The organism is Paenibacillus sp. MAHUQ-63 (genome assembly GCF_028765165.1).
GTDB lineage: Bacteria > Bacillota > Bacilli > Paenibacillales > NBRC-103111 > Paenibacillus_E.
The window spans coordinates 344,653-402,323 of sequence record NZ_JARADB010000004.1 but is presented as its reverse complement, the minus strand read 5'-3'; the positions used below and the strand labels follow the sequence as shown (position 1 = coordinate 402,323).

Here is a 57,671-nt window from a genome sequence, read left to right as displayed (position 1 = left end):
CCCCTCGTGCTCCATCACTTGCGGTTCTTCCACGAGCACCAAACGTACCGTTTTGTGGGTCATGAAACGCTGTTTCATCAAATGAACCTGATCATCGAATACGATCCTGCCGTGATTAATCACGATGGCACGGTCGCATAGCCGTTCAATGTCGCCGGCATCATGCGAGGTAAGGAAAATGGTCGTACCTTCTTCTCTTTTTAATTCCAGAATGAGTTCACGAATGCGCTGCTTCACCACAACATCGAGTCCGATGGTCGGTTCGTCCAGGAATAACACCTGAGGCCGGTGTAGTAGAGAAGCTGCAATTTCACACCGCATCCGCTCGCCGAGAGACAGCTTCCGAACCGTCGTTTGGAGGTAAGGGCCGAGCTCGAAGCGCTCTATCAGGTCGTCACGCCGCTGAATATAATCACTCCGCCGCAGTTCATAGATCCGGCTCATCAGCTCAAAGGTATCCATTGGGGGCAAATGGTACCAAAGCTGCGATTTCTGTCCGAATACGGAGCCGATCCGGTAGCTCAGCTGATTGCGCTCCTTCCACGGACAACAGCCAAGAACTTCAGCTTCGCCGCTCGTCGGATGCAGGATCCCGGTGAGCATCTTGATCGTCGTGGATTTGCCGGCCCCATTCGGTCCGAGGAAAGCGAGCGTCTCCCCTTGCGCAGCCGAGAATGTGATGTTCTCGACGGCAGCTCTTTCCACGTATTGCGGCTTCAGCAGCGCTCTGACACTGCCCAGGAAGCCTTCTTCTTTCCGCTTAATCTGGAATGATTTTCCTAATTGCTCTACGCGAATCGACGTCACCCCGATCCACCGTCCTTTCATTCGGTACAGCAAAAAAGACCTCTCGGTCCATTTCGCCTATTCAGGCGGAACTTTCCGAAGGTCTTTTATCCCTTACGGTGTAACACGTCGATTTCCGTGTCGGCTTCGCTCGGTTCGCCATCCGCGTGGATTCGGATCCCTAGAAGCCCTTCCGTTTATTTTTCACATCTTAACACACCATGTCATGTACAAACAATAGTTTTTTTCAATTAATTTCCTGACTGCTGCAGAGAGTCCAGCTCCTGCCGAAGTTCGGCCGATTTCGATTGCGCATCCTTAATTTGACTTTGCAGCTGCTGAATTTCCTCTTCTGCCTCAGTCAATGCAGCCGCAGTAGCTTGGGAATGCAGCTCCTGAGCTACCTGCAAGGTCTGTTCGGCAGCTTGTTCTGCCTTTTGCGCAAACTGCTTAATCTGCTCGATGGATTGCGAATTGCTATCTTCCTGGCTTTGCTCGTTTTGTTGTGGCATTTAGGAACCCCCAGTTCAAATTTTCCATACGAGATTAATTTAAGTAAAACAAGCCAATCTTATTCCTGCAATCTGCAGCGAATTGCTCGATGATGATTTCAACGATGCCCCTATATAACAGGCAGCCACTCCTCTATATCGTGTTCCGGCTATCCTTCTTCTACCAATTTCCTTCGCTCACTGCTATACTAACAGCATGCAGACGTTAGAGAGGTGACAGCGGATGAACATTATTAAAGTCAAAGATCGCCACGAATTAGAGAAAAGAATTCCTAATATGCCTTGGTATATCGAGAAATTCATCAATTATAAGCTGCCGGATCTTTCCCCTTCTTCCTTGTTGGAATATGTCCGGGACTATGAAATTTTCCTCTCCTGGCTGTTAGCCGAAGGCTTGAGTTCGGCTAGCACCATCAATCAAGTGCCATTGGAAGACTTGGAGAAATTGCATATGGACAGCATCGATAATTTCCGCATGTTTCTGGCCACCCGCAAGGAGCAAGCCAATGTGAAAACGACAATTAACCGTAAGCTTTCCGCGCTGCGCTCGCTATTTCATTATTTGAGCCAGATCGCCGAGGATGACAATTTCTACCCGCTTCTGAAGCGGAACGTGATGGCCAAGGTGGAAATCAAGCGGTCTCACAGGCCTAAGGATAGCGCCGCCAAGCTGGAAGGCAAGCTGCTCCAGGAAGAGGAAATCGCTCAATTCATCGAATATGTCCAGCATGGCTACGAACATGATGTAGCCTCCAACAAGCAGGCGATCTACGCTTATGAGCTGAACAAGATTCGTGATATTTGCATCATTACGCTTATTCTGAATTCCGGGCTTCGCGTCTCGGAGGTATTTAATTTGAACGTCGACGATATCGACTTGAAGAAGAAGCTGACCCATGTATACCGCAAAGGTAAAAATGATGATACGTTCAAGACGCCCGTATACTTCCGGCAGGATGCCATTCAAGCTTTAACGGACTATCTGGCCATCCGGCAAACCCGCTATAAACCGGTCAAAAAAGAAAAAGCCCTCTTCCTTGCCATCGCAAACGGCAAAAAAGAAGGCGATCGGATGACCAAGAGAGCCATCCAGGAGCTGGTTATCAAATATGCCAAACGGTTCGGCAAGCCCTACCTGTCCGTTCATAAACTGCGGCACTCTTTCGCCACAGACTATTACCTGCAGAACGATTTGTACAAAACCCAAGAGCAGCTTGGACATGCGTCTCCGGAAACAACGCAAATTTATGCGCACCTGACGGATCGTACCATGTCTGAAGCGATTGACAGGCGCCAGGAATCCTGAAGATTTATTTCTTCAGGATTTTTTCGATTTGCTCCAGTTCTTCTGGAGAGAATTCGAGATTGTTCAATGCTGCGACATTCTCTTCAATTTGCGAAACGCGGCTTGCTCCGATCAATGCGGAGGTTACGCGTCCGCCGCGCAGCACCCAAGCCAGCGCCATTTGCGCCAAACTTTGGCCGCGGCTTGCGGCAAGCTCGTTCAGCTGAATGATTTGCTTCAGCTTCTCTTCGGTAATATCCTTCGTATTCAAGAACTGGCTTTTCCCGCCTGCTCGCGAATCGCTCGGAACACCGTTCACGTACTTGTTCGTTAGCAGCCCTTGTGCAAGCGGACAGAACGCAATGCTGCCTACGCCGAACTCGTCCAGAACATCTTGAAGCCCATCCTCGATCCAGCGGTTCATCATGCTGTACGAAGGTTGATGAATCAGCAGAGGAGTGCCGAGACCTTTCAGAATCGTAACCGCCTCACGCGTCTGCTCAGCCGTATAGTTGGATAAACCAATGTACAAAGCTTTCCCTTGACGGACGATTTGGTCAAGCGCAGCCATCGTTTCCTCGAATGGCGTATTCGGATCCGGTCTGTGCGAATAGAAAATGTCGACATACTCCAGACCCATACGTTTCAAGCTTTGATCCAGCGAAGAAATTAAATATTTCTTGGATCCCCACTCGCCGTAAGGTCCTTCCCACATATAATAGCCGGCTTTGGTCGAAATAATCATCTCATCGCGGTAAGCGCCAAGATCGCTCTTCAGCACCTTGCCGAACATTTCTTCGGCAGAGCCTGGAGGCGGCCCATAGTTATTCGCCAAATCAAAATGCGTAATCCCCAAATCAAATGAACGAAGCAGCATCGCTCTGCCGTTCTCATGAATATCAAGCCCGCCGAAATTATGCCACAGTCCTAAGGAAATGGCCGGGAGCTTAAGTCCCGATTTGCCGGAACGATTATATTTCATTTCTGCATAACGCGTTAAACTTGCCTGGTAGACCATATGTATCCTCCTTCAAATGTGCATAGAAAACTTATGTCATTAAGCATCTATACAAGTTTCACCAAATGCTGGTTTCTTAGTATAGTATAGGCGAACGAGCCGAACAAAAAAAGAACTGAAAAAAACGTGTCTTACTTACCTGAAGGTTAGTTATCCCCTTATATATAGCAAAGCTGCCAGGTTTCGCCTGGCAGCCTCCGAACTTATTTACATTTGCCGCAGCCGCAATTACATTTGCGCTTAGGTTTAGGCTTGTAAACCAATTTGCTTGTAAAAGCTGCTTTCGTATGTGCCGTACCACGAAGACCTGCACAGCGTAAACAGTCTGCAATACATTGATTGCGGCCCACCACAAATAAACGCGTACACACATTACGGCAATAACGGCCGCAGTTCGGTATTGCACGTACATTTCCTACATAAGCACCTTTAGCCAACCTCCAGCACCACCTTCTCGTTTGGTACTATAGCGTATTCCCGCCGGTCGGTTTACGGTTGTACGGTACACTAGACAAATTCCTTATTTTACAGCGCCGCAACTAGTTCATGGCAATGATTTTGCAGCCATTTGGTTTTCTCGTAGGCGTTCTGAATAATATCAATCAACACGCCTTGAGGATCAACCCCATCCGCATAGCGCCCCAGGAAATGGATAAACACATCCAGCCTGCGCAGCTCGATGAGCAGCGGCAGCACGGCAAGCTCCGCTTCCTTCAATTGTACGAACTTCCGGTATCCCTGATAGAAGGCTCTGCAGTTCAGCTGCAACTGCTCAATGGGAAGCGTCGGATCGATGAAATCCGATAAACAGACCGCAAGCTCCATCACGCGCAAATCCCGGGTAACAAACTCGAAGTCGAGCACCGATGCGATCTGCCCCTTTTCATCCACAAGCATATTGGAACCGTTGATATCGCCATGCACGAGCTGATGAGGCAGCTTACGCAAAGCGGGAATCGATTGATATAAAGCGGAGAATCGATCAAAAATATATAGGAGCTCCTCACGCTGCGGAGAAAATATTTCCGTCGGATGGATACAAAATTCCCGTATCGCGTCCGGCGTGCAGCGGGGATGAATGTTCTCAATCTCATAGTATGGCGGATACACAGGCTTTAGATCGACAGCGATATCGGCCAATACGGAAGACAGCTGGCCCACGGCCGCTCCGAACTGTTCCACTTGGTCGGTATCCAGCCAAGCAGGGTTCGTGCCGTCGGTGAACGTAAACAAAGCGGCTAGCTTGCCCTCGCGGTCCGCGGCTAGCTGGACCACCGTGCCGCCATCCGGCAGCTCAATCGGGGCCGGGATCCGGTACGGCAGTTGATGTTTCCGTTTATTCAGTGCCAGTAGAATTCGATGTTCGAAAATAATTTTATCGATATCCCGGTGAGTCTCATAAAGTCGCAGAACATAGGTCGTACCGTCAACGTCTACAAAACGCGTTGTATTGTTCATCCCACCGGCACCCAATCGCATAGTCCACTTGCGGCCAGGAAACCAGTGGGATGGCAGTAAAGCTAATTGCTCTTCCAGCTCCAGATCTTTGACACGCATAATCGCATTCATCAGCTCCCTTTCCTACACGAGATTGTCTCCTTCGACAGCGAATTCGAAATCTTCCACATCAAAGGCCTGAACAGGAATTTCAGCTCCTATCAGCCGCTCAATGAAATCCAACTGGTCGGTAAGCAAGGCAGCTTGCTCTTTAATTGCCGTTAGAATTAACTCCGTTTCAATCGGATCGAACTGTTCACCATACGCCTCGTTATCGATCGCATAGACGACTGTAAGCGTTACATGCTCATTAATGGGCAATGGTGCGCTTTTCCGCCACGGAACGGTGAGCGCTTTCTCAATTTTCTTCTTATTAAACGACTCTTCGAAGAAAGCGATCAGCTCGCCAATCATTTGCTTGACGAAGCCGTCATCCTCTTCTTCCAGCATGATGGGGTCGTTAGCTGTTTGAAGCTCGTAGAGCTCCTGGATGCTCGTATAGGGTATGACATACGTGACCGGTTCTCCCGGCACCATCAATTGCCCGTGCACCGCCAGCATGACCGCCTCGATAATGAACGTTTTGCTCATATTCGTCCCCTCCTTTCTCGCTTGCTAGTTTAGCATGTATTTCGCTAAAAAGCATGTGAACTCCTTTTTTCATCTCCAAACAAAAACCGTTAGTTCGTTGATCTCACCGATCATCTTGAACTAACGGTTTATTCTTAGCTTATCTAGTGCCATCGATTACCTCACGTTTCTCATACATGGGGAGATAAGGCTTCTTGGAGAATCGGTTCGCATAAGCCGACGCTACATAACAATCCGGTTTAATGACCGGTACCATGCCTACCGATTCCACACGCCGTACCATCTCTTGGACAAATTTGGCTGTCCGGTTTTTGTTTATATCCGCACCTGCATCAATATGTATAAACATATCGAAAGAGGCGCCTTGGTACAGCTGAGGAAGCACGATATTCTCCATTTCCTGCCGTTTCGCCTCATGAAAGTACATTGCGATTTCTTCGCTGAACGCGGTTTCCATGGAGAGCTTCTCTTTGATGGAATGTAAAGCTCTGGGGACGATCACTTGGCGATAGCACGCCCATGCGCCTTTCCCCAGTCTCTGGATAACGACACCTGTAATGAACTTGGTGTGTCCCGGGTGCACCTGACAATCCGTTCCGATAATGAATTTGTACGTACCTGCCGGATCAAGCCGCATGAAGTGCAAGATGCGCTCATGCACCGTATCCAGGTCAAGCCCGCTTTCGGTCGTGTTCCGAAATTCCAGTGGATGACTCGCTGCTGAAGGTTTCAATGATAAGGCTCTTCCTTTCTCCTTAGAATCAGGAAGAAGCGGATGCTGGCTTATGCATCCGCCCCTATCTATAGTATATGGCAAACATTCGCTGCTCGAACCATCAACTATTTTAAAACACTGCCGCCATATAAAAAGCGGTTCTCCCACTGCTTGCCGTCGATGGTATCGACACGAACCCCGCCGGACTCAACTGAGTAGGTATGCAGCAGGCTGTCATTCCCTAGATAGACCGCCACGTGTGTGATAGGCTCTTTAAAGATGTCGATGTTGTCATAATCGGATGACTTGCTTCCCTTATATGCGGAGAAGAACATCAAGTCTCCACGCTTTAATTGGGTCCAATCCGTCGACACGGGACCGAGCGAACGTACGTAATCCCCTTGAGCCGCAGAATCGCTCGGAACTGCGAGACGAAGCGCGTCCCAGAACATCGTTTGGATAAGATCCGAGCAATCGAACGTCGTTGGATCATTGCGGTCGGAGCCGAATTCGTACGGGGTACCCAAGTACGCATTCCCTGCTGCAATAACGGCTTCAATCGCATCCGCTAACGGCATTGCCGGCACGATAACACTGAAATCCGTTGTTATGTATTTACTGCTGGAGCTGACGTATCCGCTTGTCCCGCCCGCATCTACAATTTTATACCAATTATCGTTCACTCGTTCGGTTACCAGGACTTCCTCGCCTTTACTCAGCATACGGATCACTTTGGAACCGCTATCCGATGACGGTAATGTGCGAAAGTTAACGCCATAAATGATTGCTGCATTGGAAATGACTTTTATGTATTTGCTATTGGTTGATACATAGCCGCTGACACCCTGCGCATCTTTCACTCGAAACCAATTCGCCGTCACATAGTCCGTTACGGTGACGATTTCATTCGTTTTGAGCATCCGGATGACATTGCTGGACGTGCTCGGCTGATCTCTAAAACTGACTCCTGAAACAATCTGTGCTTTGGTCGAAACATCTGCAATCGCTGCCATGGCCGCCGGACATACCCAGGTAAACGCAAGTACAAGCAAAAGACTAACCATTGTCCATTTTCTCATTTTGTCTCAACCTACTCCCATGTTGTAAATTTTTTCTTTCGCACCCTTATTATAGTTTGCGGGGGTGCTTGGCGAAAATAGGCGTAAGGTTGCGATTCTTGTCGTTTAATCATCCATTCGGCATGGCTGCGTACCTATTGACGGCAAGGTTTAATTTTCCAGTTTACGAACCTCCGGCTTACGGTCACTTGACCAAAAAAGTTGCAGTGCAGGATCGTTCTTCAGCTTCACGTTGCAGATCTTCATCTCCGATTCTTCGAGCTCAATCACTTGCCACTCCTCAGCGGCGATCCCCTCTGCGGGTTGCAGCAACGCTTGATATTGCTGTGCGGCTTCTTCTTCATCAAGCCAAAATTTCACCCCGTAATAAGCAAGTCCATAGTGATTAACCTGCATACACGTATAAATTTGATGCGTGTTGCGATGGAGCAGAACATAAGGCATATAGCTTCCTCCTGATAAAAAGGCACATTCGCCTCTGAGGCGAACGTGCCTTCTTTATTCATATACGTGCACAATGAATTAACGATTTATAAATACGCGTTCTCATGCTTGGCTTTCAATTGGTTCCACCGGCGTTCCACTTCCGTTTCGAACGACTTCAGGGAGCCTTCATATTCCGGCTTCGTCATATGCTTCGTTTTGCCCATCGTTTTCAGCCAATCCGACAACGGAATCTTCTTGTTTTTGTCCTCCGGGTTATAGGTGATATTCGTGATGCCGTGCTCCACTTCGTACAGCGGGAAGAAGCAGGAATCTACAGCTGCGCCGACGATATTCGAACCTTCTTGATCTTCAGACAGCCAGTTCAGCGGACAAGCAATCAAAATCTTGCCGTACACCAAGCCTTCGTTCTGGGCGTACCACTGGGCTTTCGCCGCCTTCTTCAGAAGATCCTGCGGATAGGCTTCAGATCCGGTGAACACATATGGAATATGCGTAGCCGCCATAATTTGCGCCGTGTCCTTATGATGGAACACTTTACCGCCTTGGTGCTTCCCGACGTTCGAGGTCGACGTGCGGTGGCCCATCGGTGTGGAATAGGACAGCTGCGCCCCCGTGTTCATGTATCCTTCATTATCATACTCAAGGATGATCATTTTATGGTTCCGCAGGGCAGCGCCGATCGCCGGTCCCATTCCGATATCCATCCCGCCGTCACCGGTAATCATGACGAAGGTGAAATCGTCTTTGAGTCCGAGATGGTCCAGCTCGCCCCGGCGTTTGCGTTCCCAGAACATCTCGACGACCCCGGAGAGAGTTGCCGCTCCGTTCTGGAACAAGTTATGGATATACGTCGCTTTATGCGCCGAGTACGGGTAGCCTGTCGTAACGACCATTGCGCACCCTGTATGGAAGATGGAGACAATGTCTCCTTCGATTCCCTTGAAAAACATTTCCAGACCGGAGAAAATCCCGCAGCCCGGACATGCGCCATGTCCCGGAGCAATCCGCTTCGGTTTCTTCGTCAAGGCGCGCAGCGGCGGAATGCGCACGTTCAGCTTGCCGCTCGCCTCATCCGGAGTGACCGTAATGAGTCCGGTTTTCAGATCTTCATACTTCATCGGCGTCAGCACGCGCTTGGGCGCCTTCGCCGGATCACCCGGCGTGTGGCCATAGTAATCGAATGGCACATCAACCTTGCCGCTTTGTGCGGCGTCAATGGCAAATTGGAACATGTTATGCCCGTCTTCGGCATAAAAGTCCTTGCCGCCAAGGCCGTAGATGCGGCTTATCACAAGCGTATCCCTGTTCCCGTGCGTGAACAGCGCCGCCTTAATTTCATTGACCATATTGCCGCCATGGCCGCCATAAGAATCCGCGCGATCGCCGACGGTGATCGCCTTCACGTTCTGCAAAGCTTCGGCAATCTGCTTAGCGGGGAACGGACGGATCATATTCGGAGCGATCGATCCGGCTTTAATGCCCTTCTCGCGGAGCTGGTCGACGACGTCCTTGATGATCTCGGAGGCCGAATTCATCAGGAACACCGCGACTTCCGCGTCCTCCATCCGATACAGCTCGAGAATCGGATAGTCGCGGCCCGTCAGCTCGGCGTACTCCTGCCGGATGCGGTCATACACGCCTTCGGCGTTGTACATGGCAACACTCTGCTGATAGCAGTTGTTAATGTAGTCCGGTTCATTCATATAAGGACCGACCGTAATCGGATTGTTGCGATCCAACGTATCCGGGAAGCCTGTCGGCTGCTCGCCGATAAAGGCGTGTACATCTTCGCGATTCGCGAAGGTTTGGACTCTGCGCTTCTGATGGGACGTGAAATAACCGTCCGAGGCGACCAGTACCGGCAAGCGCACAGCCGGATCTTCCGCCAGTTTAAGTGCGATAATATTCATATCATAGACGGATTGCGGGTCGCGGCACATCACGATGGGCCACCCCGTATTCAGAGCATAATAAAGATCCGAATGGTCTCCATGAATATTGAGGGGTCCGGAGACCGAGCGGCAAACGAGGTTCATGACCATCGGGAACCGGGAACCGGATTGTACCGGCATTTGCTCCAGCATGTACAAGTAACCGTTCGCGCTGGTAGCGTTAAACACACGGCCGCCAGCTGTTGATGCGCCATAACAGATCCCTGCGGAGCCATGCTCCCCATCGGCAGGGATGAGCACGATATCATGCTGTCCGTTAGACTTCATTAAATCCAGGAACTGGGCGACTTCCGTAGACGGTGATATCGGGAAATACCCCATAATATGATAATTAATTTGATGTGCGGCATAAGCTGCCATTTCGTTGCCTGACTCATAGACGATGCGCTGCTCGACCTTGGCCTGCCCTAATTCCTTCTTGATATCAATAGACATAACGCGTAGTTCCACCCTTCTCCCATAAATACTCTCTAAGAGTTTACAGCCAGATTGAAGCGATGTGGCATACGGTGTGCATCGGCATATCCGTCTGCTTCCCGCTCGCTAGAGAGCGCTTCAGTCGGACAAGCCTGTACACATTTCAGACATCCTTTACAGTATTGATAATCAATGCCCTGCAGGAACATTTGCGGACGCCCTTTCTTGTCGGGAAGCTCATCCCAGACGAAGCAGAAATCCGGACAAACGTTATCGCAGGAAGCGCAGTGAATACATTTATCTTCATGGAAATGGGGCATCATCCCCGCACGTGAAATACTCAGGTCTTTGAGAATACTGTTGCCGGGATTGGCAATGACGCCGCCGATCGTCTGGGTTTCATAGCCAAGTACAGGCGTATCGAATCGGACGAAGTCCGGCATCTTCTCCCCTTCGGGCAGCGAATAGGACTGGAACTTGACTTCATTGAACCCGCGATCGAACGTCCGAATGGCGGGTGCTACAGCTTGCGGATACTTCTTCTCCAACGATTTGCGAATAACGCCTCTCATCACTTCCGGGTCGAGGAAATCGCACAGCCGGAACAGTGCTCCGAGCATCGCCATATTGACGCGGTTCTTCTCCTCCAGAGCGATGCCAATCGCGTCGATTACCGCGATCGTGCCGCCCTTGAGCTTCATCTTTTCCTTGAGTTCATCAGGTGTTTTCGTCGAGTTTACTAATACAGTACTATCTTCATAGATGCCACTGATAACGTTTACAGTTTTGGAGAGCGATTCATGAAAAACACCAACAACGTGCGGTCTTTCTACGGGCGTCGTATCCCGTATCTTCGTATCCATATCGCAAAACCGGATGTGCGCTTTCACTGCCGACCCTTTCTTTTCTGAACCGTACGAAGAAAAACTGACTCCGTTCAGGCCCACCCCAACGACTCCCGCTTCCGCCAGCATTTTGCCGGCCAGATTCGCACCGAGCCCGCCGATGGACTCCAGTCGTATCTCGAAAAAACCGAGATCGTTCAATTTAGGCAAAGTTACCATGCAAGGTCTCCTTTCAAAAATGAACCGCATAAAGAATGAATAGTATGAATAGTAAATCTACTTTCATTGTAACAAGAAATCTCTGGTAAGCAACCTTTTTTTAGCTCAAGCGCACTCACAGTAAATAATCGATGATAAGGCCGCATTGTCCAAGATAATAGCTGGACGTCGTTTCAGACTCTTCTGCGCCTTCCTGTTCCTCCTTGCCGGCAAATTCACATTCCTCGCAAACGTTCAAATAATCATCATCAATCGGATTAAAGACAACACCGCAAACTTGTGAGCACGCCCGCATCCTCATCTCTCCTCGTTTTCAAATCCAATGAATTTGTAAACGCTTGCACGACTCGTATTTTCTATTATACAGCGCTGTATAGCGATAACACCATAAGTCTTTATCAAATCTTTAGCAAATCTTTAGCATACAAAACGTGTCATCTCTCTTGATAAGGTCAAATCCTGTGAGATAATGTAGAAATAAACAAGATACTGTCGGACAAGCGGAAAGGACGGCACTGATTTGCTCCATTCGATCATTTCCCACGAACTGCATGGACTTTTCTACTTCATGAGCGCTACCCTCATCCATATGGTTTTAACCCCTATATTCGTTTATAAAGAGAAGCAGCGGCATATTCTTTTCGGATGTTTACTTCTCATTTTTATTTCATTGTATTGGCAATATGCGGAGATCGATCCACTTATTTATTCGCTTCACTTGCTGCCCCTCTGTCTAGTTACCGTCATTTTGTATGCAGGGCTTGTGCCCGCCGTACTAACCGGGGCGATTCTAAATCTGGGATGCGGTCTGGTCCTTGATTATTATTGGCAGCCGGCCCTGCTTAGCAGTGCATTTCTAGTAATCGGCAGTTATTTCATAAGAAACCAATTGAAACGTATGAATTTGGTCCGCAAACTCGCATTCAGCATAAGCATGATGGTTGTATACCATCTCTTGTATGCACTGCTTTCGCCGGCCGGCTTTGCGTCCTTCTTCACTTTGTATGCTCTGTATACCATCATGTTTACTTTTATTTCACTCTGGGGCATCATATATTTACTTTACCGAGTGAAGCAGTATGAATTTCACCGGCAGCAGCTCGTCGCTCTGGAGAAAGACCGCATGATCGGCCAGCTAGCCGCCACCATCTCGCACGAAATTCGCAATCCGCTAACTTCGATCCGCGGTTTCCTGCAGCTGCTGGAACGCAAAGAGCTTTCGATGTACGATCATAAGCGTTATGTCGAATTGGCCATGTCCGGCGTAGATCAAGCGAACACCATCATCAACGATTATTTGAACTATGCCAAGCCTTCCTCCGGCTTACAGGAACAATTAGATGTCAGAGAGGAGCTTGAAGCGATGCTTCGCTTCATTACTCCTTTTGCAACGGACCATGGAGTCGTCATCGAGACGACGCACGAGTCCGAAGGTCCGCTCTATATTTTGGGCGAATCCAAGAAGCTGCGGCAGTGCTTAATGAATTTGGTGAAGAATGGCATCGAATCCATGCCGGACGGCGGTACGATCACGCTGCGCACCTGCCGGATGCCTGATGCTGTCCAAATAAGCATCACCGATACGGGGGTCGGCATGACGCCAGCGCAGCTGAACTCCCTCGGGGTTCCGTTCTACACAACCAAAGAGCAAGGCACAGGCTTGGGCCTGTTAGTCGTCATGAGTATCATCAAAATGATGAACGGCACGATCACTTTCAACAGTGCCATTAATCAAGGCACGCAATGCTCCATCCATTTCCATCAGAAATAGAACCCAAGTCCCTCCATTAACAGGAGTGATGATCTGTGTTATTCTGTTAAGACAAGCGCGAACATCATGACTCGTGAAGGAGGGCTTTTGCTATGAATTCGGATTTCATTCAGATCAAATCGCTGGAAGGCGACTTGAAAATGTCTCATAAGAAGAAGGACTATGGACTTACGGTTACGACCAAAGAGCTTATTCTTCATAAACCGCACGTTAACTACTATTTCAAGCTTGACGATATCATCAGTATTATCCCCTACGATAATTCGAGGTTCAAAGCCATCACATTTGTCAACTCCAGATCGAAGGGCCAAGAATCCACCCATTTATCACCGGGCTCCGAGCACTTTCGCATCTATGTGCAAAAGGCAACCGTGCACAACCGAAGCGGCTTGTTCGAGCTTGGACCGACCGATGTAATTATCCCCATTTATCCGAGTATGCTCAAAGCGATCTCCGATTGCCTGGCGCGATCCGGATTAACGATCCTATAGAAATAAAAAAGCAAAGATCGAGAAGTTATTTTCCTCGCCTTTGCTTTTTCTATTTTACCTTAAGTTATGTAAGCTGATGATGTTCCTTCACATAAGCAAGCAGCCGCGCACAGCTTTCTTCCACCATTTCATAAACTTCCTGAAAGTTTCCCGTATAGTACGGATCCGGCACGTTCTTGAGCTTGCGGTCTGGGGCGAAATCAAGCAGCTTGTGTATGGACGCCCGCGACTCGCCGGTCCGCTCAGCAGGAGCGAATCCGGCCAAATTGTTCACGTTGCTCTCATCCATTGCAATGATATATGTAAATTCAATGAAATCGTCAGCTCTTACCTGTCTGGCCTGCATTCCTTTGTAATCAATCCGGTATTGATCCAAAATTTTCCTCGTTCCTTCATGCGGAGGATGACCGATATGCCAATCGCCGGTCCCTGCGGAATCAATCATGATCTGCTCCGCTAATCCCGCTTGCTTGACCTGATGGCGAAATACCGCTTCTGCCATAGGGGATCGACAAATGTTACCTAAACAGACGAATAATACCTTAATCATACTTCACCAAATATGAGCTTTTTCTCACGCATTGTCAGCGATCTGGCCGGAATGTCAAGTACGATCTTGCCCTCCGATAAGCCCCAGATTCGCGTCGCGAACCGTTCTGCCAATTCAACCTTGTGCAGAGAGGCAATAACGCTCATGTTCCTGTCTTTGCATAATGATTTCAAATCTTGAAGAATATATTCCGTCGATTTCGGATCCAAGCCCGACACAGGCTCGTCGGCCACTAGCACTTTGGGACCGAGAATCAACGCTTTGGCGATCGCCACGCGCTGCTGCTCCCCGCCGCTGAGCTGGCCTACTTTCTTGTCGCCTTTATCGAGCAAGCCTACTTTCTCTAGATAATCCATGGAGTCTACGTGCTCATCTCTGGAGGTCATGCCTGTAAGTACCCGTATCGGCGTTTGGAATACACGGCCCATCATCACATTCTTGACAGCGCTTTTATTTCGATTCAGCGAAGGCTTCTCTTCCAGGTAAGCGAAATCTTTGCCTAACTTGAAACGCTCCCATGGCCCTGGCTTCGTAATATCGTTGGAGTTATAGATCAGCTGCCCGCTTGTCCACTTCTCCTGGTGAGAAATACAGCGCAGCAGCGTCGTTTTCCCGCTTCCGCTGCCTCCGATAACGGCGATGAACTCGCCTTCATCCACTTGAAAGCTGATTTGGGACAGCACCTGATTGTCTGGCGGATATACTTTGCTCAAATTACGTACAGTAAGCATGACAACCTCTCCTTCGTGTTTTTTGGAAAAATCGCCGCTCAAATCAAGCGGAGCCTGAGTCGAGGGCGATTCTCAAATTCCTGCAGGAAGTCATCTTAATCACATTTGGAAGGTGCTTCTGCCGTTCCCGCTTCCACGTTGATCTTATCGGAAATCGTGTCACGAATAACCGACATCACCAGCTGCAGCAAGTAGTTGATGTCATCTTGCGTTTGTTTGAACTCGTTCACGATCGGAATGCCATCAAGTTCGTCTTGCAGAACTTCGATTTCATTCTCAATCTTCTGCACCATTTTCTCGTTCTGGAACGTCTGGAAGGCGACGATTTCCTTCTGTTTTTTCTTAATGGCGTTAATTAATGTTTGAATTTCCGGGTTGTTCGAAATTTGCTTCTCTGCTTTTTGGTAAAATTGCACTTCATTCGAAGTTGTGAGCAGATTGGCTAATTCTTTGGCTTTCGCCAAAATATCCTCGCGAACGATCATTTCCGTGTTCGTATACTCCGGAACTTTGAAAGCATGAGGTTGGTTATCGTTATGTTGATGATCACAGTGAGACACTCGTACACACTCCTATCTATTATGGCAACGAATTAAATGGACATTTGCATAGGCTTCGATACGATTTCGCCTTTCAAGATCCAGGTTTGCGCATGCGTGACTTGCACGTCAACCATTTGGCCGATAAGCTCTTTGGGACCGGTGAAGTGAATTAATTTATTCGTCCGCGTGCGGCCGGCCAAAACATCGGCATTGTTCTTGCTCTCGCCTTCGACCAGCACTTCCACCGTCTGGCCAAACAGCTTGTCGTTGCTCGCTTTGCTGTGAGCGTTCACCAGCTCATTCAAGCGGTACAGACGCTGCTTCTTGACTTCCATCGGAACGTTGTCTTCCATTGCGGCTGCCGGTGTGCCCTCACGCGGTGAATAAATAAACGTGAACGCGAAATCGAACCCGACTTCCTCAAAGAGCGACATTGTTTCCTCGAACTGCTCATCCGTCTCGCCGGGGAAGCCAACGATAATATCCGTCGTCAGCACGACGTCCGGCATCGTCGCTTTAATTTTGCGCACCAGCTGCAGATAATGATCCCGGGAATATTTGCGGCTCATCCGTTTGAGCACTTCCGTGTTGCCCGACTGAACCGGCAGATGGATATGCTCAACCAAGTTACCGCCTTTGCCCAACACTTCGATCAAATCGTCATCGAAATCACGCGGGTGCGAAGTCGTAAAGCGAACGCGCGGCACATCGATCTTGCGGATATCATCCATCAGATTGGCGAAGGAGTAGGTGATATCTTCGAAGTCTTTGCCATAGGCATTGACATTCTGTCCGAGCAGCGTGATTTCCTGAAACCCTTGACGAGCCAGGTCACGTACTTCTGCCAGCACGTCCTGCGGTCTGCGGCTTCTCTCTTTACCGCGTGTATAAGGAACGATGCAATAGGTGCAGAACTTGTCACAACCGAACATTATATTCACCCAAGCGCGGATACCCTCCCGCTTCTTAGGCAAATTCTCTACGATATCGCCTTCTTTGGACCAAACCTCGACGACCATTTCCTTGTTATAGAAGGCATCCTTCAACAGAGCAGGCAGACGATGAATGTTGTGCGTACCGAAAATCAAATCTACGAAAGCATGCTTCTGCATGATTCGGTTCACAACAGCTTCCTCCTGCGACATACAACCGCAGACACCCAGCACCAGACCCGGCTTCTGCGCCTTCAGCGCCTTCAGATGGCCAAGCTCGCCGAACACTTTGTCCTCAGCATTCTCGCGGATCGCGCAGGTATTCAGCAGAATAACGTCTGCCAGATACTTGTCCTCCGTAGACTGATAGCCCATTTGTTCCAGTAAGCCTCTCATCACTTCTGTATCATGCTCGTTCATCTGGCATCCGTAAGTGCGAATCAAATAATATTTATCCTTGCCGAACCCCTGCATCTCCTCAGGGATAGTAAAGTCGTAATGGACGGCTATTTCTTCTTTTCCGCGCTTCTTAGCATCTGTCAGTGAAGGAGGCTGAAAATATTGGGAATAATCCTTGTCGGATTTCACTTGGTTAGCCACTTTCGTTCCTCCTAAGCGTTATGCGTTGGTAAAACTTACGTCATTCATCAATAATTACGCAACTTTTATTATAACATCACAAGCCTATTTAGTACAAAAGGAAATTGGCATAAGTGTGAAAAAGCCCTGTCGGATCAATCGATAATCTCAGCGAGATCTCCTGTTTTCACTCCTGCGGCATTCCCCTCATCGGTGTCAATGTGCATATCCAGCGCGAACTGATCGGACACTCGGGCAATGACGTTTTCGAATATCAATGGGCGCTCCCCGTTCACTTTGACACGAAGCAGCTGCTTGTCTTGAATGCCCCACTTCTCCGCATCGCTCGTATGGAAATGAATATGTCTCGCTGCGACAATGACACCTTGGTTCAGCACCACTTCACCGGCTGGGCCTACAACGCGAAGTCCGGGTGTTCCTTCGATCTTGCCTGATTCGCGAACTGGAGGATGCACACCGAGCGAGAATGCATCGGTTCGAGATATTTCAATCTGAGATGCCGGGCGCACTGGACCCAGAATTCTTACTTTTTCCATTCTGCCTTTTGGTCCTACGATGGCAACCGTTTCTTGGGCTGCGTATTGACCTGGCTGTGACAGGTCTTTAAAATGCGTCAGCTCATGGCCTGCCCCGAATAAAGCTTCCACATGCTCTTGAGTCAAATGTATATGTCGGGCTGAAACGCCTACGGGTACGGTTTTCATTGATCATCATCCTTTTATGTATAGTTATCGTTGAATAGATGTCAGTATTGCCGCTCGGCAAAAAGGGCATACGGAGTATCTCCATATGCCCTTAAGGTGGAACGTTTATTTAAATTCAGTGAGCATTTTGTTGAAATCCGCTTCTGAAAGTTGAAGATTTTGTTTCGAAAGTCCTTCTTTCGCGAAGTTCGGAATAGAATCTTCATAGCTCTTCTTATCTTTGTTTTGGTAAATGATACCAGTCAGCATGGAATTGGTTTCCATGATTTTGGTCATTGCCATTACGCGGTTCGTGTAATCATAGTCAGGAATTTCATCCAAGTCTACGATGTTTTCTTTGAACCAGTCATACGTGTTCACTTTGTTGAACGTTACGCAAGGGCTGAATACGTTGATCAAGGAGAACCCTTTGTGATTCAGACCCGCTTCGATCACGGCTGTCAGCTGTTTCAAGTTGCTGGAGAAGGATTGAGCTACGAACGTTGCACCCGCAGCCATCGCTACTTCTAGCGGAGAAATCGCGGACTCGATAGTACCTTGAGGCGTTGATTTCGTTTTGAAGCCTTCCGCACTTCGCGGGGAAGCTTGACCTTTCGTCAAACCGTAAATTTGGTTATCCATAACGATGTAAGTAACGTCGATGTTGCGGCGAATCGCATGCACCGTGTGACCCATACCGATCGCGAAGCCGTCACCGTCACCGCCGGAAGCGATAACTGTCAGATCGCGGTTAGCCATCTTCACGCCTTGAGCGATCGGCAGCGATCTGCCGTGAATACCATGGAAGCCGTACGCATTGATGTAACCGGAGATACGGCCGGAACAACCGATACCGGATACGATAGCCAAACCTTCAGGTTCCAAACCAACGTTAGCTGCTGCACGCTGAATAGCTGCTTGTACGGAGAAGTCTCCGCATCCTGGGCACCAGTTTGGCTTTACATTGTTACGAAAATCTTTTAATGTTGCCATGCTAAAGTCAACTCCTTACATTTTTGTTCGATCTCTGCTGGAAGGAACGGATTACCGTTATATTTCAGAACGTTCTTAATTTTATCTGCATGACCGACATGCAGTTTGATTTGATCGGCTAGTTGACCTGTCGCATTGTTCTCAACAACGATTACAGTCTTAGCTTTCTCAATATACGGTCTCAGCTGCTCGGCTGGGAACGGATGAATCAAACGTACAGTCGCGTGATTCGTTTTGATGCCTTCTTTCTCAACGCGGCGTCTAGCTTCATCGATAGTACCGCCGGTGGATCCCATACCGATAATCAAGAGGTCTGGGTTCTCATGCGGAGCGTCTACTTTGATCGCGTCTGTCACTTGAATGTGTTTCAGCTTCTCAAGACGTTTATCCATCATTTTTTGACGGTTTTCTGTGCTCTCGGAAGGACGGCCTGTTTGGTCGTGCTCAACCCCTGTTACGTGGTGAAGCCCATGCTTCACGCCTGGGACTACGCGAGGAGAAATACCGTTCGCTGTGAACTCATAACGTTTGAACAATTGGTTGTCTGTCAGCTCAGGAGCTTCTGTCACCAGGTTGCCGCGGTCGATAACGATGCGGTTGTAATCCAGCATTTCTGCGGACTGTTTACCCAGGGAAAGCTGAAGATCTGTCATAAGAATAACCGGGCATTGGTATTTCTCAGCCAAGTTGAAAGCTTCGATTGTATCGTAGAAGCATTCCTCGATTGTGCTTGGAGACAATACGATTTTCGGGATTTCACCGTGCGTACCGTACACCATCGCGTTCAAGTCGGATTGCTCTTGTTTCGTTGGAAGACCTGTACTTGGACCGCCGCGCTGCGTATCGACGATAACAACCGGAGTTTCCGTCATACCTGCAAGACCGATCGCTTCCATCATCAAGGAAAGACCAGGACCTGCTGAAGCCGTCAGTGCACGCGCACCTGCGTAGTTAGCGCCGATTGCCATTGTGCATGCTGCGATTTCGTCCTCGGTCTGAATGACTGTGCCGCCGAATTTAGGAAGCGCTTTGATCAGATATTCCATCACCTCGGAAGCCGGTGTGATCGGATATGCTGGCATGAAACGGCAGCCTGCCGCTACTGCGCCAAGAGCGATCGCATCGTTACCGATCATGAACAATTTCTGTTTGCCGTCAGCCGGCTCAAGTTGGAAGTCAGCGATCGGGCCGCCTGCCAATTCAAGAACGGATTCAGCACCTTTACGCACTGCTTCGACGTTCTTCTCAACAACAGCTGCACCTTTACGTCCGAACTCTTCTTCTACAGCTTTATTAAACACATCAAGAGGCAAACCGAGCAGCGCCCAAGATGCACCTGATGCGGCCATGTTCTTAAATAGGGATGTACCAAGTTCTTCTGCGATCGCTGTGATCGGTACAGGGAACAAGCGAGCTTTAATTCCTTCAGGTAATACCGGATTGAATTTGGCATCTGCGACGATTACGCCGTTCTCACGAAGCTCATGGGCGTTGAAATCGATACTTTCTTGGTCAAATGCGACCAGGATGTCCAAATCGTCTGAAATTGCGCGAATCGGTTTGGTGCTGATGCGAATCTTGTTATTTGTATGTCCCCCCTTAATCCGTGAAGAGAAATGACGGTACCCATACAAATAGTAACCGAGACGGTTCAATGCAGTAGAGAAGATACGGTCTGTACTTTCGACCCCTTCCCCCTGTTGACCTCCGATTTTCCAAGATAACTGACTAATCACCGTACGTCCACTCCTTTTGATTGTAGCTGCTCGAAGACATTGAATTAGCTAAATTCCTAGTAAATAAAGATGATGCAATAAAAAATTTCTTTCACTTGTCAACCAAATTCTATGCCTTTATGAAGCAAATTGCAAGGGGTTCAAACAAATCTAAAAGATAGAGTTTTTAGATCGAACCCATATCAATTTTAGATCGATCTTCAGTTTTCATTTCGGAAGATTCGCCAGCATGAAATTCCGCCAATTTCCATACAAAAAAGCTTCGACTTGCGCCTCTCTATAGTTTTTGCATAAAGCCTCGACTAAGTTTCCGTATTGTCCCGTGTGCCTTAATCCCTTGATCCATTGTTCAATGCCGTCAAAGTCCGATCCGAAGCCAATATGCCCTTCTCCTCCTAATGAACAGACGTGATCGATGTGTTTGAGCATGGCTGTTACGGGAACCGTCATGTTCACACTATCCACAAAATAGGGTACAAACGTCAGCCCGATTCGTCCCTGACATTGTATGATAGCTTTAATTTGTTCGTCTGATAAATTTCTTGGATGAGGACATATTTTCTGGGCGTTCGAGTGTGAAGCGATAAACGGCTTGTTGTAAGCCTCGATCATTTCCCAAAACGCCGCGGGCGACAAATGTGATACATCTGCTATTATACCCATAGTTTCTAATTCTCTTAACATGAGCTTCCCTTTTCTTGTGAACCCGCCTTTACGCGGCTCCATAACACCGTCCGCAGCCCAATTGGCATAGTTCCACGTCAATCCGATGCTCCTTACCCCTAGATGATAGAGGATACGCAGATGCGTCATATTGCCGGCGATTGCATCCAACCCCTCAAGAGTAAGGATTGCCCCCGTCAGCCCGCTTGCTTCGACTTCGTGCCAGTCCTTCACATTCTGAATAAACCGCATCCCGGGATGACGGACGACCTGCCGATGGAAAATATCAACCATTTGCAAAATATGATCGAACGTAGGATGCTGAATGGTATCCGATAAATAGATGGCAAAGCATTGGACCTTCACACCGCCCTGCCGCAGCCTGGGGTAGCTGACGTCCAGCTCTTGTTCTTCCTTGGCAAAATCAAGTTTGGGATTCGCATACAGCTTCGTCAACGCATCGCAATGAGTATCCACAATTCTCATGTCTTCAGCCTCCTCGTCAATTGAGTTGCAAGACAAAATAAAAAACCTGTCTACAAGGTAAACAGGCTGTGTGCATTATGTATGGGAATGTCGTTACCTAGGCTCTACGATAAGTTTGATGGCCGTCCGATCTTCCCCGTCAATCACGATATCTGTGAAGGCTGGTACACAAATTAAGTCAACTCCGCTAGGCGCCACAAATCCTCTTGCGATAGCTACTGCTTTAATGGCTTGGTTGAGGGCGCCTGCACCGATCGCTTGGAGCTCTGCAGCTCCGCGCTCTCGCAAAACGCCTGCCAATGCACCGGCAACGGAGTTTGGATTGGATTTTGCTGAAACTTTTAATACATCCATGAATAGTACCTCCTCGGGAATGATGGATAGTTCCATTACCCATCATATTCCGGAGCATGCCCAAACATGACATTCCAATCAAAATGAATTGTTGCAATATTCTGAAAGTTGATCAATCCATGAATACTTGATCTTCATCGTAACGGATAAGCTGAATATCTTTGGCTAGTCCCGTTTGGTCGTTAAGATCAATGACCACTGCATGGAAATGCCACTTGCCTTCATCCGTCACGAAACGCACAGGAAGCTGCGTCTTGAACTTCTGCAGTACCGCACTGCGCTCGACGCCGAGAATGCCGTCCCGCGGGCCTACCATGCCGACATCCGTCACGTAAGCGGTCCCTTGCGGTAGAACACGATTGTCATTCGTCTGCACATGCGTATGCGTTCCTACGACAGCCGATACCCGCCCGTCCAAATGCCAGCCCATCGCAATTTTCTCCGACGTTGCCTCGGCATGAAAGTCGACGAATACGAACTTGTGCTTCTTCTTCTGAGCATCCAGAATTTCATCCGCTTTGCGGAAAGGACAATCAATCGGCGGCAGGAACGTCCGGCCCTGCAGATTGATAATAAGCAGTTCCTGGTCTTTGACCTTAATGACCGTATGTCCCCTGCCTGGCGTTCCCGGCGGAAAGTTAGCCGGACGCACCATCTTCTCGTCCTTGTCGATGAAATCGAATATCTCCTTCTGATCCCATGTATGATTGCCCATTGTCAAGGCCTGAATGCCCATCTCATAGATTTCCTTAGCGATAGCCGAGGTAATCCCTTTCCCTGCCGCCGCGTTCTCTCCATTGGCAATAAAAACAGCGTGCGGATAGGCTTGTTTCAATCGCGGCATGACGTTTTTCAATGCTTTACGCCCTACAGATCCGACAATATCACCGATAAATACAATTTTCATAACAGTTGTAACTCCTTTATGTCATTTCAGCAGCACTCATATGGACCGCCTGAAAATAAGGAAAAGTGGCTGTATCAGCCACTTTTCGCATAGTCTACTCTATTTCGCGTATTCAACAGCTCGTGTTTCACGAATGACCGTAACCTTAATATGTCCCGGATAATCGAGTTCACCCTCGATTTTTTTGGTAATATCACGGGCTAAGCGGAACGCTTCGGTGTCATCCACTTTCTCCGGTTGAACCATGACGCGTACTTCGCGGCCTGCTTGAATGGCGTAAGATTTCTCAACACCTTCAAAGGATTCCGATATTTCTTCGAGCTTCTCCAAACGCTTAATATAAGTCTCGAGTGTTTCTCTGCGTGCTCCAGGTCTGGCAGCCGATAAGGCGTCCGCCGCTCCGACCAACATCGCAATCACCGAAGTTGCTTCAACATCGCCATGGTGCGAAGCAATACTGTTAATTACGATTGGATGCTCCTTGTATTTCTTACCAATCTCTACGCCGATTTCTACGTGAGATCCTTCTACCTCGTGGTCAAGCGCCTTACCGATATCATGAAGAAGCCCGGCACGTTTCGCCAAAGTTACGTCTACCCCGAGCTCTCCAGCCATCAGACCAGCCAGATAAGCTACTTCCATGGAATGTTTCAGCACGTTCTGACCATAGCTTGTTCTAAATTTCAGTCGACCCAAAATCTTGATCAAGTCAGGATGCAGCCCGTGAACACCAACCTCGAACGTCGCTTGCTCGCCGTATTCGCGGATCCGTTCGTCCACTTCCTTACGGGACTTCTCCACCATCTCTTCGATGCGTGCAGGATGAATCCGTCCATCCGCAACAAGCTTCTCCAAAGATGTGCGTGCAATTTCACGTCGGATTGGATCAAATCCAGATAAAATAACTGCCTCTGGCGTATCGTCAATAATAAGGTCGATCCCCGTCAAAGTTTCCAATGCACGGATATTCCGTCCCTCACGACCGATGATGCGGCCTTTCATTTCTTCATTTGGCAATGAAACAACGGAAACGGTCGTCTCCGCAACATGATCTGCGGCACAACGTTGAATGGCGAGCGTGATGATTTCACGAGCTTTCTTATCGCCATCTTCTTTGGCCTGCGTTTCGATTTCCTTAATAAGCTGTGCAGTTTCGTGACGCACTTCCTGCTCCACATTGGTAAGAATGATGCTCTTCGCTTCTTCCATGGTAAGTCCGGAAATTCGCTCTAGCTCCGAAACCTGGCTCTTATAAAGCTGATCAATTTGATTTTGCGTATCCTCGATCCGCTTCTCTTTGTTGGCAACTTGCTCTTCTTTACGCTCGAGAGATTCTAATTTTTTATCCAGCGATTCCTCTTTTTGCAACAATCGTCTTTCTTGTCGTTGAATTTCATTCCGACGTTCACGAATGTCTTTTTCAGCTTCGGACCTAAGCTTGTGCACTTCGTCCTTCGCTTCCAGAACCGTTTCTTTTTTCAGTGCATCTGCTTCTTTCTTAGCAGCTTCTCTAATCTGCTCAGCGGCTTCTTCAGCACTGGAAATTTTCGCTTCTGCAAGAGATTTACGGATAAAATAACCAATCCCTAAGCATGCAGCTCCAACAATGAGAATGATCGCGATCCAGATGAAAGTCATCATCTTGTTCACCTCCTCGTTGGTTTCTCCAAGGTGTTAGCCTGGGATTCCGTTCGGTTTTTTGATCCGATTTTTAATTGTTAAACTTTCATTACATACCCAAATGGCTCTTAAAGGAATGCGCACCGCGCCTTAGAGGCACTATAGTGCTAATAATCCATAATCAACAGCGTAAAAATTGGCGGTTTTTACAGCTGTCCCCTCAAAATCAATGAAATTAGTATGATTTTGAATACATTATGAAAATATACACTGTTATTTTATCTTTTGTCGAAGAAGCTTGTCAAGCGATTGTCCTCGGATGAACTTGGCAGTCGCTCCATACCGCCTCAAATAGTTAATGCCATTAACTAATTCTGCCACATGTTTAATGGCGTTAACTATTAAAAGTAGTCGTCGGAAATTTCAAATTCCTCCTCGCCTGCATCGCTGCTAATTTGGCTAAGCACCTTGTTGACAACGGAACCCGTATAACCTCTTCGCATGAGGAACGCCGCTGTTTTCCTGCGTTTATCGAATGGCTCTCCTGACGTCGTCTTCCACTTCGTCTGGGCCAGCTTCAACGCTCCCGCCAACTCATCCTCGGGGTTAATATGCTCCAATGCATGCTTCACCAAGTCCTTGTGAATGCCCTTCTGTTCCAACTCCTGCCGAACCAGATTGCGGCCTTTCTTCTGAGAGATGACCCGGCTCTCCGTCCACATCTTCGCGAATTCTTCATCGTTGAGATATTTTTGCTGATCTAACTTGTGGAGCACCCATTCCACAATCGGCAGTTCGTATCCGCTCTCTTTGAGTTTGCGCTTCAACTCGCTGGACGAATGCGGTCTCCGGCCGATCACCCGAATTGCTTTCATATAAGCATTATTGCGCTCCTCGTCCTCAATAATCTTTTCAATCTCTTGGAGATTGACATTCTCCCCTTTCGCCAAGCGATGTTTGATCAAAATATCTTCATGCACCGAAAACGCATACTCTTCATTCAGAAATATATTATAACGATGCTTGCCCCGCTTTTGCTTCTCAACCTTGGTAATGATAGTCGGCTGCTGCTCTTCCCGCTCCACGTTCTTTCAGCTCCTTAATGAACGAAAGCACCCTAACCCAAGGTTAAAGGTGCTTCCCCTAATATGATATATGCGAGCTTTATTCGAAAGCCGCTTCTAACTCATCGTCTTCCTCGTCAACGTTCGGCCCGACCGCAATAATTAAATTGCTGTTCTCACGAATTTTCTGTTCAATAGTTCCAGCGATGGCCTGATTCTCTTTCAAGAATTGCTTCGCGTTCTCACGGCCTTGTCCGAGACGCTCCCCTTCATAGGAGTACCACGCACCGCTCTTATTTACGATATCCATCTCAGTCGCAATATCGATAATACTGCCTTCACGCGAAATCCCTTCGCCGTACATAATGTCGACTTCCGCTTGTTTAAACGGAGGTGCCACTTTATTCTTAACGACTTTAATTCTTGTCCGGTTACCAACCATGTCATTGCCTTGTTTGATGGTTTCTACGCGACGCACATCCAGTCGGACCGAGGAGTAGAACTTCAATGCGCGGCCACCTGGCGTTGTCTCTGGATTCCCGAACATCACGCCGACTTTCTCACGCAATTGGTTAATGAAAATCGCAATAACTTTGGATTTGTTAATAGCACCGGAAAGCTTACGAAGAGCTTGGGACATCAAACGAGCTTGTAAACCTACGTGAGAATCCCCCATCTCGCCTTCGATCTCGGCTTTCGGCACAAGTGCCGCAACGGAGTCGATAACGATGATATCTACTGCACCGCTTCGTACTAGCGCTTCTGCGATTTCTAAAGCTTGCTCCCCCGTATCCGGCTGGGAAAGCAAAAGCTCATCTATGTTAATGCCGAGCTTACTTGCATAAGAAGGATCCAAGGCGTGCTCCGCGTCGATGAATGCTGCTTGTCCGCCAACCTTTTGTACTTCTGCAATGGCATGTAAGGCTACTGTTGTCTTACCTGAAGATTCAGGGCCGTATACTTCAATAATTCTGCCTCTCGGGAATCCACCTATTCCAAGCGCAATATCAAGTGCTAGCGCACCACTTGAGATCGTTTCAACTTGCATATGTGTTGACTCTCCAAGCTTCATGATGGAGCCTTTTCCGAACTGTTTCTCAATTTGTCGTAATGCATTATCAAGTGCGGCGCGACGATCTGTCAAAACACTCACTTCCTTCTATCATTATAGGTATATGATAACTTGTTTTTGGGTGTTTGCCAAGTACTTTTTCGAACATACATTCGACTTTTTCGCGAACAAACAAAAAACCGTAACAAAGTTATCGCTTTGCTACGGTTCTTCCGTCAACACTCTTTCAATTATAGGCTAGTTCTTGCTTTCTTTCAAGCGTTTCCAGAGTTGATAGAGTGCGCTTTTGGCGGCTCTGTGCTTGATAGACTCGCGGTTTCCGGAAAGCTGCAGCGTGAATACTTGCGTTTCCCTATTCTTCTGAGCGAATCCCACGTAAACAAGCCCTACCGGCTTGCCTTCCGAAGGATCGGGTCCAGCCACTCCCGTTACAGAAAGGCCATAATCGCTTCCCGTCACCGTCAGCAGATGTTCGGCGAGCAGCTCCGCCGTCTCTTGGCTGACCGCGCCGGGCGCCCCTTCGCCTTCCAACACTTCCATCGGAACGCCGAGCAGCTTATGCTTCAGCGCGTTGGAGTATACGATGATTCCGCCAAGGAACGATCGGGAGCTCCCGGGTATCGAAGTAAGCATATCGCTTAGCAAGCCGCCTGTGCAGCTTTCGGCGACGGCCAGCGTCATCTGCTGCTCGCCAAGGAGTTGTAGCACGATCGCTTCGATCGGGACGTCTTCATCGGCATAAATATGCTGGCCTAGACGGCTGCGAATTTCCTGCTCGGTCGCGAACAGCTTCCGCTCCCCTTCATCCGCGGTATGAGCCCGCGTCGTTAAGCGGATCGTGACCTCTCCTTCCTTGGCATACGGTGCGATGGTAGGATCCGTCTGGGCATGAATTAAGTCTATTAATTCATGCTCCAAATTCGATTCGCCGATCCCGGCGAATTTCAGCATTTTGGAATACAGCGGAACTTCCTCACTCATTACCCCGCGAAGCCAAGGTACCGCATATTTCGTGAACATCGGTTTCATTTCTTTGGGCGGTCCGGGAAGAAGAATGAAATGCGTCCCTTCGAACGTGAAGGCATTCCCGACGGCCAGCCCCGTCTCGTTATACAGCGGGTCGCTGCCTTCGATCATCAGTGCCTGGCGTCTGTTGCTTTCGACCATATGGATGCCGCGGCTCTGGAACATTTCCGCGATGGCCTTCATCGACGGCTCGTGGATAAGCAGCTGGCGGCCTGCGTACGCCGCTAGGACATCCTTCGTCAGGTCGTCCTGCGTCGGCCCAAGCCCTCCCGTACAGATGACCACATCCGCCCTTGAGGCGGCTAATTTGAAGCTTTCCAGCAGTCTTTGCTCGTTGTCTCCGACAACGGTCTGGAAATACATGTCTACACCGATCGCTGCGCATTCCCTGGACAGGAATTGGGCGTTCGTATTCACGATTTGCCCCAACAAGAGCTCTGTTCCAATTGCGATGATTTCTGCTTTCATCCAAGCCGCCTCCTGAATAGAAAAAAACCAATAGGTCGCCCTATTGTGTCTTTTCTGAAAAGTCTATGACATGTTTGTTTTTGACAAAATACTCAATGCCTGAGTAAACCGTTATGATGGCCGCTGCCCAACTGGCTATGACATCAAAGGGAATATGCAAAAACGTAAACGGAAAATTATTGATAAGTAGCGCAATGATGGCAGTAATCTGAGCCGCCGTCTTCGCTTTCCCCCACTTGCTGGCCGCCATCACTGTCCCTTCCAGAAGCGCGATTTGGCGTAGTCCTGTTACTGCCCATTCCCTGCTGATGATGACAATGACGATCCAAGCATCCACTTTATCCATTTCCACGAGCGATACGAGCACAGCCGTAACAAGCAGCTTATCCGCCAAAGGGTCAAGCAGCTTGCCCAAGTTGGTGACAAGATTGCGTTTGCGGGCGATGTAACCGTCCAAGCTGTCCGTGCTCGCTGCAATAATGAAAATTAAAGCAGCAATAATTTGATTATACGTAATGCTAAACTCCTCTATCCGTATATGAGGAAATTTGACCTTAATCAAGAGAAAAAACATGATGATCGGTACTAGTAATATCCTCGCCACGGTGATGCGGTTGGCCAGGTTCATGCAATAACCTCCCCGGATAAGTCAAACTCATAAGAGTGGGTAATGCGAACTTTGGCGAGTTCACCGATTTTCAGCTGATGGCCGTTGGATACGAATACTTCTCCGTCGATCTCCGGAGCATCGAATTGCGAGCGGCCAACATACACGTCGCTTCTGCCGTCATACTTCTCGATCAACACGTCGATCTCTTGACCGATGCGGCGACCTCCGCGGAGATTCGAAATTTGGCGTTGAATTTCCATAATCGTGTTCGCACGATATTCCTTCACATCGTCCGGAACTTGATCAGGCAAGCGCGCCGCTGGCGTATCATCCTCTTTGGAATAGGTGAACACACCGAGACGGTCAAATTGCACTTCACGCACAAACTCTTTCAAATTCTCAAAGTCTTGCTCCGTTTCTCCCGGGAAACCGACGATGAGCGACGTACGCAGAGCAACATCCGGAATCGCTTCGCGAATCTTACGCACCAATTCACGCGTATCCTTCTGGCGGCCAGGACGGCGCATCCGCTTCAGAATCGAATCCTCGCTGTGCTGCAGCGGCATATCGATATATTTGCAAACCTTAGGGTTAGTAGCCATGACTTCGATTAATTCATCGCTGAAGAAGCCAGGATAGGCATAATGCAGACGTACCCATTCGATGCCTTCCACTTCGCTCACTTTATTCAACAAAGTAGGCAGCATGAAACGATCATACAGATCCGTACCGTAATTCGTAGAATCTTGTGCGATCAAGCTAACTTCTTTGACGCCTTGGGAGGCCAGGTTAGCGACCTCGGCAACGATCGACTCCATGCTTCTGCTTTTGAAGCTTCCGCGCATAATCGGGATGGAGCAGAAGGTGCAGGCGTTGTCACAGCCTTCGGCGATCTTCACATAGGCTGTATAGCGCGGCGTAGTAACGAGTCTAGGCAGGTCCGCATCATAATTAAAGACCGGATTCCCAACGAGGAAAGGTCTTTTGCCCCGAAGCGCCTCGTCTACGATCTCGTTGATTTTATCAAAATCCCCCGTTCCCACAATACCGTCAATCTCCGGCATTTCGTCTAGCAGCTGCTTCTTATAGCGCTGTGTCAAACACCCCGATACGATAAGCGCTTTAAGATTCGCTGTTTCTTTCAATTCGGCCATATCCAAAATTGTATTCACGGATTCTTCTTTCGCTGCATCGATGAACCCGCAAGTGTTCACGATAATAACCGTAGCTTCTTCCTTGTTCTCAACAAGCTGGAAGCCTCGTCCATGTATAAGCCCTGCCATAATCTCGGAGTCGACCATATTCTTTTCGCATCCGAGGGTTACCACCTTAACCTTTTCTGTCATGTGAAAAACAACCTCCAATAGTCCTAAAAACACTCTTTACAAGTATAATACAAGCCATATAGGGTGTCAAAATTAAAAGCCCCCTAAATCTAGGGGGTTTCTCATCAATGAACCTCTTATGTATGACTATTTCAGGTTAACGAATTGCAGATCGAGAGGGATATCGGCTTTGCGCAGCAGTGCGATAACGGCTTGCAAATCGTCCCGGCTCTTTCCTGTGACACGGATTTGATCGCCTTGTACCTGTGTTTTCACTTTCAGCTTGGAATCCCGGATGAGGGTATTGATCTTCTTCGAATTTTCCTGATCAACGCCTTGTTTCATGCTGATTTTCTGTCTGACGGTCGATCCGGCAGCTGGTTCAACCTTGCTGTAGTCGAGATTTTTGATTGAAATTCCGCGTTTGGTCATTTTGGCATGCAAAATATCGAGCACATTCTGAAGCTTAAATTCGTCATCGGACGTTACGACCAACTGATCTTTCTCCAGCTTGATGGAACTCTTACTGCCTTTAAAATCAAAGCGGGTCTGAATTTCTTTCTCCGCCTGCTGAATGGCATTGTTCAATTCTTGCATATCCACCTTGGATACGATATCAAACGAGCTTTCTGAACTCATCGAGTCAAACACCCTTTCCATGAAATTACACTAGCATTATAGCAAGAAGTGTAGTAAAAAGAAACATCCCGAACCGTCGGCTCAGGATGCTCATGAGGAAATATTTCAATTACCCGGGAAAGCGCAGGAATTGCCAAAAAGCTAGCTTTTCTGCAGGTTCAGCTGTACCCGCTTCGGGTTAGGCGTATCGCCGACAGGCACGACGGTGCCGTTCACTGTCAGCTCCAGCGCGCTGGCCGCCCCAACATTCAAGTATGCGGAAGTTGTCAGATCGAACGAATCCGTGTCACCGGCTTTGTACAGCTTTTGTCTAAGCATTTCCTTGCCGCCGCCTTCATTTAGCGAATCGACTCGAATCCAGCATGAGCCGTTGATTTTCAATTGAATATTCAAGTTTGCCGATCCGGTAATCGTATAGTTGTCTACACCCTTCTCGTTACTGCTGAACTTCACTTGAACAGCCGGAGGGGTTGGTGTAGGCGTTGGTGTCGGTGTTGGCGCCGTGGACGAAAGAGGCACCACTTTACCGTCACTGGACGCATTCGTAGTCGTATTCGGAGCCGTGCCTGCTCCTGGATTCGTCGAATCCGTGATTCTCGGAGATTGCGTTTGTGAAGGCTTCTCCTCTGCCGGCGTTCCCTTATAATTCTTATATGTATAGTAATACACGATACCGAAAATGAGCAAAATGAAGCATATAAACATCACGCTGGACGCCCAGCGGCTCATCTTCTCCGTATTCCGAACACTCGTTCGATTCTTGCGAATCGTCTCTACAACCGGCTTCTCCACCACTGGCGAAGGATTCGTCGATTGGTACATATTCAGCACTTCCGTTGGATCCAGTCCTACCGCTTCCGCATAGCTTTTGATAAAAGCTCGTACATAAAAGCTGCCGGGAAGCACCTTGTAGTTCCCTTCCTCGATCGCTTCCAAATACCGCTTGCGAATCTTCGTCACTTCCTGCAGATCGTCAAGCGAAATCTTTCTTTCCAGTCGTGCCTTTCGTAAAATGTATCCAAGATCAGACATCATGGTCACCTCCCCGCGGGAATCTTATTTATTTAATGACGTTACAAATCTTAAAAAGGTTCGGATGTATACGTAAAAGAATCGTAATTAATTTCTTCATCCGGACTGTTGCGAAGCTCGATAATATAATCAAAGTGATTATATGTGTATTCGGATTCGCGAATAAATATATCGGGATGCTCAATCACCTTCGTGGACGGCATCGCCATAATTTCCTGCAGCAGACCATGATGCTTCTCATTCGAGCGAATCGTCGATACGATACCGTCGATAATATACACGTTGTTCGTGGTCATCTCGTCCTCGGATAGCTGGCTACGAACCGTTTGTCTCAATAACGTGGACGAGACGAACGTCCAGCGTTTGTTCGCGCATACGGAGCCTGCGATGATCGATTCGGTTTTACCGACACGCGGCATGCCGCGAAGACCTACCACTTGATTGCCTTCTCTTTTGAAAATCTCGCCGAGGAAGTCAACCAGCAGCCCCAGTTCATCGCGCGTGAAGCGGAACGTTTTGCGGTCATCGGAATCGCGCTCGATATACCGTCCATGGCGAACCGCCAAAATATCAACAAGTTTAGGCGGTCTGAGAGCAGTAATAGTAATATTATCTACTTTTTTTAACATTTTACCCATTAAGTCAATTTTTTCTTCATCGTTGGTCTGAAGCAGCATCCCGCGGGTGCGGTCTTCAACCCCGTTAATGGTCACAATATTAATGTCGAGCATCCCCATCAAGGATGCGATGTCCCCTAACAAACCCGGACGGTTCTTGTGAATTTTGTACTCCATGTACCACTCTTTAACGTCCAATTCTTCCACCTCATCGCAATCTGTAACAAACGAATCGTTACTTAATTCATACATATTAAATTTCTACAAATTTCGTCATTTTCCTGCTCTTGCACATGAAAATTAATTCATTTTCAAGGTCGTCAATTCTTGAGCATTATAACTTAAAGAACCTTTTTGCCAGGAATGGTTGACCATTACCGCCAAACGGTTCTCCAGAATCTGGTCCCAATTCAAATCTGCCGACAGCGCGTTGGAAACATCGATTACCGAGACGCCCAATGTTTTCGCTCTTTGCAGCTGCGCTTCCGTTGCAGGCGAATAGAAAATGATCCAGCTGGCGGAATGCTGTCTAGTCTGGAACGATAACTGCTGGAACCATTGCTCATTGTTATCGAGGAGAACGATATGGTCGGACTCCTCGGATGGCGCCCATTCCGACGGGATCGGACGGTCGCTGCGCGTCACCCATTCGACGGTCACATTTTGCGCTAACAAATCTTGAATCCATTTGGTTTTCAAGCCCTCAATCTGCCCTGCGTCAATTTGCAGGAATGCCGCTTGATCGATGGCACCATTAGCGGTTCCAGCCGGGTCAAGCTTGCTTTGTACTAGTGTCCATTTACCCGTAGTGAGCCCTTGCTGAATCACGGCATTGGCGGAAGGAAATAAATCGTTGCCAATGACATAAATGTAATCGTAAGAACTCGCTTTCAATTTGGCAAGCACAGCGTCATCAATCGCATTCAAATCTTTGAACCAATCATAGGCGATGAAATTGACGTTTCTCCATCTCTGAAGGGCATTCCCGACGGATTGCTTCGCCGTATCCGACAAGCTGGCGCTTGAAAGCATCAAGACAGACAATTTCTTATCCATTAACTCCTGCTTAATGACAGGAATTCCCCGACTACCACAACCTGTTATAAAAATCGATAAGAGCAAAACAAGAAGCAAAGAACGTTTGATTACCATGACTTCGATTCCTTTCTACCTTAGAAAGCGTGCAAAAGCCTCCGAAAGAAGGAGGCTTTCACATAGTACCCTATTGAATTGTAAAACGGTTATTACCCTTTGTCTACTAATTTTACCATGAGGCGGGCGATTGTGCGTTTTTCTTGCTCATCCCCTGCGTCCCATAGCTCTTTGAGCAAACGTTCTTGCTCATTCTCCGGATCCACTTTAGTTGCTAGAAATTCACCGATTTGAAAAGCGAGCTTCGAGATGATTTCATCGCTCATCCCAGCTTGTCCAGCTTGGCTGACACGCTCTGCCAGGAATTCTTTCCACTTATCAAATACCTTAAGTACTGTAGCCATTGTAAGAAGCCTCCTTTGAGTTATGAGAGATGGTCATTACATAAGTAATATTCGCTTCTCAGCTCAAAAATATGCGCGGAGTTCTTACAATCGTCCTAAGTCAGCCAACCGCCGTTGGGACTAATAATCTGACCCGTTATGTATCCTGATTCCGGAAGAGCCAAGAAATAGACGAGCGAAGCAACTTCATGCGGCATGGCGAAGCGGCCGACCGGAATTTCGCTGGCAATCGCATCACGCTCTTCCGTCTCGAAGCCGGACATCATTTCAGTTTCGACCGCTCCCGGTGCAACGGCGTTCACCGTCACTCCCGAGGGGGCCAACTCCTTAGCCAGCGCTTTGGTGAAAGCATTCAGGCCGCCCTTGGCTGTGGAGTAAACGACTTCGCAGGAAGCGCCCGAGATGCCCCATATGGAAGAAACATTAATGATACGTCCGTACTTTTGGGAGATCATAGCCTTCATGAACGTTTGCGAACAGAGGAAAGCTCCCTTAAGATTCACGTTCATCACCGCATCCCACTCTTCCTCGCTAACATCGGAGAGCAAACCATAATGGGCAATACCGGCGTTATTCACAACGATATCGGGGATCATATCCTTCTGCTCTAGCTTCTCTTTCATCGCCATAATCTGTTCACGCGACTTCACATCAGCTGATACCGTCAATACTTTGGCGCCATGCTTCATACAAGCTCTCGCCACTTCATTCGCCGCCTCGTGGGAGTCGCGGTAGTGGATGACGACTTGCATGCCTACCGCGGCAAACCGCTCGGCAATGGCTGCTCCAATGCCGCGGCTTGCTCCCGTGATGAGGACGGTTTGTTCGTTAAACGGCTTCGTGAAGGTCACGACTTCTCACGGCTTTGGACAATAGATACCGCAAGCTTACTCCAATCGAAATGCTCCCGGAACCGGCGATTCACATCATCTAGGGTAATTTGCTCATAGACCGGTAATATATCGAACAGATCGATTCCTTTGAACCGGTATTTCGTAAACTCGTTCGCAATGGATTCCGGTGAATTCATCATTCGCAGGAAATTGCCGATTTTCTTCTTCCGGCTGCGCTCAAACGTCACTTCGTCCAGCCCCGTACTCTTCCGCTTCTCCACTTCCTCCCGGATGCGGGCGACCAGCTGATCGGGATGCTTCGTATCGCCGCCGAGAATGGAGAAGGCGTACCCATCGCTGCAGTTATACTCATGTCCGAAGTTATCCGTAATTAGTTGTTCATCATATAACGATTGATAAATATCCGAGCTTGAGCTGAATAGAACGTCCAGCATCACTTTCGTCGTCAATTCGCGGACCAGCAGCTCCTTGCCTTGTACGGAAGGCGCCGCCTCCTTTAAACCGATTAAACATTTGGGCATCGAAACCGGCAGCATCGTCACTCTGCGAGCCTCGTTCACTTCTGCCGGCTCTTCCGGGAAGAAGCGCTTGATTTCGCCCTGCGGCGGGAATGTTTTGGCCGCTTGGTTATCCCTGACAAGCTTAATGACTTCTTCCGGATCTACGCCTCCCACGACGAACAGGCTCATATTGCTCGGATGGTAAAACGTGTTATAGCACTCATACAAAGTTTCTTTGGTTATCTCGGAAATCGATGCTACCGTTCCGGCGATATCGATATGAATAGGATGCTTGGCGTATAAGGATTCGATCAATCCGTAATAGCTGCGCCAGTCGGCATTGTCCTCATACATCTTGATCTCCTGACCGATAATGCCCTTCTCTTTCTCGACGTTCTCGTCGGTAAAGTATGGGTTTTGCACGAAATTAATTAGCGTCGTTAAATTCGTTAAATAATTGTCAGTAGAGGAGAACAAATACGCGGTCCGGTCAAAGCTTGTGAATGCGTTAGCCGAAGCTCCGTTTGATGCGAATGTAGCGAATATATCGCCTTCCGGCTCCTCAAACATTTTATGCTCCAGGAAATGTGCGATGCCGTCCGGCACCTGCACGGCTTCCTTGCCCTCAACTTGGAAATCATTGTCGATCGAGCCATATTTCGTCGTGAACGTTGCGTACGTTTTCTGAAACCCTTCTTTGGGGAGAACAAACACATGAAGCCCATTCTCAAGCACTTCGTGATAAATCGTTTCACCCAGGTGTGGATATGGAACAACTTTCATGGCCTACTCTCCTTTCTGATCCCGCAAAAAGTAAATCGTATCCAGCTGAACTTTCTTGGCTGCGTCGGCAATCGCCGCAACATCGATTTGTTCCACGGACTCGATCAAGCCGGTTACCGTACGTTCTTTCCCCGATAAGATCGCATTGAAATCAAAAGAAATCAGTTCGAACGCGGAATCCTGTATTTCTCTCAATTGATTGGCAATCATCGCCCGGGTTTGGCTCAGTTCGATGTCGTTGATGTCTCCCTGCTCCATCGCCGTTAGCTGCTTGCGGATAATATCAACCGCTTTCTCATAATTCGCCATCTCAATCCCGGATTGAATCGTCAGAATCCCTTTGTGTCCGTCGAAACGGGATGAAGCATAGTAAGCCAAGCTAGCTTTCTCACGGACATTGATGAATAGTTTGGAATGCGGGTAACCGCCAAGAACACCATTGTACATCAAAGCAACCGGATAAAGCTCATCACGATACGATATGTTCGTGCGCAGACCCATATTCAGCTTGCCCTGGTTGACATCCAGACGCTCGACAACCGTCTTCACTTCGCCGGAAGTCCCCCGCGGTGCGGAAGTTACATAACCGACGTCCTGCTTTCTATCGATATTGAATGCAGTCCGGACAATGCCCTCAACCTCAGCAAGCGTCGTATTCCCTACGACATAAATATCCAACGGAGACGTTTGCAGCCATTCCTTATATTGTTCGTACAGCTGTTCGGGATTAATACGGTCCAAATCCGCAATTTTGCCTAACGGATGGAGCCGGTACGGATCACCGCTGCACATTTCTTCGATACAGCGCTCAGCCGCGTAACGGATTTTATCATTGATCACCGATTCAATCCGCTTCTGAAGCGTCTGTTTCTCGGAGTCCACATATTTGCTGCGGAAACGATTCTCCTCCAGCGCCGGGCGCGTCAGCGTCTCCCCTACAAACTCAAGCCCTTGTTTCAGCAGGGATTCCGCCGATTTCACGAACCGGTCGTTAATAATATCCATCCGCATCTGTACGATCTGGTAGTCGCCTCTTTTATAAATATCGAACCCGAATCCAGCGCCGTATAAATCGTCCAAATATTCGCGAAATTGCTTGGTTTCCGGCCGCGATTCGGTTCCTCTTCTTAATACGAACGGGGTCAACGCCGTATTCGTGACCGTTTCTTCGTCTAAGGGCCGGCCTATGTACACGGAAATAGCAAACGTTTTGAACCGGTCTGTCGGCAGCACATGCAAACGAATGTGGTTCAACGTAGTGCGCTCAAATTGTATATGCTTCAAAGGTCAGTCTCCCTTCTGAGATCGGAATCTACATCCATTATATTCCTATACGAAGAGGAGAAGCAACCAAAGGCGGTTCCTTCTCCTTGTCCTTTTAATCATTTATTTACAAAAGATGTGTTTACCGATTGTTTTCACTTGAGGCCGGCTCCAAATCCATTTGGACGTTGCGGTTGCCGGATTGAAATAGTAAATGCATCCGCCTGTCGGATCCCATCCGCTCAAAGCATCTCGAACCGCTTTCTTCGTCGACTCGTTCGGCGTGAGCCAAATTTGACCGTCGGCTACGGCTGTGAAAGCGCCCGGTTGAAAAATAACGCCAGACACGGTATTCGGAAAGCTCGCCGATTTCACTCGGTTCAAAATGACGGCGGCCACGGCCACTTGTCCCACATACGGTTCACCCCGAGCCTCGCCATGTACGGCATTAGCCATCAAATTAATATCTTGCTCCGACAGCCCCAGATTGTTGGAAGGAATTAAATTTGCCGGCTTATCGGTTGAAGTCGTATTCTCGGTGCCAGTGCCGGTGCCGGTGCCGCTTCCCCCTCCGCCTGTCGCAGGTGCAGTCGGCTTCCAATTTTTCGTCGCTTCCCACAGCTTCAACTTCGTCTTAGGGCCCACGATGCCATCCACAATCATTCCGAACTCACCTTGAAAACGTTTCACGGCTGTTAATGTCTTATAGCCAAAGTCGCCATCAATATTACCGCCGTAGAAGCCTATGAACTTCAATCGGCCCTGCAGCTCATTCACGTCCGAGCCCGTTGCACCATAACGGATTTCATTCTTGCTGAACGTCTCTTGTGCCGGAGGATTAAATTTCCCTTTTAACTGGAAAGCGACAACAAGAACGAAAACAATACAAAAAGTTAACACGATTAACCGTTTATTCATTCCCCTTCTCAACCTCACTTTTCAAATAAGAGCCTTTTCTTGCTTTTCTTTGCTTATTATGAGAAAGGGAGACATCGTTTATGCAAACAAAAAACACTCTCCTTCCGGAGAGTGTGCTCGACATCGAGAATTATGAGGAGATTCGGTTATGATGGTACTGCTCAATCGACATTAACACCTCACGAGGCTTACTTCCCTCATAAGGGCCGACGACGCCTTTGGCTTCCATTGCATCCACAAGTCTGGCCGCACGTGTGTAGCCGACTCGCATGCGCCTTTGGAGCAGGGAGACGGACGCTTGTTTCGCTTCCAGCACGATCTGGACCGCCTGGTCGTAGAGCTCGTCCTCAACCTCGTTGTTTTGCTCCGGCATATCCTCTACTTGCGGTACCAATTCCTCTTGGTAATTAGCTTGCTCTTGAGTCCGAACGAATGTAACTACATGCTCGACCTCTTGATCGGAAAGAAAGGCTCCCTGTACGCGTACAGGTTTGGATGCGCCTACAGGCAAATATAGCATATCGCCCCGGCCCAGCAATTTCTCCGCCCCGACCATATCCAGGATCGTCCGAGAGTCCACCTGCGAAGATACACCGAAGGCGATACGCGAAGGGATGTTCGCTTTGATGACCCCTGTAATGACGTCAACGGATGGACGCTGTGTCGCAATAATCAAGTGAATGCCCGCAGCACGGGCCATTTGCGCCAAACGGCAGATCGAGTCCTCCACATCGTTCGCGGCGACCATCATCAAGTCGGCCAACTCGTCCACGATGACCACATAGTACGGCAGCGGAGCGGCTGTTCCGCTCTCAGTCAGCATCGCATTATAACCCTCGATGTTGCGTGTTCCGCTTTTGGAGAATAGCTCATATCGCTTCTCCATCTCGACAACGACTTTCTTGAGCGCAAGCGATGCTCTGCGCGGGTCAGTAACGACCGGAGCCAGCAGGTGCGGAATTCCGTTATACACATTGAGCTCGACCATTTTGGGGTCGATCATCAGAAATTTCACTTCGTTCGGCTTCGCTTTGTATAGAATGCTTGTAATAATCCCGTTGATACAGACGGATTTCCCTGAACCCGTTGCTCCTGCTACGAGCAAATGGGGCATTCTCGCCAGGTTGCCGACAATCGGCTGTCCGGAAATATCGCGCCCTAACACCACGGAGAGCCGCGAGGCGGATTCCTGGAAGGCGGACGTTTCCATCACTTCCCGCATCGTAACGACCGAAACCTCCAGGTTCGGGACTTCAATCCCGATGGCCGATTTCCCCGGTATCGGGGCTTCCATCCGGATATCCTTGGCAGCCAGCGCCAAGGCAATATCGTCCGTCAAGGAGACGATCCGGCTCACCTTCACGCCGACATCCGGCTGTATCTCATAGCGAGTAACTGCCGGTCCGCGGACGACTTCAAGCACCTTCGCCCGGACGCCGAAGCTCTCCAGCGTTGCTTCCAGCTTCCTGGCATTGGCTTTGTAGTCGGACATTTCGCTGCCTTTGCCGACTGCCGGCTTAGCCAGCAGTTCAAGCGACGGCATTTCGTAGGGCCGTGTCTGGACAACGGGCACATTCTCTTGGAATTCGAGCGTAACCGGTTCATCGTCCCCTTCCGCGCTTGCGGATCCTCCGGACTGCGGTTTGGGAACCGCGCTGAGCGGTGGGGCGGCAGCAGGCTTGACCGTTTGCTGCGCTTCCTGGAACACCTGCTCTTGGAAATCGCGAATGATCGGCGTTACGGGAAGCTCACCTTCGTCGCCCGCAAGATCGTCTGCAGCTTGTACGGTGCCAGACTTATAAACGACTTGTTCCGCAGCTTCGTCATCCGTTGCATGTTGAAAGTCATCGTCCTGCTCATCGACTGGAGCAGTCTCACGTTTCTTGCGCCCCTCTTTGATCGGACGCAGCAGTTCCATGAACAAGGGCGACTTCTTCGCCTTCTTGACCGGCTGGAACACTTCCTCGTCGAATTCATCGTCGACAGGCACGTAGGCCGGCTTCCTCACCTTCTTCTCGCTGGCCCCCGCTGTGGCAGGTTGAGGCTGGCGGGCATCCCGGTCCTGCAGCCATTCCTGCATCCTGTCCTTGAAATTTTGTCCGACGTTGCTGAATCGGCCGCGGATCACATTGCCGATGTCGACGTAGGAAATTCCTGTGGCCAGGATGAAACCGATAACAAACAGCGCATATTGAATGAGTCTAGCGCCCAGATAGTCGAACAGAAAGTATAAGATGCTGTAGAGTACGGCACCGATCATGCCTCCGCCGATCCCGTATTCCAAAGCGGCTTTGCCGGCATCCGTAGGCTTCAATCCGTCCAGCATGGCATTCCATGTAGAGGAAATGATTTTGCCGGAGCTGAAGCCGCCATCCGGATAAAGCTGAGCGAACAAATCAATCTGATTCTTGATCAATAGTCCAAGAATGAACAGCAGAATACCGACTTTCTTGGGGGTCACCATCTGCGGCCAAGCCCGTTTGATCATGGCATATAAGGCCACATATATGAATATGAGCGGTATTAGCGAGTACCACGTTCCTACGAAAAACCGAAAGAGGTAAATGAGCGAATTCCCGACATGCCCCTGATGGGCAAGCGCAATGACCGAGAAAATCAAAATCAGTATGCCGTATAACTCAAATAGTAAGCTTGTTTTTAGAGCTTTGCCTTTTTTCTTGCGTTTCGCCACGCCTGTCACCCCCGAGTCCACATTATACCATATTTGGCTAGAGGGATGATACAGCAGCGGCGCTTTATGTGATTGAAGTCCCTTCCGGAGCAGGACTATACGAAATAATAGTGCCTGGGGCATATTGCTCTTTCAAAAAATCTTGAGGATTACAGCTGTACAGTCTGACAATTCGTCCTTGAAAGCCGCTGAGCGGTTCGATTTGCAGCTTGACGCCGCCTTGATCGACATCGATAAACTGAGGCCGGAACGCCTCTGCCCCTTCAAATATCACATCCATCGGGACGACCGAATAATGGATCATTGGACAATGCCACCGCCCGCCGTCGCTTTCTTGGCTTCAATCCGCTTGTTCAGCTCCCTGATGGCGTCGCCTATGCCGCCGACCTGATCAATCAAACCGTATTTAACGGCATCCTCGCCAATAACCGTTGTGCCGATATCCCGGGTCAACTCTCCCGTTTTGAACATCAATTCCTTAAACTTCTCTTCGGTAACATTGGAATGCTTCGTCACAAACCGAACGACGCGTTCCTGCATTTTATCCAAATATTCGAATGTTTGCGGCACGCCGATAATTAACCCGTTCAACCGGATCGGATGAATCGTCATCGTGGCCGTTTCCGCAATAATGGAATAGTCGGCCGACACGGCGATCGGCACGCCGATGCTGTGACCGCCGCCCAGAACAAGTGCAATGGAAGGCTTCGAAAGCGTTGACACCATTTCTGCAATCGCCAGCCCGGCTTCCACATCACCGCCTACGGTATTGAGAATGATCATGACCCCTTCGATCTTCGGATTTTGTTCAGCCGCAACCAATTGCGGAATCAGATGCTCGTATTTGGTTGTTTTATTCTGCGGGGGGAGGACGATGTGCCCTTCCACTTGCCCGATTATGGTGAGACAAAAAATGTTGGATTCGCCCGAAATCGTATTCGTCTGACCCAGCTGCTGAATGTTCTCCAGTACTGGATTTTTCTTGATTTCCTCGGATCCCGGTTCCTGCTGCTTCGGATCATTAGATGATGCCATTAAGAGTCCCCCTTCGAATTTGGCGAAATGACCTTGCCATCATGGTGCATTATCTCCCATAGTATGAATAAGCTTGCTCTCTTTCATGCATCCTCCCGTGCACAGAACCAACTGAAAAAAGCTCCCTCCGGTTAAGGAGAGAGCTTTGCTATTTGCATAGGTTCAAGTGACTGTTCGAGCCTAGACTTCCATGATAATTGGAAGGATCATTGGTCTTCTTCTGGTTTGTTCATATAAAAAGCGTCCGAGAACATCTTTCACGTTAGTTTTTAAAGATGCCCATTCATTAACATTTTCATTCATAAGCTTCGTTAACGTATTGGTTACGATTCGATTGGCTTCTTCCAAGAGGCCCTCCGATTCACGTACATAGACGAATCCGCGAGAAATGATATCCGGTCCGGATAAAATTTTGCCATCTTGTTTGCTGAGAGTAACAACGACCACCAGAATACCGTCTTGCGACAGCAGCTTACGGTCACGCAACACAATGTTGCCTACATCTCCGACGCCCAGTCCATCAATCAGAATGTTACCGCTTTGAACTTTAGAGCCTTTGCGGGCAACACCGTTCTGAATTTCTACCGTATCCCCGATATCGCAAATGAAAATATCTTCTTTTTCCATTCCGACAGACTCCGCGAGATGACCGTGTTGACGCAGCATGCGATATTCACCGTGAATCGGAATAAAGTATTTAGGCTTCATCAAATTGAGCATCAGCTTCAATTCTTCCTGGCTGCCGTGACCTGAAACGTGTACGCCGGTAACGGAACCTGGGCCATAAATAACGTTAGCGCCAATACGGAACAGTTCGTCCACAGTACGTCCTACGTCTCGTTCATTACCTGGAATCGGCGTAGCTGCAATGATGACGGTATCTCCAGGCAAAATATCTACCTTGCGGTGGGTGGAACGCGCCATTCTAGTCAGTGCTGACATTGGCTCGCCTTGACTACCTGTAGACAGAATGACAACCCGGTCAGCAGCCAGCTTGTTTACTTCCTCAGGCTCAATCAACATGCCATCCGGAATGTTCAAGTAACCTAATTCGCTGGCAATCGATACGACATTCACCATGCTTCGACCGATGACGGTAACTTTACGATTCGTCGCTGCCGCTGCATCGAACACCTGCTGTACGCGGTGAATGTTAGATGCAAAAGTAGCAATGACGACTCTCTGCTTAGCCTTACGGAACACTTCTTCAATCTCGACGCCTACACTGCGCTCGGATCCCGTGTAACCGGGACGCTCAGCGTTGGTGCTGTCGGAAAGCAAGGCCAAAACGCCTTTTTTCCCGATCTCGGCCATTCGGTGCAAATCTGCGTATTGATCATTCACAGGAGTCTGGTCAAATTTGAAGTCCCCTGTATGGACCACGACGCCTTCCGGCGTATCGAGCGCAACACCAACAGAATCAGGGATACTGTGATTGGTTTTGAAGAAAGTTGCTGTAATAGTGCCTAGAGAGAGCACGGAATCCGCATTGATGAGGATTCGGTTCGTCGTACCGAGCAAATTCGCTTCCTTCAGCTTCGCTTCGATCAGCCCCATTGTAAGCTTAGTCGCATACAAAGGAACATTCAAATGCTTCAGCACGTAAGGTAAGCCGCCGATGTGATCTTCATGGCCGTGAGTAATAATAATGCCGCGTACTTTATCCCGATTCTCCGTTAAGTATCCGATATCTGGAATGACAATATCGATTCCGAGCATGTCCTGCTCAGGAAACTTCAAACCACTATCAATAACGATGATATCGTTCGCATACTGAACGCAATACATATTTTTCCCGATTTCGCCCACGCCGCCAAGAGCGAAGATCAAAAGTTTATCAATATTTTTTTTGGACAAGAATATACCTCCTTCATAGATTGGACGACGAATTTTAAATGAAAAACCGAACTAGTCACTTGCCACCATTATACATGAAAAAAAACTACAAATACAAGTTTACTGCTATTTGCACTAGCTTCCCCAAAAAAAGAAAACCGATGCCGGAAGCACCGATTCATTAGGCGTTATCATACAAAAAGTGATTGGATGAATTGTCCTTCTTGCTCGGATACGCGAACCAACGGAAGTCTGACTCCCCCTGTCTGGATCCCTTTCAGTGCTAGAGCATGCTTGATTGGCGCAGGGCTCGGTACACGGAAAATGCCAGTAAAGATAGGATGGAGCTTACGATGAAGTTCTGCCGCTTGCTGAATGTTGCCTTCTAGATAATACTTTACCATAGATTGCATTTCTTTTCCAATCACATGACTGGCCACGCTGATAATGCCATACGCACCAACGGATAACGCCGGCAGCGCATTGCTGTCATCCCCGCTATATACAAGGAATCCCGGTGCCGCTTCACTGATAATGCGTGTCAATTGGTCCGTATTCGCACAGTCCTTGGTTGCCACGATATTCGCAATCTGCGATAGACGAATCGTCGTCTCCGCATCCACGTTAACGCCAGTACGTCCCGGTACATTGTACAGCATAACCGGCACTTGAACGGATTCAGCAACCGCTTTGAAGTGCTGGTACAGCCCTTCCTGCGACGGACGGTTATAGTAAGGAGCGACGATGAGCAAGCAATCGACTCCCAGCTTCTCGACCTGTTGGGAGAAATGGATGGTGTGGCCCGTGTCATTGCTTCCAGTGCCAGCAATGATCTTGCAGCGGCCTTTGGCATAACGAATGGATAGCTCGATCAGCTTCAGCTTCTCCTCGTCGGTTAATGTAGGCGCCTCACCGGTGGTCCCACAGATCACGAGGCTATCGGACTGCTGCTCCTCGATCAGATAATTGATTAGCGGTTCTACTTGGTCCCAGTTGACTTGCAATTGCTCGTCAAACGGAGTGACCATGGCTGTAATGACTCTTCCAAAATCCACCGTTTGCACCTCCTGAATCTCATTTGTATAAGTTAAATTTATGATGTAAAGCTTTAACGGATTTAACCATATCTTCCCCTTGCACAAGCACCCAGATCGTCGTATTCGAGTCGGCTGATTGCAAGATGCGTATGTCTTCCACCGTCAATGCTTCTACGATTTGCGCCATAATTCCGGGCACGCCGTTCATGCCTCCGCCGATGACGGAAACCTTCGCGCAGCCGCTGAGTGCATGTGGCTCATAGCCCTGGCTTGCGAGCAGCTTGACGGCGCGTTCCGCTTCATGATCGAATACGGTATATACGACCGCCGACGGATTAACGCTTATGAAATCTACGCTGATTTGGTTCTGCGCCATCGTTTTGAAGACGCGAAGCTGCAGATCAAACTGCCCTTCAACGGCAGCGACATGAATCTGCGTAATGTTCGTAAAATGCGCAATGCCCGTTACGAAACGGTCCCTGACTTGATTCATATCATGCGGGATCGTATCTGTAGCGGTCACCAAAGTTCCTGGATCTTTGGAGAAAGTCGATCTCACCCTGATCGGAATATTGGCATGCATGGCGACCTCGACGGCACGCGGATGGATCACTTTGGCGCCGTTGTGCGCCATGTTGCAAATTTCGGCAAAGCTGACGCGGATCAACGGCTTGGCATCCTCGACGATTCTTGGATCCGCTGTCATAATCCCATTCACATCTGTGAAAATGTCCACGATCTCGGCCTTTAGCGCTGCTCCAAGCGCGGTAGCGGACGTATCGCTGCCCCCGCGTCCGAGTGTCGTCAGCTCATTCTGGCTTGTTACGCCTTGAAATCCGGTCACAATGACGACCATATCTTGTTCCAATAATTCTATTATACGATTGGGCTGCATGGCAACTATCTTCGCATTACCGTGGTCGTCATTCGTCAGAATGCCGGCTTGCCCACCTGTCAAAACCGTAGATTTGATGCCTCTTGATTGCAAAAGACTGCACAAATGCACCGCAGAGATTAATTCTCCGCAGCCCATGAGCATGTCGAGTTCCCGCGCCGGCAGCCCCTCCCCGTTCTTCCGAACGAGGTCCAAGAGCGTGTCGGTCGCATACGGTTCGCCTTTTCTTCCCATCGCAGATACTACGACTACTAATTTATAATCATCGATTAGTGCATCTTGGATATGTCCGATAACATGTTCTCTCGCCTGAGCGGTGGAAAGCGAAGTACCTCCAAACTTTTGTACAAGGATTCGCATGAGTTTCCCCCATATTCACTGCATGTTGGTCGCAGACATGCCGATTACTGTTCTATAGCAATATATTCAGCAATTTGCACAGCATTCCAAGCAGCGCCTTTGAGCAGGTTGTCAGAAACAATCCACATATTCAGTGCTCTCGGATTGCTTAAATCGCGGCGTACACGTCCAACGAACGTATCCAGCTTGCCAGCCGCATCGGCTGCCAGCGGATACTGCTGCTCAGCCGGATTGTCAACGAGGACGATACCGGGAGCATCGGCAAGCAACGACTTCACATCTTCGATGTCGAAATCTTCTTTCAATTCCACATAGACGGACTCGGAGTGGCCGTACACGACCGGGATGCGCACACAGGTTGCCGTCACATCAATCGACTCATCGCCCATAATTTTCTTCGTTTCAAGAATCATTTTCATTTCTTCATTCGTAAATCCATTATCCAAAAATTTATCAATTTGCGGAATCGCATTAAAGGCGATTTGATGTTTCACAGGAAGCGACCCCACCGGTAAAATATCCGGCTTCACATCGTGACCTGCCAAAACCTCCTTCGATTGCCTCAGCATCTCCTGGATTGCCTTCGCGCCCGCTCCAGATACCGCTTGGTACGTCGAAACGATAATGCGAGAAATGCCATACCGATCGTATAGCGGTTTCAGCGCGGCTACCATCTGGATCGTGGAACAGTTCGGGTTGGCAATGATTCCTTTGTGCTCATTGATTTTGTCCATGTTCACTTCCGGGACGACAAGCGGCGTATCGGCATCCATACGAAATGCACTGGTGTTATCGATACAGATCGCTCCCGCTTCAACCGCATGCGGCGCCAATGCTTTGGAAACGTCTCCGCCAGCGCTGAACAAGGCGATATCCACACCTTCAAAGCTGCCGGGGTTAGCTTCTTGAACGATGACATCCTGGCCTTTGAAAGGGATCCTAACGCCTGCCGAACGAGCGGACGAAAGCAATTTCAGTTCCTTGATGGGGAAATTCCGTTCTTCTAGTAGACGGATGATTTGTTCGCCGACGGCGCCAGTCGCGCCGACTACTGCGACGTTAAAAAGCTTCTGGTTGGACATTAGCTGGACTCTCCCCTTCAAGAATGATCTATGAATTAGTACTGAAATCTCTCAATAATCATCGGCTGAAGCTGCTTGCCTTCCAGTGCGGATTCGCAAGTCTCCATGATCAAGTCCATCCGGGCTACCAACGAATTTGGCTTAGCGCCGGGTGCATCTTGACCGAAAGGCACAAAAAAGATGTTCTTCGTAATAAGAAGCTTCGCAATATTCATTGCGTTGAGTCCGAGTCCGTCATTCGTCGAAATCGCTAAAACAAGCGGTCGCAAGTTTCGCATTTGCGCTTTGGCCGCCATAAGTACGGGACTTTCTGTCATCGCATTAGCCAGCTTGCTTGTCGTATTACCCGTACAAGGCGCGATAACCATCACATCAAGCAGTTTGGATGGGCCGAGCGGCTCAGCATCTACAATCGTAGAAATAATATCGTTCCCCGTAATGTCCTTCAACTGCTGCTGCCAATCCGCCGACTTGCCGAAACGCGTATCGGTTGTCATGATCGTATTGGATACGATCGGGATGACCCTCGCACCAGCGTCTACGAATCTCTTAATCTGAGGCATAACCTCTTCCAGCGTACAGTGAGAACCGGTTAACGCGTAACCGACCGTTTTCCCTTGCCAATTCATTCCACATCGCTCCTGTCTTTGAAGTCTTCCTCGATCAGCTGACTTAATGTGTTCGCCATGATGCGGCCTGCTGATTTGGGGGCGACGATGCCAGGTAACCCGGGCGCCAGCATCGCTTTGATGCCTCTCTTCTCGGCAAATCGGAAGTCCGTTCCGCCGGGTTTGGAAGCCAAATCGATGATGAGCGCGCGATGTGGGATATTGGTAATTACTTGCGCTGTGACTATCATAGTCGGAATTGTGTTAAAAAGCAAGTCAATATTCCCCACTTCCGGGTACAGGTCTTTCGTATAAAACGGCTGAAAACCCATCTCCCACGCCCTTGCAAAATGCTCGGGTTTCCTTACCCCTACCTTAACGGTAGCCCCTAATCCCTGCAGTGTTCTGGCCATCGTGAACCCCGTCCGTCCAAACCCTAAAACCATACATACAGAACCATGGATCGTAATATCCGTATTCTGGATCGCCATCATCAGCGCGCCTTCAGCGGTCGGAATCGAATTGTAAATCGCAACGTCGTCCCGATTGAACAACTCAATAACTTCAATGCCGTGTCCTGCACACAACGTCTTCAAATACGCTTTGGCCATTCCTGTATATACTTTGGCATGCTTCGGCAGCGAAGAAATGTGAACGTCCGTCAGCTTCAATTCTTCGCTAGAAAATATAGATTCCACTTGTCCCGAATCATCCGTACCTACCGCCGGCAATATAAGGACATCCACGCTTTGAAGCAGCACGGGATCCAGCTTGGCGCTCGTCACGCCGCTAAATTGCCTCCCGAGATTGTCAAAGCCGATTAATGTCACCGTCGCATCCAACTCGGTAAACTTTTGAATTACTTCAAGCTGCCGGGCGTCTCCGCCCATGAAAGCAACCGAAATCCCAGTAAGCATTCTTTGCTTACACCCCTTTCTCGGTCCGTTTCGATAAGTTATAGTATGCGTTCGCCTAAAGATGGGTGCTTCCCGCCAGCGAAACAAAAAAAAGAACCCCTGTTAAGAGGTTCTCCTTCTTCTATCTATGCCTTATCGGCCTGTGTGGCCAAAGCCGCCTGCTCCCCGTACCGTTGCATCCAGTTCGGACACTTCCTTCAGTTCCAACGCCGGTACGAGCTGGAACACCATCTGCGCAATCCGTTCATTGCGCTCGATCGTGAACGCCTGCTGCCCGTGATTGATCAGCAATACCTTGACTTCGCCGCGGTAATCGGCATCGATCGTGCCGGGCGAGTTCAACGTCGTGATGCCGTACTTGAATGCAAGGCCGCTTCGCGGTCTGATCTGTGCTTCAAGCTCCGGCGGCATGCTGAGCGCGAAACCGGTCGGAATGAGCCGCCGTTCACCCGGCTGGAGGATGAGCGGCTCGTCAACGGCTGCATGAAGATCGAATCCGCTCGCCGCTTCCGACATCCGCTGCGGCATCTGGATGTCCTCCTGCCCCGGCAGACGTTGGATTTGGACTTCGAACTTAGAGTGAGACAAGCTGATCCCTCCTGAAGGAGGAAACGACGTCGTCGGAGTTCCCTACCATGGATAAAGCGAACGGTGTGGAGAACAGCGATTTGGTTAAGGCTGAAATATGCTCCATTTGGACGCTGTCGATGCGCGCGAGCATTTCATCCAAGCTGTAGTGCTTGCCGGTCATCAGCTCGTTCTTCCCGAAGCGGTTCATTCGGCTGCTTGTGCTTTCAAGGCTCAGAATCAAGCTGCCTTTCAGCTGTTCCTTACCTTTCTTCAATTCCGACTCCAGCATGCCTTTGACGGCGATATCATGCAGAAGCTCCATCGTCACTTTAAGTACTTCTTCCGTTTGTTTAGGAGCAGTCCCCGTATAAATCGTAAACATCCCGCTATCGATATGAGAAGAATGGTACGAGTAGACGGAATAAGCCAAGCCGCGTTTCTCGCGAATTTCCTGGAACAGCCTCGAGCTCATGCCGCCTCCGATCGCATTGTTCAATAGAACCATCGGATACAAATTATCCTCTTGCAGCGACAAGCCCGGCAGCGACAGGCAGAGGTGATTCTGCTCCGTCTTCTTCGCGTGGAAAATAAGCTCACCCAAGAAATCAGGTGCCTCGTAGCTCGTTTCTTCACCGGATAAAGCGAAGCCGCCGAAATGCTTCTCGATGAGCTCGCGAACGTTATCATCAATATTACCGGCGATGCTAAGCACCGTATTCTCGATATTATAATGCTGCTTCATATAATTTCGAAGATCGTCGGACGACATTTGCGACAAGTTCTCTTGTGTGCCGAGAATCGTATACCCCAGCGGATGCGATCCGTACGAAGCTTTGGCTAATAAATCGTGCACGAGATCGTCAGGCGTATCTTCGTACATGGAGATTTCTTCATAGATAACGCCCTTTTCCTTCTCCAGCTCCCCTTCATCAAAGGAAGAGTTGAAAAACATATCCGATAGCACATCCATCGCAAGCGGCAGGTGCTCATCAAGCACCTTGGCATAGTAGCAGGTGTACTCTTTGGATGTAAAGGCATTCACATTACCGCCGATGCCATCGAAGATCTCCGCGATATCTTTGGCCGAGTGGCGCTCCGTTCCCTTGAACAGCATATGCTCGATAAAATGCGAAATGCCGTTCTTGTCTTGTGACTCGTTGCGCGAGCCGGTTTTGACCCAAATCCCGAAAGTGACGGACCGGAACGTCGGTATTTGTTCCATGACCACTCTCAGGCCGTTATGTAAGCGATATTTGATCACTCTGTTTCCTCCTCGAAATGAAGCCCGTAAAGTCCCATTTCCAAATTATACTTTCTCAGTCTAACAAAAATGTACGAGCGACTCAACTTTCCTGCGAGCGGACAGGCTAATTGGCCAACGGCTCAGCTTCCGCTACTCGTTTTGAGGATAACAACTCCGTGACGGTGCCCAGCGTTAACCCTTTATTTTTGATGATCCGGATCATCCCAGGCAGTGCGTCCTTGGAAGATTGCGTAGGATGCATCAGGATGAGCGAGCCCGGTTCCACATTGGCGGACAGGCGCTGCAGAATTCGGCTTGCACCCGGATTTTTCCAATCGATCGTATCGAATGTCCATAGGACGGTTTGCAACTTAAACTCAGATGCCACTTGAATCGTTTCCTGTTTGAAATAGCCGGATGGCGGTGCGAACAACGTATTATTGACGCCTAGCTGCGACTTCAGCAGCTCTTCTGTTTTGGAGATCTCCTCCACCGCCTTGCTGCGGCTTATATTTCTCATATCCCTATGCGAATAGGCATGATTGGACATTTCGTGCCCTTCGCTTTGAATTTGCTTCGCCACATCCACATTCTTCTTCAACCAGGAGCCGTCCAGGAAGAAGGTCGCATGAACATTCTCCTTGCGAAGCGTCTCCAGCATGCTCGGCAGAAATTCATTGCCCCAAGCAACATTAATCATCAAGGAAACCATCGGCTTCTTCGGGTTGCCTTTGTAAACCGGATTTGGCCCCAGATCCTCCAATTGAATGGCTGGGGGCACTTCTTTCATGACATAATTGATTTTGCCAGTGTCTAGTCTGTGCTCCGTAAGCTTCATCGTCTCCGCAATATCGACTTCAAGCCCGTTATAGCCGGGGATCGCTTTCCAAACAGAATCAATTCGCGCATTAATCGGAGCGACTTTGCGCTTCTCCGCCTCCTGCGTGATTGTTTCCAATAAGGTATTGGAATTGTCAGTGCCTTGTACCCGCGCGCGGCCAGCCGTATTCGCGAAGACGGGCAGTGTCTCTTGATTCTGCCAATCGGTCCCGAATACAGATGGACTCTTGCCGTCTTTCACCGCGGCAATATAAATTCCCACATCAGGGATCGTATGTAACCCAAGCATCACCATAGCAAAGAAACTCCCGAGAAGAAGCCATTTCTTGTAGCGCATAGACAGGTCCCCCTTATCCTTATGTCCTGATTGTATGCACGAGGGGACAAGGTTAGAACGGAGCATGTCCGGCCTAGATGAAAAGCAAAAAAGAGACAGATTGATCTGACTCTTTATCCGAAAATTATGCGAATGTGACCTCGCAAGTCACGCGGCCTTAAGTTTGCGCCGGGACTTGCGAAGTTAGTGTAGCTTTGCGGGACAAATTGATTCTTCCTTGCTGATCGATCTCCGTCACTTTGACCGTGATTTGGTCACCGACATTTACGACATCCTCCACTTTCGCTACGCGCTCTGTGGATATTTGCGAGATATGCACGAGACCTTCTTTGCCTGGCAAAATTTCGACGAAAGCGCCGAATTTCTCCACGCGTTTGACCGTACCGAGGTATGTCTCTCCAACAACGACTTCACGCACGATGCCCTCAATGATGGAGCGCGCTTTCTCGTTCATCGCTTGGTTGGAAGAAGCGATAAATACGCGGCCGTCCTGCTCGATATCAATTTTCACGCCGGTTTCTTCAATAATTTTATTGATGATTTTACCGCCTGCCCCGATCACGTCACGGATTTTGTCCGGATTGATGTTCATGGTCAAAATCTTAGGCGCATATTCGGACAGCTGTTTCTTCGGCTCTGCAATGCGGTCCACCATTTTGCCCAGGATGTGCATCCGGCCTTCTTTGGCTTGCTGCAGCGATTGCTGCAAGATGCTGCGGTCGATACCGTCAATTTTGATATCCATTTGAAGGGCAGTGATACCTGCGGAAGTACCTGCAACTTTAAAGTCCATATCGCCGAGGTGATCTTCCATCCCCTGAATATCGGACAGAATGGAGAAATGGTCACCGTCTTTGATCAGACCCATCGCAATACCCGCTACCGGTGCTTTGATCGGAACGCCTGCATCCATAAGCGCTAGTGTGCTTGCGCAAATACTTGCTTGGGAAGTAGACCCGTTGGATTCCAGAACTTCAGAAACAAGTCGGATCGTATATGGGAAATCCGTTTCGTTAGGAATAATAGGCTCAAGCGCTCGCTCTCCCAACGCACCATGTCCGATTTCACGGCGGCCCGGCGGACGAAGCGGTCTTGCTTCCCCGACGGAGAACGGCGGGAAATTATAGTGATGCATGAAACGTTTGGTTTCTGTAAGATCGAGGCCGTCCAGAATTTGAACATCCCCTAGTGCGCCTAGCGTACATACGCTTAATGCTTGCGTTTGACCGCGTGTGAACAAACCGGAGCCGTGTGTGCGCGGCAGCAAGTCGATGTCGCAATCGATCGGACGGATTTCATCCAATTTACGGCCATCTGGTCTTACTTTATCGTGCGTGATCAAGCGGCGAACTTCTTCCTTGACGATGTCATAAAGCGTTTCTTTCACGTCTGCGAGCAGCTCCGGAGTTTCCGCATAAAGCGCCGTAAAGTGTTCAACGGCTTCTGCGTTCACAACATCGATCGCTTCTTGACGAGCATGCTTCTCCGAAATTTTGATCGCATCGACAAGTCTGGCCTGTGCGAAATCACGCGTAGCCTTGCTCACCTCAGCATCAACGGTATGAAGCTTCACTTCCATTTTCGGTTTGCCGGCAATTTCGACCAATTGCTCGATAACCGCTACGATTTTGCGGATTTCGTCATGACCGTACATGATGGCTTCCAGTACAACGTCTTCCGATACTTCATTGGCGCCGGCTTCAACCATCATGATGGCATCCTTCGTACCGGCAACCGTTAAGTGCAGGTCGCTCTTCTCGGCAGTCTCGCCTGTCGGATTGATCACGAATTGTCCGTCAACGCGGCCAACGATCACGCCGCCAACCGGTCCGTTGAATGGAACGTCCGAGATCGCAAGTGCAGCGGAAGTTCCAATCATCGCCGCGATTTCCGGCGGGCATTCCTGATCCACGCTCATCACCATGGAAACGATCTGTACGTCATTACGGAAGCCTTCCGGGAATAACGGACGAATCGGACGGTCCGTTAGACGGCTGGCCAGAATCGCTTTCTCGCTCGGACGACCCTCACGTTTAATGAAACCGCCCGGGATCTTACCCACAGAGTACAGTCTCTCTTCATAATTCACGGTTAACGGGAAGAAATCCAGGTCTTTCGGACCGCTGGATGCCGTTACTGTGCTTAGTACAACCGTATCGCCATAACGAACGGTTACAGCCGCATTGGCTTGTTTGGCCAGTCTGCCCGTTTCAAGAATGAACGGTTTACCGCCAAGTTCCATTTGTACCCTTTTCTCCATAACATCCTCCTAAGGAATTGACTTGCTTCACTATGTGTTTGTGTTTGGGTTAATTACGCAGAATCAAACACCTTGACTTCAGACTCCTCTATGTATTCCCTGTATGCCCTATGCTTGGAGTCATCCTCTATTTCTGCGCACTGTCTAGTATTTCCTTCTTTTTCCCTTTTAAAAATACAAGAAAAAGCAACCTCGTTGCTGCACGCTGCGCAAGCTTTATCAAGCCCAGCGAAGGAGCAACAGGTTGCTTCTCATTGTCGATTTTATCGACGCAAACCAAGCTTTTCGATCAAAGCGCTGTAACGGTTCACATCTTTGTTCTTCACATAGGCTAGCAACTTACGACGTTGACCAACCATTTTGAGCAAACCACGACGGGAGTGGTGATCTTTCTTGTGCGTACGAAGGTGGTTCGTAAGGTTTACGATGTTCTCCGTAAGGATAGCAACTTGTACCTCTGGTGAACCTGTGTCGGTATCATGTACCTTGTGTGTTTGGATCAGTTGTGTTTTGCGCTCTTGCGTCAATGCCATGATTGTTCATCTCCTAAATTCTATTGTATCCCCACTAGCCTAGAAATCGCCGATGAGAGCGTCTATCCAAGCTAAGGTTCATGCCGAAGGGAGTCCCTTGGGCAACGTTATTCAGTATATCATAGTCGCCATGCAGAAGTAAATGTTTGTTTCTGCTCGTACGACGCTACTCATAATTGCGGGCTGCTTCTGCATCCAGCTTTATCTGCGTGACCAGCTCATCAATCGAGGAGAACTTCCGCTCCGGACGCAGGAAAGCGATCAGTTCCACTTTCAGGCGCTCGCCGTAAATTTGCTGGGAGAAGTCAAACAAATGAGCTTCGAAAGAAGGCTTGAGCTCACCTGTAGCAAAGGTCGGTTTCACGCCGATATTCATTACACCTTTATAGGTTTCCCCATTCAGGATTGCTTTAATCGCATACACGCCATTTCTGGGAATAACATACGATTCATCTAAAGCCAGATTGGCCGTTGGAAATCCCAGCTGTCTTCCCCGCTTCTCGCCGTCAACCACCTTCCCGCTGATGCTGTAAGGACGCCCAAGCAGTCTTGTTACGGTGTCAATGTCCCCTTGCTGCAGCGATTCACGAATCAGAGTTGAGCTAACTTTTTCGCCGTCCATTTGAAAAGGTCTCACCACTTCTACTGAAAATTTCCCATGACTCAGCTCACATAGCGAATCCGGATTGCCCTTGCCTTGGTAGCCGAATGTAAAATCAAACCCGCAGATCACACTGTTCACACCAAGCCGATCCAACACTTGATCCACGAATTGCTCAGGGGATAGCCGCATTAGCGAAGCATCGAATGTGACGACATACGTGTGACTGACACCCAGCGAGGCGAACTTCTCCATCTTCGCTTGCATTGGCGTCAAGAGATCTAAGTATTTATCCTGCCCCATGACCGCTCGGGGATGAGGATGAAAGGTCATGATGGCCGATGGCAGGCCAAGCTTCTTAGCCGTGCTAAGCGCTCGTCCGATCACTTCCTGGTGCCCCAGATGGACACCGTCAAAGTCGCCGATCGCTACAACCTGCTCGCCTGCAAATACAGACGCAGCATCAAAATCGATGGGATATGATATCGGTATTATTTGCATATAAGTTCATTTCACCTATCCATTTCAGCCTGTCCCGGACATTTCGTCTAATGAAACACTTTCGAAGGGATCAGGATTTGGCCAGCGCTTCTCCATTCGAACAAGCCAAGAAAACGTTGATCGGGCGAATAAGCGCGCACTAGCACTTGAGAATCCTTCGCACTTTCTACGCGCTGCGCAGGCAAGGCAATTCGCTTCCCTTGCTGAACATGTACGGCTTCCTGAGCGGACAGCTCCACGGCAGGAATGTGCGAAATCGCCTGATCCATCGGAATCAGATGATTCTGCAAATCGCCTTGCTTCTTCAGCTCGGCAATTTGCTCGAAGGTTAAGCATTGCTCCTTGCGGATACTGCCGGTTGAAGTGCGGATCAAACTTTTCATAACGGCTGGGTACCCCAGCGCTTTGCCGATATCCACACATAACGTTCGGATATAGGTCCCTTTGGAGCACAGCACGCGGAAATGAATTTCCGGTCGCTCGGCTGTGAGGTCCATTCGAACAATATCCAAACGATGGATCGTCACGCGGCGGGATTTGCGCTCGACTTCCTTGCCCTCGCGAGCAAGCTCATAAAGCCGCTTCCCATCGACTTTCACGGCGGAAAACATAGGAGGCGTCTGGTCGATGTCACCGACGAAACGATGCAAAATGTCTCGGACTTGCGATTCTTCCAAATGAACGTGAGGCACTTCCGCTGTAACTGTACCGGTCATATCCTCCGTATCGGTGGAGAGTCCGACCAGCAGCTTCGCCTCATACTCTTTGGGCAGCTCTTGCATGTATTCGACCATACGGGTGGCCCGGCCAATGCAAAGCGGTAAAACCCCGGTAACCTGGGGATCCAACGTGCCGGTATGACCGATCCGTTTGATGCCGAGTATGCCTCTGGCTTTGGCCACTACATCGTGAGATGTGAAGCCCTCGGGCTTCCATACAGGCAGAATACCTTCCAATGATTGTTGCGTCATTTCAGCTTGCTCCCTACTTCCTGCACCATTCTCTCTACCGCTTGTTCCAGAGTCCCGTGGATCGTGCACCCGGATGCCCGCACATGGCCGCCGCCGCCCAGCGATTGAGCGACCGCCGCAACATCGACAAGACCGGATGAGCGGAGACTGACCTTGATCACGCCGGCTGCCTTCTCTTTAAACAGCATCCCCACTTCAACCCCCTCCACATTCCGGGGATAGTTGACGAGCCCGTCCAAGTCCTCGCTGGAAGCACCCGTGGCCTCCAGATCGGCAAGCGATACGGCAAGCCATGCTAACTTCCGGTCATGTGCGAACGATAGCGTGGATAGTGCTTTCTGCAGCAGGACGATTTGTGAATATGTGACTCTTTCCAACACTTGCTCCGCGATAACGGATCCCTCTACACCCAGATCGAGCAAAGATGCTCCCATCTGCATCACTTCCGGCGATGTATTGGAATATCGGAAGCCGCCTGTATCTGTCAAAAGCCCTGTATAGATGCAATCTCCAAACACCAGGTCGGGCTTCAAGTTCATATGTATAGCCAAATCGTACAAAATCTGAACGGTTGCGGCAGCATCATGCTTAATGAGATGGCACGTTCCGAAATTATCGTTCGTCGGGTGATGATCTATATTGAGCAAATCGGCTCCTTCATCAAAAAGAGTGCTGACCCTACCTATTCTGGAGAAATCAGCACAATCAACACTTATGATGGTCCGGTATTGCCTTTCCGGCACGTTCCGGCTGTAGTCGAGAACACGATCGCTTCCAGATAAATAGGAAAATTTCGAAGGCATGGCACCTTCATTGATCATCGTATAGGATTTCCCAAGCTGATCCAGAAGCCAGCCCGTCGCGTATGTAGAACTGGCGGCATCTCCATCCGGCTGGATGTGAGATACCACCAAGAAATCATCATGCTGCTCGATAAACTTAGCCGCTGCTTCCAGCTGCTGGCTGTATTCGTTGGCATGGATCATTCTATCGTTCATACGCTTGGATTTCCTTCCTGATTGAGCTTATGCAGCAAATTCTCGATGTGACTGCCGTAATCGATCGACGCATCGAATCTGAATTGCAGCTCCGGAATTTTACGCAACCGAATTCGTTTCCCAAGTTCGGAACGAATGTATCCGGATCCGGCAGAAAGAGCCTTCAAAGTAGCCTCTTTCTGTTCATCCGTACCCATGACGCTTAGAAACACGCGAGCCATGGACAAATCATTCGTTACGTCGACACCCGTTACGGTCAGGAACCC

At 49.1% G+C, this 57,671-nt stretch carries 57 protein-coding genes (2 of these 57 only partly in view); 3 read left to right on the top strand and 54 right to left on the bottom strand.

Annotated elements, in window-relative coordinates:
- Together PUT07_RS25140 and PUT07_RS25135 are read right to left on the bottom strand one after the other, a co-directional pair.
- Positions 1–807: the 5' portion of an ABC transporter ATP-binding protein gene (locus PUT07_RS25140; RefSeq protein WP_274471670.1), read on the bottom strand. Its footprint begins 213 nt before the window's first position; the window shows 807 of its 1,020 coding nt (coding positions 1–807); it begins with the start codon at positions 805–807; its stop codon lies off the left edge, out of view.
- A gap of 230 nt (positions 808–1,037) precedes the next feature.
- Positions 1,038–1,298, bottom strand: a complete 261-nt coding sequence (locus PUT07_RS25135; RefSeq protein ID WP_274471448.1) for a hypothetical protein — start codon at positions 1,296–1,298, stop codon at positions 1,038–1,040.
- A gap of 223 nt (positions 1,299–1,521) precedes the next feature.
- On the opposite strand from PUT07_RS25135, the gene xerS reads away from it, so the two are divergent.
- Positions 1,522–2,604 carry a tyrosine recombinase XerS gene (gene xerS, locus PUT07_RS25130; RefSeq protein WP_274471446.1) on the top strand — a complete coding sequence of 361 codons (1,083 nt, stop codon included), beginning with the start codon at positions 1,522–1,524 and terminating at the stop codon, positions 2,602–2,604.
- Between the two features lie 4 nt (positions 2,605–2,608).
- Here the strand turns inward: xerS and mgrA are convergent, their stop codons facing one another.
- The 9 genes from mgrA to PUT07_RS25085 form a co-directional block, all read right to left on the bottom strand.
- Positions 2,609–3,601 carry an L-glyceraldehyde 3-phosphate reductase gene (gene mgrA / locus PUT07_RS25125; protein ID WP_274471445.1) on the bottom strand — a complete coding sequence of 331 codons (993 nt, stop codon included), beginning with the start codon at positions 3,599–3,601 and terminating at the stop codon, positions 2,609–2,611.
- Positions 3,602–4,126: 525 nt separating this feature from the next.
- Positions 4,127–5,170 (bottom strand): phosphotransferase enzyme family protein, encoded by a 1,044-nt coding sequence (locus tag PUT07_RS25120; protein WP_274471443.1) that lies wholly within the window; start codon positions 5,168–5,170, stop codon positions 4,127–4,129.
- Between the two features lie 12 nt (positions 5,171–5,182).
- A complete protein-coding gene (locus PUT07_RS25115) occupies positions 5,183–5,689 on the bottom strand; it encodes an ADP-heptose synthase (RefSeq protein ID WP_274471441.1) in 507 nt (168 codons plus the stop codon).
- A gap of 139 nt (positions 5,690–5,828) precedes the next feature.
- Positions 5,829–6,422: a ribonuclease H-like YkuK family protein gene (locus tag PUT07_RS25110; protein WP_274471439.1), complete on the bottom strand. Its 594-nt coding sequence runs from the start codon at positions 6,420–6,422 to the stop codon at positions 5,829–5,831.
- Positions 6,423–6,529: 107 nt separating this feature from the next.
- Entirely contained in the window at positions 6,530–7,483 is a 954-nt protein-coding gene (locus tag PUT07_RS25105) for a C40 family peptidase (protein WP_274471438.1), read from the bottom strand.
- Positions 7,484–7,633: 150 nt separating this feature from the next.
- Positions 7,634–7,927 (bottom strand): hypothetical protein, encoded by a 294-nt coding sequence (locus PUT07_RS25100; protein ID WP_274471437.1) that lies wholly within the window; start codon positions 7,925–7,927, stop codon positions 7,634–7,636.
- Between the two features lie 86 nt (positions 7,928–8,013).
- A complete protein-coding gene (locus PUT07_RS25095; protein ID WP_274471436.1) occupies positions 8,014–10,317 on the bottom strand; it encodes a thiamine pyrophosphate-dependent enzyme in 2,304 nt (767 codons plus the stop codon).
- A gap of 35 nt (positions 10,318–10,352) precedes the next feature.
- Positions 10,353–11,363 carry a 2-oxoacid:acceptor oxidoreductase family protein gene (locus PUT07_RS25090; protein ID WP_274471434.1) on the bottom strand — a complete coding sequence of 337 codons (1,011 nt, stop codon included), beginning with the start codon at positions 11,361–11,363 and terminating at the stop codon, positions 10,353–10,355.
- Between the two features lie 115 nt (positions 11,364–11,478).
- Positions 11,479–11,658 (bottom strand): hypothetical protein, encoded by a 180-nt coding sequence (locus PUT07_RS25085; protein WP_274471433.1) that lies wholly within the window; start codon positions 11,656–11,658, stop codon positions 11,479–11,481.
- 225 nt (positions 11,659–11,883) lie between these two features.
- Here PUT07_RS25085 and PUT07_RS25080 point away from each other — a divergent pair, with 225 nt between their 5' ends.
- Positions 11,884–13,134: a sensor histidine kinase gene (locus PUT07_RS25080; protein ID WP_274471432.1), complete on the top strand. Its 1,251-nt coding sequence runs from the start codon at positions 11,884–11,886 to the stop codon at positions 13,132–13,134.
- A gap of 92 nt (positions 13,135–13,226) precedes the next feature.
- Positions 13,227–13,625, top strand: a complete 399-nt coding sequence (locus PUT07_RS25075) for a hypothetical protein (RefSeq protein WP_274471430.1) — start codon at positions 13,227–13,229, stop codon at positions 13,623–13,625.
- A 64-nt stretch (positions 13,626–13,689) separates the two neighbouring features.
- Here the strand turns inward: PUT07_RS25075 and PUT07_RS25070 are convergent, their stop codons facing one another.
- The 43 genes from PUT07_RS25070 to rbfA all read right to left on the bottom strand — a co-directional run.
- Positions 13,690–14,175, bottom strand: coding sequence for a low molecular weight protein-tyrosine-phosphatase (locus PUT07_RS25070; protein WP_274471428.1), 486 nt, complete (start codon positions 14,173–14,175; stop codon positions 13,690–13,692).
- Positions 14,172–14,906 carry a phosphonate ABC transporter ATP-binding protein gene (locus PUT07_RS25065; RefSeq protein WP_274471426.1) on the bottom strand — a complete coding sequence of 245 codons (735 nt, stop codon included), beginning with the start codon at positions 14,904–14,906 and terminating at the stop codon, positions 14,172–14,174. Before PUT07_RS25065 ends, PUT07_RS25070 begins: the two co-directional genes overlap by 4 nt.
- A 95-nt stretch (positions 14,907–15,001) precedes the next feature.
- A complete protein-coding gene (locus tag PUT07_RS25060; RefSeq protein ID WP_274471669.1) occupies positions 15,002–15,391 on the bottom strand; it encodes a RicAFT regulatory complex protein RicA family protein in 390 nt (129 codons plus the stop codon).
- Positions 15,392–15,498: 107 nt separating this feature from the next.
- A complete protein-coding gene (gene miaB, locus PUT07_RS25055; protein WP_274471425.1) occupies positions 15,499–16,980 on the bottom strand; it encodes a tRNA (N6-isopentenyl adenosine(37)-C2)-methylthiotransferase MiaB in 1,482 nt (493 codons plus the stop codon).
- A 134-nt stretch (positions 16,981–17,114) separates the two neighbouring features.
- Positions 17,115–17,684 carry a phosphate propanoyltransferase gene (pduL, locus tag PUT07_RS25050; RefSeq protein WP_274471423.1) on the bottom strand — a complete coding sequence of 190 codons (570 nt, stop codon included), beginning with the start codon at positions 17,682–17,684 and terminating at the stop codon, positions 17,115–17,117.
- Positions 17,685–17,789: 105 nt separating this feature from the next.
- The gene (locus PUT07_RS25045) at positions 17,790–18,656 is read right to left on the bottom strand and encodes a 2-oxoacid:ferredoxin oxidoreductase subunit beta (protein WP_274471421.1); all 867 of its coding nucleotides are present in this window, start codon (positions 18,654–18,656) and stop codon (positions 17,790–17,792) included.
- Positions 18,644–20,392, bottom strand: a complete 1,749-nt coding sequence (locus PUT07_RS25040; protein ID WP_274471419.1) for a 2-oxoacid:acceptor oxidoreductase subunit alpha — start codon at positions 20,390–20,392, stop codon at positions 18,644–18,646. Before PUT07_RS25040 ends, PUT07_RS25045 begins: the two co-directional genes overlap by 13 nt.
- Positions 20,393–20,599: 207 nt before the next feature.
- Positions 20,600–21,541, bottom strand: coding sequence for a dipeptidase (locus PUT07_RS25035; RefSeq protein WP_274471418.1), 942 nt, complete (start codon positions 21,539–21,541; stop codon positions 20,600–20,602).
- Between the two features lie 93 nt (positions 21,542–21,634).
- Complete coding sequence (locus tag PUT07_RS25030) at positions 21,635–21,895, bottom strand: stage V sporulation protein S (protein ID WP_028558349.1); 261 nt, start codon at positions 21,893–21,895, stop codon at positions 21,635–21,637.
- A 112-nt stretch (positions 21,896–22,007) separates the two neighbouring features.
- Positions 22,008–22,802, bottom strand: coding sequence for a TIGR00282 family metallophosphoesterase (locus PUT07_RS25025; RefSeq protein ID WP_274471415.1), 795 nt, complete (start codon positions 22,800–22,802; stop codon positions 22,008–22,010).
- A gap of 99 nt (positions 22,803–22,901) precedes the next feature.
- Entirely contained in the window at positions 22,902–24,443 is a 1,542-nt protein-coding gene (gene rny, locus PUT07_RS25020; RefSeq protein ID WP_274471414.1) for a ribonuclease Y, read from the bottom strand.
- 380 nt (positions 24,444–24,823) lie between these two features.
- Positions 24,824–25,507 (bottom strand): regulatory protein RecX, encoded by a 684-nt coding sequence (locus PUT07_RS25015; RefSeq protein WP_274471413.1) that lies wholly within the window; start codon positions 25,505–25,507, stop codon positions 24,824–24,826.
- Positions 25,508–25,586: 79 nt separating this feature from the next.
- Positions 25,587–26,630, bottom strand: coding sequence for a recombinase RecA (recA, locus tag PUT07_RS25010; RefSeq protein WP_274471412.1), 1,044 nt, complete (start codon positions 26,628–26,630; stop codon positions 25,587–25,589).
- A 165-nt stretch (positions 26,631–26,795) separates the two neighbouring features.
- Positions 26,796–28,052: a competence/damage-inducible protein A gene (locus PUT07_RS25005; protein ID WP_274471411.1), complete on the bottom strand. Its 1,257-nt coding sequence runs from the start codon at positions 28,050–28,052 to the stop codon at positions 26,796–26,798.
- A gap of 40 nt (positions 28,053–28,092) precedes the next feature.
- On the bottom strand, positions 28,093–28,680 hold the full coding sequence (pgsA, locus tag PUT07_RS25000) for a CDP-diacylglycerol--glycerol-3-phosphate 3-phosphatidyltransferase (protein ID WP_171685931.1): 588 nt from the start codon (positions 28,678–28,680) through the stop codon (positions 28,093–28,095).
- Positions 28,677–30,008: a 30S ribosomal protein S12 methylthiotransferase RimO gene (rimO, locus tag PUT07_RS24995; RefSeq protein WP_274471407.1), complete on the bottom strand. Its 1,332-nt coding sequence runs from the start codon at positions 30,006–30,008 to the stop codon at positions 28,677–28,679. The genes pgsA and rimO overlap by 4 nt, the downstream gene beginning before the upstream one ends.
- A 126-nt stretch (positions 30,009–30,134) precedes the next feature.
- Entirely contained in the window at positions 30,135–30,626 is a 492-nt protein-coding gene (locus PUT07_RS24990; RefSeq protein ID WP_274471406.1) for a YajQ family cyclic di-GMP-binding protein, read from the bottom strand.
- A gap of 141 nt (positions 30,627–30,767) precedes the next feature.
- The gene (locus PUT07_RS24985; RefSeq protein ID WP_274471405.1) at positions 30,768–31,661 is read right to left on the bottom strand and encodes a helix-turn-helix domain-containing protein; all 894 of its coding nucleotides are present in this window, start codon (positions 31,659–31,661) and stop codon (positions 30,768–30,770) included.
- 47 nt (positions 31,662–31,708) lie between these two features.
- The gene (locus tag PUT07_RS24980; protein ID WP_379240634.1) at positions 31,709–32,452 is read right to left on the bottom strand and encodes a DUF3388 domain-containing protein; all 744 of its coding nucleotides are present in this window, start codon (positions 32,450–32,452) and stop codon (positions 31,709–31,711) included.
- Positions 32,453–32,575: 123 nt separating this feature from the next.
- Complete coding sequence (locus PUT07_RS24975; protein WP_274471403.1) at positions 32,576–33,331, bottom strand: hypothetical protein; 756 nt, start codon at positions 33,329–33,331, stop codon at positions 32,576–32,578.
- Positions 33,332–33,519: 188 nt separating this feature from the next.
- Entirely contained in the window at positions 33,520–33,771 is a 252-nt protein-coding gene (locus tag PUT07_RS24970; RefSeq protein WP_274471401.1) for a DUF3243 domain-containing protein, read from the bottom strand.
- A 95-nt stretch (positions 33,772–33,866) separates the two neighbouring features.
- On the bottom strand, positions 33,867–34,622 hold the full coding sequence (gene ymfI / locus PUT07_RS24965) for an elongation factor P 5-aminopentanone reductase (RefSeq protein ID WP_274471400.1): 756 nt from the start codon (positions 34,620–34,622) through the stop codon (positions 33,867–33,869).
- Complete coding sequence (yfmH, locus tag PUT07_RS24960; protein WP_274471398.1) at positions 34,619–35,908, bottom strand: EF-P 5-aminopentanol modification-associated protein YfmH; 1,290 nt, start codon at positions 35,906–35,908, stop codon at positions 34,619–34,621. Before yfmH ends, ymfI begins: the two co-directional genes overlap by 4 nt.
- A gap of 3 nt (positions 35,909–35,911) precedes the next feature.
- Positions 35,912–37,192, bottom strand: coding sequence for an EF-P 5-aminopentanol modification-associated protein YfmF (gene yfmF, locus PUT07_RS24955; RefSeq protein ID WP_274471397.1), 1,281 nt, complete (start codon positions 37,190–37,192; stop codon positions 35,912–35,914).
- 102 nt (positions 37,193–37,294) lie between these two features.
- The gene (sleB, locus tag PUT07_RS24950) at positions 37,295–38,089 is read right to left on the bottom strand and encodes a spore cortex-lytic enzyme (protein WP_274471396.1); all 795 of its coding nucleotides are present in this window, start codon (positions 38,087–38,089) and stop codon (positions 37,295–37,297) included.
- Positions 38,090–38,219: 130 nt separating this feature from the next.
- On the bottom strand, positions 38,220–40,781 hold the full coding sequence (locus tag PUT07_RS24945) for an FtsK/SpoIIIE family DNA translocase (RefSeq protein WP_274471395.1): 2,562 nt from the start codon (positions 40,779–40,781) through the stop codon (positions 38,220–38,222).
- Positions 40,782–40,845: 64 nt separating this feature from the next.
- A complete protein-coding gene (locus tag PUT07_RS24940) occupies positions 40,846–41,085 on the bottom strand; it encodes a YlzJ-like family protein (protein ID WP_274471393.1) in 240 nt (79 codons plus the stop codon).
- Positions 41,082–41,816 (bottom strand): ClpP family protease, encoded by a 735-nt coding sequence (locus PUT07_RS24935; protein WP_274471391.1) that lies wholly within the window; start codon positions 41,814–41,816, stop codon positions 41,082–41,084. The genes PUT07_RS24940 and PUT07_RS24935 overlap by 4 nt, the downstream gene beginning before the upstream one ends.
- Before the next feature lie 180 nt (positions 41,817–41,996).
- On the bottom strand, positions 41,997–43,673 hold the full coding sequence (locus PUT07_RS24930) for a ribonuclease J (protein WP_274471389.1): 1,677 nt from the start codon (positions 43,671–43,673) through the stop codon (positions 41,997–41,999).
- Positions 43,674–43,843: 170 nt separating this feature from the next.
- Entirely contained in the window at positions 43,844–44,707 is an 864-nt protein-coding gene (dapA, locus tag PUT07_RS24925) for a 4-hydroxy-tetrahydrodipicolinate synthase (RefSeq protein WP_274471388.1), read from the bottom strand.
- Between the two features lie 19 nt (positions 44,708–44,726).
- Positions 44,727–45,944 (bottom strand): aspartate kinase, encoded by a 1,218-nt coding sequence (gene dapG, locus PUT07_RS24920; protein ID WP_274471386.1) that lies wholly within the window; start codon positions 45,942–45,944, stop codon positions 44,727–44,729.
- 44 nt (positions 45,945–45,988) lie between these two features.
- Positions 45,989–47,026: an aspartate-semialdehyde dehydrogenase gene (locus PUT07_RS24915; RefSeq protein ID WP_274471384.1), complete on the bottom strand. Its 1,038-nt coding sequence runs from the start codon at positions 47,024–47,026 to the stop codon at positions 45,989–45,991.
- A gap of 35 nt (positions 47,027–47,061) precedes the next feature.
- Positions 47,062–47,655, bottom strand: coding sequence for a dipicolinate synthase subunit B (locus PUT07_RS24910; protein ID WP_274471382.1), 594 nt, complete (start codon positions 47,653–47,655; stop codon positions 47,062–47,064).
- Positions 47,652–48,551, bottom strand: coding sequence for a dipicolinate synthase subunit DpsA (dpsA, locus tag PUT07_RS24905; protein ID WP_274471379.1), 900 nt, complete (start codon positions 48,549–48,551; stop codon positions 47,652–47,654). Before dpsA ends, PUT07_RS24910 begins: the two co-directional genes overlap by 4 nt.
- 132 nt (positions 48,552–48,683) lie before the next feature.
- Positions 48,684–49,139, bottom strand: coding sequence for a dUTP diphosphatase (gene dut, locus PUT07_RS24900; protein ID WP_274471378.1), 456 nt, complete (start codon positions 49,137–49,139; stop codon positions 48,684–48,686).
- Entirely contained in the window at positions 49,126–50,382 is a 1,257-nt protein-coding gene (locus PUT07_RS24895; protein ID WP_274471376.1) for a M16 family metallopeptidase, read from the bottom strand. Before PUT07_RS24895 ends, dut begins: the two co-directional genes overlap by 14 nt.
- 106 nt (positions 50,383–50,488) lie before the next feature.
- On the bottom strand, positions 50,489–51,541 hold the full coding sequence (locus tag PUT07_RS24890; RefSeq protein WP_274471374.1) for a polysaccharide deacetylase family protein: 1,053 nt from the start codon (positions 51,539–51,541) through the stop codon (positions 50,489–50,491).
- Between the two features lie 157 nt (positions 51,542–51,698).
- Positions 51,699–53,801 carry a polyribonucleotide nucleotidyltransferase gene (pnp, locus tag PUT07_RS24885; RefSeq protein WP_274471372.1) on the bottom strand — a complete coding sequence of 701 codons (2,103 nt, stop codon included), beginning with the start codon at positions 53,799–53,801 and terminating at the stop codon, positions 51,699–51,701.
- Between the two features lie 263 nt (positions 53,802–54,064).
- Positions 54,065–54,334: a 30S ribosomal protein S15 gene (gene rpsO / locus PUT07_RS24880; protein ID WP_126143204.1), complete on the bottom strand. Its 270-nt coding sequence runs from the start codon at positions 54,332–54,334 to the stop codon at positions 54,065–54,067.
- Between the two features lie 166 nt (positions 54,335–54,500).
- Positions 54,501–55,436, bottom strand: a complete 936-nt coding sequence (locus PUT07_RS24875; protein WP_274471371.1) for a bifunctional riboflavin kinase/FAD synthetase — start codon at positions 55,434–55,436, stop codon at positions 54,501–54,503.
- A 47-nt stretch (positions 55,437–55,483) separates the two neighbouring features.
- Positions 55,484–56,407, bottom strand: coding sequence for a tRNA pseudouridine(55) synthase TruB (gene truB / locus PUT07_RS24870; protein ID WP_274471369.1), 924 nt, complete (start codon positions 56,405–56,407; stop codon positions 55,484–55,486).
- Positions 56,404–57,405: a DHH family phosphoesterase gene (locus PUT07_RS24865; protein WP_274471367.1), complete on the bottom strand. Its 1,002-nt coding sequence runs from the start codon at positions 57,403–57,405 to the stop codon at positions 56,404–56,406. Before PUT07_RS24865 ends, truB begins: the two co-directional genes overlap by 4 nt.
- Positions 57,402–57,671 carry the 3' portion of a 30S ribosome-binding factor RbfA gene (gene rbfA / locus PUT07_RS24860; protein WP_274471366.1) on the bottom strand. It continues 90 nt past the right edge of the window, so only the last 270 of its 360 coding nucleotides appear in the window; its start codon lies beyond the right edge, outside the window — the gene reads right to left on this strand; its stop codon occupies positions 57,402–57,404. Before rbfA ends, PUT07_RS24865 begins: the two co-directional genes overlap by 4 nt.

Coding starts and splice junctions, on each gene's coding strand:
- PUT07_RS25135 (WP_274471448.1), bottom strand. CDS start 1,298: ATGCCACAACAAAACGAGCAAAGCCAGGAAGATAGCAATTCGCAATCC.
- xerS (WP_274471446.1), top strand. CDS start 1,522: ATGAACATTATTAAAGTCAAAGATCGCCACGAATTAGAGAAAAGAATT.
- mgrA (WP_274471445.1), bottom strand. CDS start 3,601: ATGGTCTACCAGGCAAGTTTAACGCGTTATGCAGAAATGAAATATAAT.
- PUT07_RS25120 (WP_274471443.1), bottom strand. CDS start 5,170: ATGAATGCGATTATGCGTGTCAAAGATCTGGAGCTGGAAGAGCAATTA.
- PUT07_RS25115 (WP_274471441.1), bottom strand. CDS start 5,689: ATGAGCAAAACGTTCATTATCGAGGCGGTCATGCTGGCGGTGCACGGG.
- PUT07_RS25105 (WP_274471438.1), bottom strand. CDS start 7,483: ATGAGAAAATGGACAATGGTTAGTCTTTTGCTTGTACTTGCGTTTACC.
- PUT07_RS25100 (WP_274471437.1), bottom strand. CDS start 7,927: ATGCCTTATGTTCTGCTCCATCGCAACACGCATCAAATTTATACGTGT.
- PUT07_RS25095 (WP_274471436.1), bottom strand. CDS start 10,317: ATGTCTATTGATATCAAGAAGGAATTAGGGCAGGCCAAGGTCGAGCAG.
- PUT07_RS25090 (WP_274471434.1), bottom strand. CDS start 11,363: ATGGTAACTTTGCCTAAATTGAACGATCTCGGTTTTTTCGAGATACGA.
- PUT07_RS25085 (WP_274471433.1), bottom strand. CDS start 11,658: ATGCGGGCGTGCTCACAAGTTTGCGGTGTTGTCTTTAATCCGATTGAT.
- PUT07_RS25075 (WP_274471430.1), top strand. CDS start 13,227: ATGAATTCGGATTTCATTCAGATCAAATCGCTGGAAGGCGACTTGAAA.
- PUT07_RS25070 (WP_274471428.1), bottom strand. CDS start 14,175: ATGATTAAGGTATTATTCGTCTGTTTAGGTAACATTTGTCGATCCCCT.
- PUT07_RS25065 (WP_274471426.1), bottom strand. CDS start 14,906: ATGCTTACTGTACGTAATTTGAGCAAAGTATATCCGCCAGACAATCAG.
- PUT07_RS25060 (WP_274471669.1), bottom strand. CDS start 15,391: ATGATCGTTCGCGAGGATATTTTGGCGAAAGCCAAAGAATTAGCCAAT.
- pduL (WP_274471423.1), bottom strand. CDS start 17,684: ATGAAAACCGTACCCGTAGGCGTTTCAGCCCGACATATACATTTGACT.
- PUT07_RS25045 (WP_274471421.1), bottom strand. CDS start 18,656: ATGGCAACATTAAAAGATTTTCGTAACAATGTAAAGCCAAACTGGTGC.
- PUT07_RS25035 (WP_274471418.1), bottom strand. CDS start 21,541: ATGAGAATTGTGGATACTCATTGCGATGCGTTGACGAAGCTGTATGCG.
- PUT07_RS25030 (WP_028558349.1), bottom strand. CDS start 21,895: ATGGATGTATTAAAAGTTTCAGCAAAATCCAATCCAAACTCCGTTGCC.
- PUT07_RS25025 (WP_274471415.1), bottom strand. CDS start 22,802: ATGAAAATTGTATTTATCGGTGATATTGTCGGATCTGTAGGGCGTAAA.
- rny (WP_274471414.1), bottom strand. CDS start 24,443: ATGATGACTTTCATCTGGATCGCGATCATTCTCATTGTTGGAGCTGCA.
- PUT07_RS25005 (WP_274471411.1), bottom strand. CDS start 28,052: ATGAAAGCAGAAATCATCGCAATTGGAACAGAGCTCTTGTTGGGGCAA.
- pgsA (WP_171685931.1), bottom strand. CDS start 28,680: ATGAACCTGGCCAACCGCATCACCGTGGCGAGGATATTACTAGTACCG.
- rimO (WP_274471407.1), bottom strand. CDS start 30,008: ATGACAGAAAAGGTTAAGGTGGTAACCCTCGGATGCGAAAAGAATATG.
- PUT07_RS24990 (WP_274471406.1), bottom strand. CDS start 30,626: ATGAGTTCAGAAAGCTCGTTTGATATCGTATCCAAGGTGGATATGCAA.
- PUT07_RS24985 (WP_274471405.1), bottom strand. CDS start 31,661: ATGATGTCTGATCTTGGATACATTTTACGAAAGGCACGACTGGAAAGA.
- PUT07_RS24980 (WP_379240634.1), bottom strand. CDS start 32,452: ATGGAGTACAAAATTCACAAGAACCGTCCGGGTTTGTTAGGGGACATC.
- PUT07_RS24975 (WP_274471403.1), bottom strand. CDS start 33,331: ATGGATAAGAAATTGTCTGTCTTGATGCTTTCAAGCGCCAGCTTGTCG.
- PUT07_RS24970 (WP_274471401.1), bottom strand. CDS start 33,771: ATGGCTACAGTACTTAAGGTATTTGATAAGTGGAAAGAATTCCTGGCA.
- yfmH (WP_274471398.1), bottom strand. CDS start 35,908: ATGAAAGTTGTTCCATATCCACACCTGGGTGAAACGATTTATCACGAA.
- sleB (WP_274471396.1), bottom strand. CDS start 38,089: ATGAATAAACGGTTAATCGTGTTAACTTTTTGTATTGTTTTCGTTCTT.
- PUT07_RS24940 (WP_274471393.1), bottom strand. CDS start 41,085: ATGATCCATTATTCGGTCGTCCCGATGGATGTGATATTTGAAGGGGCA.
- PUT07_RS24935 (WP_274471391.1), bottom strand. CDS start 41,816: ATGGCATCATCTAATGATCCGAAGCAGCAGGAACCGGGATCCGAGGAA.
- dapG (WP_274471386.1), bottom strand. CDS start 45,944: ATGCGAATCCTTGTACAAAAGTTTGGAGGTACTTCGCTTTCCACCGCT.
- PUT07_RS24915 (WP_274471384.1), bottom strand. CDS start 47,026: ATGTCCAACCAGAAGCTTTTTAACGTCGCAGTAGTCGGCGCGACTGGC.
- PUT07_RS24910 (WP_274471382.1), bottom strand. CDS start 47,655: ATGAATTGGCAAGGGAAAACGGTCGGTTACGCGTTAACCGGTTCTCAC.
- dpsA (WP_274471379.1), bottom strand. CDS start 48,551: ATGCTTACTGGGATTTCGGTTGCTTTCATGGGCGGAGACGCCCGGCAG.
- PUT07_RS24890 (WP_274471374.1), bottom strand. CDS start 51,541: ATGCGCTACAAGAAATGGCTTCTTCTCGGGAGTTTCTTTGCTATGGTG.
- pnp (WP_274471372.1), bottom strand. CDS start 53,801: ATGGAGAAAAGGGTACAAATGGAACTTGGCGGTAAACCGTTCATTCTT.
- rpsO (WP_126143204.1), bottom strand. CDS start 54,334: ATGGCATTGACGCAAGAGCGCAAAACACAACTGATCCAAACACACAAG.
- PUT07_RS24875 (WP_274471371.1), bottom strand. CDS start 55,436: ATGCAAATAATACCGATATCATATCCCATCGATTTTGATGCTGCGTCT.
- truB (WP_274471369.1), bottom strand. CDS start 56,407: ATGACGCAACAATCATTGGAAGGTATTCTGCCTGTATGGAAGCCCGAG.
- PUT07_RS24865 (WP_274471367.1), bottom strand. CDS start 57,405: ATGAACGATAGAATGATCCATGCCAACGAATACAGCCAGCAGCTGGAA.